We start from the raw sequence: 57,671 nt of genomic DNA, 5'->3' as shown, positions 1-57,671 counted from the left end.
TCTATCAAGCCGTCGCGTCCCGCCCGGCCCTCGACCGTCGGCCACCCGTAATTGCCGCCCGGCTGGATCAGGTTCAACTCGTCCCAGGTGCGTGCCCCGTACTCGGTGGCCCACAGGCGTCCGGCGGGATCCCATGCCAGCCCTTGCACGTTGCGATGCCCGTACGACCACACCGGTGACTGCGGGTAGGGGTTGTCCGACGGGACAGAGCCGTCGGGGTTGATCCGCAGGATCTTGCCGCCCAACGATGAAAGATCCTGCGCCAGTGCGGGAGTGCCTCGCTCGCCCGTGGCCACGTACAGTTTGCCGTCCGGCCCGAACGCGATGCGCCCGCCGTCGTGGATCGATCCCGCCGGGATGCCGGTCAGCACCGGCGTCTGCGCACCCAACGCCGATCCGTCGAAGTCCATCCGGACCACCCGGTTGTCCGCACCGGTGGTGAGGTAGGCGTACACCGCCTGCCCCGACGTGGCCAGCCCCAACAGCCCGCCTTCACCGCGGGCCACGACATCGGACACGCGACCCACCTCGTTGGCGACACCGGGCTGCGGCAGGTGCATGACCGCGCCGGTGTTGCGTTCGGCGATCAGCGCGCTGCCGTCGGGCAGGAACGCGATGCCCCACGGCACCGCCAGGCCGGTGGCGACGTCGGTGACACCGCCCGCCGCCGGTTCACTGTGTGAGCGCGGAGCTTCGGTGCAGGCGACGACCAGCAGTGCCGCCACCGCGGCAACCAGGCTGCGAACAGCTATGACCATGCCGGCGGATACCCGGCAGCGTCGGAGTTCACGCCGGCGCATCCGGCCGCCGTCGTGTTCACCATCCCCGTAGACGATGTAAGTGATTGCCCCGCAGGCCGTTCCGTCACGACCTGGCTCGCGTCCATGCGCGTTGCCGGCCGCTACCACTCGCCGTTCCAGGACACCAGGGGGCAGAGTGGCCGCAACGGTGAGGAAGCACCGTCACGGCGAACAGAATCAAATGTCGGCCTGTCGAGCGGTGAGGCACCGGATCGGCGGTGACCGCTGACGACGGACGAGCGCCGTCTACTGCAGACCAGGGCAAACGGGCAAAAGGCCACGTTAAACCACATGTCCAATGTGGTCTTTCGGCATCCACAAGCGCGTAGTGTGATTTGGATCACATCGGGGCTGATCTGTTGTCAGCCAACGAGAGGCACTACGAATGACGACGACCGAGCATGCCGATCAGCCTGCCGACGCACCCAACGCCGGTACGGCAAAAGTGGGACTGGTCTATCCAGGGATGGGGCTGTTGTTCGTCGTCCTCATCAGTTGCTTCACCGCATGGGGCATCGCCGCCGACCTCACGACGCCGATGGTCGCCGGCTTCAAGCGCATCTTCGAGATGAACACCTTCCAGGCCTCGCTCGTGCAGCTGGCGTACTTCGGCGCGTACTTCCTGCTGGCGATTCCTGCCGCGCTCATCAATCAGCGGTTCGGCTACAAGGCCGGGCTTCTGTCCGGCGTCCTTCTCGCCGCCGCGGGTGCCATCGCGTTCTATCCGGCGAGCAAGATCATGACCTACGAAGCATTTTTGGTCGCGCTGTTCGCGATCGCCGCCGGGTGCTCGATTCTCGAGACGTCCGCCAATCCCTACGTGCTTTCGCTCGGCCCGGAGGAAACCGCGACCCGTCGACTCAACTTCGCGCAGGCGTTCAACCCGGTCGGCACGAACATCGGTGTGCTCTTGGCCGCCACCCTCATTCTGCCGAAACTGGACGAGCCGGTGAACATGGCCAACGTGACTCCGGCCCAGGAGGCAGCCGTACGCGCCGGCCAATTGGGCGCCGTGATGGGTCCGTATCTCGGCCTCGGCTTCGTCCTCATCGCGATCGGACTGGTGATCGCGATCAAGAAATCTCCGCCCATCGTCGAAGAGTTCCCCGACGCTGACATGGAGGGCCAGTCCCCGCTGAAGATCCTGATGTCGAACAAGCGGTACGTGTACGGGGTCATCGCGCAGTTCTTCAACGTCGCGGCGCAGGTGTGCACGTGGACGTTCCTGATCCAGTATTCGCAGCAGGCGCTGAACGGATCGCTCGAGATGGGCGGCTATCTGCTGCAGGCGAGCCTGATCGTGTTCCTCATCTCCCGGTTCTTCATGACGTGGCTCATCGGGAAGATCCGCGCGACGAAGGTCCTCACGGTCCTCGCCCTGCTGGCTGTCGTGCTCTGTGTGTTCGCGATGTTCTCGCCCAATGTGGCCGGGGTCGGCGCCGTCGTCGCGCTGTCCTTCTGCCTGTCCCTGATGTTCCCGACGATCTACGGCGTGGCTCTCCAAGGGCTCGGGCCGGCAACGAAATTCGGCGCGGCCGGACTCGTGATGGCCATCGTCGGCGGGGCGATCATGCCTTTGGTCCAGGGCTTGCTGCTCGACGCGACGAGCCCGGCGATCTCCTTCATCGTTCCTGCTGTCTGCTTCGCCGTCGTCGCCAGTTTCGCCGTTTACGACCTGAGAGCGGCGCCCAGCACGGTCAAGGAGCTAGCAGCATGAAGCGCTATTGGATCATCCTCGTGGCGGTTGTGCTCGCGGCATGCGGCGGCGGGCAACAGGGCAATTTCTCCGACCAGACCAACCGACTCGAAGTCGTGTCGTGGTGGGTGTCGCCCTCCGAACACCCGGCTTTCGAGGTGCTGCTCAACGCATTCAAGGCCGCGAATCCGGACGTGGAGACCGTCGACGGCACCATTTCCGGCGGCGGCGGAAGCAACGTCCAGGTAGCGCTCGCCGCGCGCCTGCAGGCCGGTGATCCCCCCGACGTGTGGCAAACATTCCTTGGCAGTTCGCTGCGCGCCTGGGTCAACGCCGACCGGATCGTCGACGTGTCCGGCGTCTACGAAAGCTCGGGTCTGGATCGGACCATGCCTCAGGCGTTACTCGACGCGGCCACCTACAGGGTCAAGGCGTGGGGGGTGCCGACAGGGTCTCACCGCGGGAACGTGCTCTGGTTCAGCCAGCGAGCGCTGAAGGAGGCCGGTGTGACGCCGCCGGGTCCCGACTACACAGTGGAGGCCTTCGAGGCCGATCTCGCGAAGGTGGCCGCAGCCGGGAAGACGGCGTTGTGCCTCGGCGGGAAGGACCGGTTCACCTCCACCGAACTGTTCGAGAACACCCTGCTGGGTGTGGTCGGCGCCGACGGCTGGTCGCGGATCGGAGACGATTCGTTCGACTGGCGCGGAGCCCAACTGCGGCAGGCACTGACCCAGTTCGGCGACATCGTCTCCCGGGCCGATCCGGATGCGCCCGGGCTCACCTGGGACGAGGCCGCGAAGAAGTTGGCCACCGGCCAGTGCGCCTTCCTGTCGATGAACGATTCGGTCTACGGCGAGCTCGTCGCGAACAAGGCCGTGGAAGGCAAGGACTTCGGCTACGTCGCGTATCCCGGAACGTCGGGTGCCTACCTTGCGATCGTGGACACGTTCGTCGTGTCTGCGGACGCCGAGGACGGAGTGAATGCCATGAAGTTCTTGGAGACCATCGCCGACCCGAAGACGTCACTGGAGTTCAACAAGCTGAAAGGGTCGGTGCCGATCCGCGACGACGTTGACGTGGCAACGTTGCCTCCCTACCAGCGCCAGGCGTCCAAAGCGCTGTTCGGCGACAAGATCTTGCTGTCGATGACCCATGGCGAGGTCATGTCGACGAACTTCCAGCAGGCGCTCTACGACGCGGTGGCGTCCTTCGCGAGCAGCAAGAACGCGGACGGGTTCATCGACACCCTGCAGGGCTCGATCGAGGTGCCACATGTCGGACCATGACCGCGACGAGCACGACGGGCCGCTGTACCTTGTCGTCACAATCAAGCCGCGACTCGACCGCCTCGCCGAGGCCGAAGCCCAGCTTCGGTCGATGCGCAAGAACACGCTGACAGAGCCGGGGTGTGTGTTCATGCATTTCCTTGCTTCTCAGGAGGATTCGGACACCTGGATGATGCTCGAGATGTTCCGTTCGCGCGCCGCGTGGGACGAACACATGCGCCAGCCCTACAACACCGAAGGCAACAAGATTCTCGAAGACCTGCTCCGCGAACCCTCCGACCTTCGGTTGCTCCGCGAGAAGTGAGGCGTTCCGGTAACCCGCAAAAGCGCTGCCTTACAGTCAAATACCCTCTCACTGTGACAGCAGCACGGCAAAGGCGCGTGACCTGAGCCGGAACGCATGCCAGTGCGCGTTGGGCTCAATCAGGATGCGCGGCGAACCATCCGAGCAACAGGTCGGCCACCGCACCGGGATCCTCGTCCAGCATCCAATGAGACACCCCGTGCAGCACCTCGAAGTGGTACTCGGTGCCAACGCCGCGGCCACTGGCTTGCGCACCTTTCATGCTGAGGAAGGTGTCGCCGTCGCTGAACACATGCATTGTCGGGACCGTGATCTTGGCGCGCATGAGGCGAAGAAAACCGTTCAGTGGCAAGGCCCGGTACCAGTTGATGGCGGCTGTGAACGCGCCAGGTGCGGCCATCGCCCGAGCATCGCGCTCGGCGCGCTCGGGTGTCTGCCCATGCGCCCGAAGGAATTTCGAGAGGCCGGTGGCAGTGCCGCGGCTGCCCACAAAGACCCGCTCCGGAATGAGGGGCAGCTGAAAGACGTACACATACCAGGACGCGATAACCTGCCGGCTGGTCACCAGTGCCTTCAGGCCACCGATGGGATGCGGCGTCGACAACGTTGACGCAGTGACCAAGCGAGCGGGCATCTGCGCCGCGGCGAACCACGTCACGAGGGCACCGCAGTCATGCCCGACAAGGTGTACGCGCTGCGCTCCGCTCCAGTTGATCAGCGTGCGGACGTCCTCGACCAGTTCGGACACCCGGTAATCCCGGCGGCGTGTCGGTCGTGCGCCTCGGGAGTAACCCCGCTGGTTGGGTGCGAGACAGCGATAGCCCTCAGCGGTGAGTTTCGAGATCACGGCGTCCCAACTGGTGTTCTGTTGAGGAAAGCCGTGCAACAAGATCACTACTGGTCCGTCGGCAGGGCCGGCGTCGATGACGTCGAATACAAGCCCGCCGCGACTGTACTGATCCATTCGTACTCGCTTACCAGAGTTTCCCTTTGTGCGGCGGTTATTCGGACATTTCACGATCATCGCCATGGCACCGGCAGGCACACTGTTTTTGCGGTCTTTCCCAGCGCCCATAAATTCATGTTCGACGAAAACCTGACCGGATCACCGCCCGCCCGGTGTTCACGCCGGTGCATCCGGCAGCCATCGTGATCGGCGGTGTAAGCGATTGCCACACAAGGTGTTTGCGCGAACACTCTGGTAACCCTGGTCAGGGGGAACAGGTGTGGCGCGGGCCGAGATTGTCATCACCTTGCACAGCAGCCGCCCGCTGCGCGAGGAGTTCTGGATGGCTTGACTTGACTGCAGCAACTCACTGCACCGTGAACAAAATCGAATGCCAGCCGGTGGATCCGTCGGGCACGGGTCCCGGGTTGATCAGCGGCAGCCGTTCCTCGGCCTGCATCATCCCGGAGCCATCGAACGCGCGGCACGACACCATGTGCTGACCGGGAGTCAGCGGGGTGGTGAGCCGGAACATCCGCCAGGTGTTCACATTCACCTCGGTCGCCAATTCGGCTTCCTGCCAATCTCCTTGGTCGATGCGCACCTCGACCCTGCTGATGCCGCGGCCCTGCGCCCATGCGGTCCCCGCGACGGTGACCTCGCCGCCGGGCACCCGCTGAAACGATGCCGGCGCATCGATGCGCGAGGAGATCTTGATGGGCGCCACGCCCGGCGGCCGGCCGTCCCATCCGCGCTCCACCCAGTACGGCTGCACGTCGTAGGTGGTCAGCTCCAGCTCGGTCAGCCACTTGGTGGCCGAGACGTAGCCGTACAGACCCGGCACGACGGTGCGGATGGGGAAGCCGTGCTCGGGCAGCAACGCCTCGCGGTTCATCCCGATCGCCACCAGCGCGTCCTCACCCGCCTGGCGCAGGAGGTCCAACGGCGTGCCGAGGGTGAACCCGTCGACAGAGTGGCCCACCACCTGTTCGGCGCCATCTTGGATCCCGGCCCGGTCCAGCAGCTCCAGCAGCGGCACCCCGATGAAGTTCGACGTCGAAACGTACGGTCCACCAACCTCATTCGATACGCATGTCATCGTGATCGTCTGCTCCACCAAGGGCATGGACCGCAGCTCGTCGAAAGTGAACTCCAAGGGAGTGTCCACCATCCCGGTGATGCGCAACACGGCATCCTCGGCGCGCAATTGCGGCACCGCCAGGTTGATGTCGATGCGGTAGAAATCCGCACTCGGGGTCAAGAACGTCGGCGTGCCGAGCTCCGGAAAGGCGGCCGAGGCCGGGATCGGCGGGGCCGGTGTGGTCGGAATCAGCTCGCCGACGGCGCGCCGCGACGCTGCGACGTCCACCCGCTTGGTGAGCGCGAAGCCGCCTGCCCCGGCCACCAGTGCCCCCACCGCCGCTGCCAGGGAGCCCACCAGGAACCGGCGCCGATCCATCCCTGCCGACGAAGCCGTCTCACGCGGCTGCGCGCGCCGGTGCAGCCACCAGAACACCGACAACCCGGCGACCAGCGACGCCGCAGGCGCCAGCAGTACCAGGCCACCGACCGACTGCTCGGACACGGCCAGCGCACCCAGCACGCCTAGGACGACGATCGCCAGCAGGCCCGGCACCGCGCTGCGGCGGGAGATCAGTCCGATCACCAGGCCGGCGACGGCCAGCACCACCGCCATGCCCACCAGCAGCGCGGGCTTGTCGTTGGTCCCGAAGTTCTCGATCGCGAAGTCCTTCACCGGCGCCGGTGTCCGGTCGATGGTCGCGTTGCCGACCGCCAGGAACGGTGACGCGGCAGGAAGCAGCAGCAGGCCGGACACCAGATGTCCGGTACCGAGCGCGGCGAGCACCGCGATCAGCCCGGTCAGTGCGGCTCGCAGCGCGGGCAGCCTGGGCGAAGACGTCATAGCCCTGGTTCGTAGCGAACCGCCTTTGGGATGGGATCCGGATTGTCGGGGCCTCGTGCGGATGAATGCAACGAACCTGCCCACTTACCCCGCTTCCTGGCGTGCGGGCGAAGTGCCACCAAAAGGTGCTATCGCACAACGCCTTTGCGCAGAGGATGGAATCCACCCGTTTTCGCCCCAGTCAGCGGCGCCCCTGACTTGTGGTTTCGCCGCGCGAGAACCCCGAAAGGTGTTCACTGATACCACCGTCATTCGGGTTTATCGAGGTGAGTCTCATGGCGCGCATTGATCTGTTCGCGAAAATTCCATTGATCGGGATGGCCCTGGTGTTTCTGGCGATGTTCATCGTCGCGGTCACCGCGTACCTGCACGTCGGGTGGTATTCGATCATCGGCTACGCGATCGCGGCGGTAGTCGCCGTGGTCGGCTTCGTCATGACGTTTCGTGATGTCAGGGATGCACCAGGACCTGCCGAGCAGTGGGACGTCCGAGGCACCCCCATCGATCCCGCGTCACCCCAGAACTGACCAGAGGGAGGGCTGGTTCCATGACCACCGCACCCAAGCAGTCTGTCTACGACAACTCCGCGCTGAAGGCGGAGGACGAGGGCTACCACAAGGGTCTCAAGCCTCGGCAACTGCAGATGATCGCGATCGGCGGCGCCATCGGCACGGGACTGTTCCTCGGTGCCGGTGGCCGCCTGGCCAACGCCGGGCCGGGCCTGTTCTTGAGCTACGCATTCTGCGGCATCTTCGTCTTCCTGATCCTGCGCGCCCTCGGCGAACTCGTGCTGCACCGGCCGTCATCGGGGTCATTCGTGTCGTATGCGCGTGAATTCCTCGGCGAGAAGGCGGCGTTCGTTGCCGGCTGGATGTACTGGCTCAACTGGGCGATGACGGCCATCGTCGACTGCACCGCCATCGCGACCTACTTCCACTACTGGTCGGGGCTCGAGAGCGTCCCGCAGTGGGTGCTGGCACTGGCTGCGCTCGCGGCCGTGGTGGCCATCAACATGATCTCGGTGACGTTGTTCGGGGAGTTCGAGTTCTGGGCTGCGCTCATCAAAGTGGTTGCGCTGATGGCTTTCCTGGTTGCGGGCACCATCTTCCTCGCCGGGCGCTATGAGATCCAGGGACAGCCAACCGGGTTCAGCGTGATCGCCGACAACGGCGGGTTGTTCCCCGCGGGCCTCTTCCCGCTGGTGATTGTCATGTCTGGTGTGGTCTTCGCCTACGCTGCAGTAGAACTCGTCGGAACCGCAGCCGGTGAAACGGCCCACCCGCACAAAATCATGCCGCGCGCCATCAACTCGGTGATCGCCCGTATCGCCGTCTTCTACGTCGGCTCGCTGTTCCTGCTGGCGCTTCTTCTGCCCTACACCGCATACCAGGCCGACGAGAGTCCCTTCGTCACGTTCTTCGGCAAGATCGGGGTGGACGGCGCGGGCAGTGTCATGAACATCGTCGTGCTGACCGCCGCGTTCTCGAGCCTGAACGCCGGGCTGTACTCGACGGGCCGCATCCTGCGGTCGATGGCGATGAACGGCAGCGCACCGAAGTTCACGTCGGTGATGTCGAGCCGGGGCGTGCCGTACGGCGGCATCTTGCTGACGGCCGCGGTCGGGTTGTTCGGCGTGATCCTCAACCTTCTGTTCCCTGGTGAGGCATTCGAGATCGTGCTGAACATGGCAGCTCTCGGGATCATCGCGTCCTGGGCCACGATCGTCATCTGCCAGCTCCAGCTCTACCGCTGGTCGAAACGGGGCATCTTGGAGAGGCCGGCATTCCGGTTGTGGGGCTCGCCCTACACCGGCTACCTCACGTTGGCGTTCCTGTTCGGCGTCGTGGTGCTGATGGCGCTCGACCCACCGATCGGCACCTGGACCGTCGCCACGCTGGTGGTCATCATTCCGGCACTCATCGTCGGTTGGTACGCGGTCCGCGGGCGGGTGCTGGAGGTGGCTCGGGAACGCCAGGGCTTCACCGGCGAGTTCCCGGCCATCGCCAACCGCCCGCCGCGACGCGGCAGGGGCACCAAGAAATGACCCGCTGATCACACACGTTGGGGGACATCGGCACTGAGGGCACGGTCGAGGAACTCGGCGGGGATCTCGGGCCAGTCGGGGTGCCACCGGCCGGCCTGCTTGTCGTCACGCAATTCGGACAAGGTGGCGACCACGTGGGGACCGCCGTCGACCAGATACCGCAGCATCTGCAGTCGGGCGCATTGAGCGGCCACCGCGGCGATCGTGGCCTTGGCCTCCTCAGTACGTTCGTCGGCGGCCAGGCAGGCACCCAGCAGCCGGTTCGCCCGCAGCAGCGCCTGCGGCCGGTTCAGCGGGACCAGGTGGTCCACCCATTCGCGGGCCCAGCGGCACGCCAGCGATCGGCGCTGCGGGTCGCCGTCGGCGATCAGACGGCGGATCGCCGAGGCTTCCTCGAACTGCACCGCGATCTCGTCCATCGCGTCGCAGGGTTTTCTGCGCGCCTCGTAGCTGGCCGTCTCGGTGGGGCCGAACTCCGGATGAGGGGGAAGACCCAGCCGGATCCGCTCGTGCTCGGCGAGCGCCCGCAGGCGATTGAGCGACAGGCTCCGAGCAACGCGGGCGGCTTCGTCGAGGCGCTGCGTCGCGGCGAGCCGGTCACCCTGCAAGGCCTTGATCCGCGCGCTGATCACGTACCGGGCGATCTTGAAGTCGACGGATCCGCCCTCCGGGCCGAGCTTGTACCCCTCGTCGAGCATGCGTTCGGCTTCCTCGATATCGCCGCGCTCGTAGAGCAATTCACCCAGCAGCGAGCTGGCCAGCCGGGCGGTATAGGAGTGCACACCGCCGGAACGTTTGGCGATCCGCAGGGCCCGGCGGAAGTACTTCTCCGCCTCGGCGTTGTCGAGCATCAAGTGGTGCGCCAGCCCAGTGAAACACAATCCGTTGACCACAGTGAACGCGTCGCCGCTGCGTTCGTAGAACGGGGCCGCCCACGCCTGGATGCGATGCACCTCGGCCAGGTCGTAGTGGTAGGCGGCCTCGAACGTCGCCACATTGGCAGCCGAGGCAACAGTGAAGGGGCGCATGTGATCTCGACGCTGCAGGCACGCCGAGATGTGGTCGGCGATACCGGCCAGCCGGTCCGAGCGCAGGTCCACCACTCCACGCACCACGCCGAGATCTGCCCGCAGGTCGGCGACCTCGTCCTCGGACAGGTCAGAGGCCGCCAGCGCGGACTCCCCGGCCGCAAGTGCCTTCTCGGCGGCCGGGATTCGATGCAGCACGATATTCGCCCACGCCAACGCGAGTTGCATCCGCGGACTCGACCGCACCGACGCTGCGGGGAGTTTGGCGATCAACCCGATCAGGGTGGACATCTGGGAGTTGGCTACCAGGCAGATCCCGTCGTTCTCCACCAGCCGTACTGCGCGGGCGTCGTCCCCGCCCGCCAGGGCGTGGTCGACCGCCTCGCTGACCAGACGGTGGTCGGCGTACCACTCCGAGGCCACCCGGTGTAGCTCGTCGACGCGCTCCGGTTTGTCCCGGCCGAGGCGGTGCCGGAGGAAGTCGCGGAACAGGCTGTGATAGCGGAACCACATCTCGTCGATCCGGTGCAGGAACAGGTCGCGTTCCTCGACCTGTTCCAGGAGTGTCACCCCGTCCTCCACACCGGTCAGCGCCGATGCCAGGTCACCGCAGATCCGTTCGGGGACCGACGTGGCGAGCAGGAAATCGAGCATCGACGGTTCCAGGGTGTCGAGGACGTTCTCGGCGAGGAATTCGCTGATGGCGTGATGCCGGCCCGTCATCGTCTCGATGAGCCGGACGGGATCGTCGCGGTCGCGCAGCGACAGCGAGGCCAACTGCAATGCGGCCACCCAGCCGTCGGTCTTGGCGGTCAGTTCTTCCACGTCCGCGCGGTCAAGGTCCAGCCGAGCGATGTCCACGAGGAAGCTCTCCGACTCGGTGACGTCGAAACGTAGTGCGGTGGAGTCGATCTCGATCAGTTCATCTCGCATCCGCATCCGGCTCATCGGCAGACCACTCTGGTTGCGACTGGTCACCAGCACCGTCAGTCCGACCGCGATGTTGTCGAGCAGATAGCGCAGGGCCGCGATGGTCGCGGGATCGGTGACGTGCTGCCAGTCGTCGATCACCAGAGCCATCTGCCTGCCGCTCTGGTGGATGTCGTTGATCAGGGTGGTCAGCACATACCGGCCGGCCTCGTCGCCGTGTTGCTCCAGCACATCACCCAGGTCGGCCGCGAGCGCCGGTGCGACAGTGTGGATCGCCTGGATCAGATGCGACAGGAACCATGTCACGTTGTTGTCGTCGTGGTCGATGGTCAACCAGGCGACCGTCACCCCGTCGGCGGCGAGCTGGCGGGCCCACTGCGCCGCCAAGGTGCTCTTGCCGAAGCCGGTCGGGCCGTGGATCACGGTGAGTTTCTTGTTCTTCGGGGCCCGCAGCGCATCGATCAATCGGGCACGTTCGACCAGTGGCTTGGTCGACACCGGTAGCAGGAACCGGGTGGCGGGCGCCGGCGGCGTCGGGGTGCGCAGCGGATACCCGCTCGACGGTGTCCCCGACGCTGACGTCGGGTCGTAACGGATCGCGGGTGCGGGGACGGGAATGGCCATGTCATCAACGGGCAGGCCGTGTCGGCGCTGGAGCTCCCGGCACTGCTCGCCGAATGCCTCCGCGGTGGACGGGCGGTCACCGAGGTCGCGCGACATCGCCTGCTCGATGACCTCGCAGACGTCAGCGGGCAAGGTGGTGTCGCGCAGGTTCGGCATCGGGTCGCGGGTGATCCGCAGGAACTGCGCCACCATCTGCTCGCCCTTGCGGCGCTCGAACACGGCGTGGCCTGTGCCTGCGCTGAACATCGTCGACGCCAGGCTGTACACGTCGGAGGTGACTCCCGGCGTCTCGCCGAACAGGACTTCGGGCGCGGTGTAGGCGGGTGAACCGATGACCGCCCCGTCGCCGGTTTCGAACGCTCCGACGATGCGGGCGATCCCGAAATCCGTCAGTTGTGGCTCGCCGTATTCGGTGAGCAGGATGTTCGCGGGCTTGACGTCGCGGTGCAGGGTGCCCCGCCGATGGGCCGTCTCCAGGGCGCCTGCCATCTTCACCCCGACGCGAAGTGCGTCCTGCCAGCCGAGAGCTCCGGTGTCGTGGATCGCCGACTCCAGCGAACCGTGCGGGTGATACTGCATGACGATGTAGGGGCGCCCGCTGGCGATGGTGCCAACTTGAAAGACGTTCACGATGTTGGGATGGCCGGACAACTTGCCCATCGCCACCTGCTCGCGCATGAACCGGCCGAGATTCTCCGATTCCAGGTCGGCGGTCAAGACCTTGACCGCGACCGTGCGATCCAGGGTGCGTTGGCAACAGCGGTAGACAACTCCGAATCCGCCGCGGCCGATCTCCTCAGGCTCGGAGAACCCGGCCGCTTCCAGTTCCGCCGGAATGCCGGCGGGGAGGTCCCGTTGGGTGGGCAACGGGTCGTTGCGGACCATCGTTCGTCTCGAAACTCCAGGAGTGTCGGTGAAGCTGTTCCGAGGATAGCCCCGGCTGTTTCCGGTAAACCCGGGGAGGGTCGGCGTTGTTCGACCGCCTCCAGGGCGGCCTGCATTGCCGATCAAATGGCCATGCCGCCAACAACGTTGACGCCGAGGATGCGTCGAAGCGAGGGAGGCCTGTGCAGACACAAGGGCGGGTTCGGGAGGACATGAGCGCGTCTCATACCGTCCACGCGGTCGGCTTTCATCTCTTGCCGACTCTTTGGAGTGGTCACTCCCGAACCCGTCGTGCCATCGATGCTACGCCGCGTGAGACGCCGACACCAGAAGTATTCCGGTGTAAAAATTACGGTTCCGCAGCGCGTCCGACGGGCGCGAAAGGTCGAGGGCGCGAGGCGGAATCGACGGTTACCGACCGTGGGGCAGGCTCACAGGTCGAGCACGACGGCCTCGGCGGGCTGAGCGCAGCAGATCAGGACATTGCCGTCGGCGGGTGGGTCCAGAGGTTCCGGGTCATAACGGACACTCCCGGACAGCAGTGGGGTCTCGCAGTTGTGGCACACCCCGGTGCGACACGACCACCGGGTCGGCACATCACAGGACTCCGCGAATTCGAGCAGGCTGGTGTTCGGTGGACCCCAGGGCGCGACGAGACTGCTGCGGGCGAAGTGGACCTCTGGACCAGGACCCGGTGGGCCGACGGGCGGATGGGGCGGGACCGTTGTCACGTCGATGCCGGGTGTGAGTGCCGGGGCGACCCCGAACAGTTCGGTGTGTACCCGGGCCGGATCCAACGCGTAGGCGACGAGGCCGGCGCTCAGTTCAGCCATGAACGCAGGCGGCCCGCAGAGATAGGCGTCCGCGTCGTGGGGTAGGTGGAGTTCGCCGAGTCGGGCCACGGAGATGCGGCCGTCTTCGGTGAAGTCGGTGCCTCGCTGGTCGGTGGCGGCCGCTCGGCTGTAGAAGACGTGAGACCGGCTGTGCGGCAGCTGGTTCAGGAGGGCCTGGATTTCGGCTTTGAAGGGGTGCTCGGTACCGTCCCGGGCGCCGTACAACCACCAGACCTGGCGCTCTGGCGATGAGTTGACCAGCGCATGCAGCATGGCGAGCACCGGGGTCACACCGACGCCGACGGAGAGCAGGATCACCGGCGTATCACCCTCGGCGAGGAAGAAGGCGCCGCGCGGCGCGGCCACCTCGACACGGTCGCCGGGTTTCAGCCGGGTGTGGACGTAGCTGCTTGCGGCGCCGTGCGTCTCACGCTTCACGCTGATCCGGAATTCGCTGGAGCCGGCCCGGTTGGACAACGAATAACTGCGAACCAGGGAGCTCCCGTTGTCGATCGCCAGCCGCACCGTGATCGACTGGCCGGCCAACCATCCCGGCAGACCGATGCCGTCCGGGTCGGCCAGCGTCAGCGAGCGCACGTGCCGACTCTCGTCATGGACACCGGTGACTTCGAGCGGGCGGAACCCCGCCCACGCCGGGGGTGGGCTACCGGCCGCTGCGGTGAGGCCGGTGTTGCCTCCGGCGGCTGGCTCGTCCGGCTGTGCCGCCAGACTGCGGAGCGAGGTTTTCCAGCCGGGGCTCAGCGCCGGTATACGCAGGGCGCGGTCGAGAGCGTCGCGCGCGTGGCCGGGCAGATAGAGCAGGGCGTCGATGTCTGCCACCGTCACCCGTTCGGGCCCCGCGGCGATCTTGATGATGTCCTGTCCGGCCTCGACCTCCCCTTCGGTGAGGACCCGGCAATAGAAACCCGGGCGCCGGTGTGCGACCAGGAGCGCCGCCATCTGCGGCACCCCGATACGCATCCCCGCGCGATAGCAGGTGACGCGCGGCTGGGTGACTTCGAAGACCGCCTGCCCGATCTGATAGCGGTCTCCGATGCACACTTCGTCGTCGGGCAATCCCTCGACGGTGAAGTTCTCGCCCAGCGTGCCCGGTGCCAGTTCACCTCGGCCGAACTCGTCGGCCCAGTGGCGATACGACTCGAGCTGGTACACCAGGACGGCACGGTTCTCGCCGCCGTGCCCGTCGAGGTCACCCTGGCCGTCGCCATCGATGTTGAGTCGCCGGACCATTCGGCTGCCGGTGACGGGATCCTTCCACGCTCCGGTGTAGACCGTGCGACCGCGCCAGGCAACGTTTTTGGGCCGGCCGACATTCACCGATACCAACTTGGCCATGGAATTCTCCTCGGGCGTGACCGCTGTCCACAGGCTATCTGCCCATCCTGGAGTCCGCTCGGGTATTCGCTCGGAATGGGCACCTACCGAGCATGATCACGCTATTGGGTTGTCTGGCAACGGCATAGAGTTCCCGTCGAGGCGATACACGTTCGGTGAACGCCACCAGAGCCAATGATTCGAGGAAACCGTGATTGCTTTTGCGACGCGCTACCAGACCGTCACCGTTGATGGTTTGGAGGTGTTCTACCGTGAGGCCGGCGATCCCGCCAATCCGACGATCCTATTACTGCACGGGTTTCCGTCGAGTTCTCATATGTTCCGTAACCTGATCGCGTCGTTGAGCGACAGCTTCCACCTCGTGGCCCCCGACCACATCGGGTTCGGCCGCTCGGCCGCGCCCTCGGTCGATCAGTTCACGTACAGCTTCGACCGGCTGACGGAGGTCACGGAGTCCCTGATCGAACAGTTGGGCCTGGAACGGTTCGCCATCTACATCCATGATTACGGCGCACCGATCGGTCTGCGCATCGCCAGTCGGCGGCCTGAGCGGATCTCGGCGATCATCACGCAGAGCGGCAATGCCTATCTCGAGGGCTTTACCCCCTTCTGGGACATCCTTTTCGCGCACGCCAAGGACCGCGCCGCCAACGAAGCCGGGGTGCGCGAGTACTTCACCCTTGAAACCACTCGCTGGCAGTACACCCACGGTGTTCCCGCCGACCGGCTGGACCGAATCGCTCCCGAGGCATGGCTGCTGGACCAAGCAGGCCTGGACCGCAAGGGCAATGACGCGATTCAGCTCCAGCTGTTCTGGGATTACCAGTTCAATCTCGACGGCTATCCCGGTTTTCACGAGTACTTCCGCACCCATCAGCCACCGCTGCTGGTGACGTGGGGCCGCAACGACGAGATCTTCGGCGTGGCGGGCGCGGAAGCGTTCCGAAAGGACTTCCCCGACGGGGTGTTTCATCTGCTGGATACGGGGCACTTCGCGTTGGAAACACACGGAGCCGAGATCAGCGGATACATCCGCGAATTCCTGGGTCGGGTTGAGCCCGCTGCTCTCACCGAACGGCAGGCGTCGGTCTGACCACACTTGCGTAATCACCTGGCGTGGAACCGAACCGGGCGCGAAACTCCTTGATGAAGTGCGAGCAACTCGTGTACCCGACGGCGCGGGACACCTCCGTCACGCCGAGTCGCCGTGCTTCCAGTAGCTCACGTGCCCGGTTCAGCCGCTTGTCTTTCACGAACTGATAGGGCGAACATCCCATCACCTCGCGAAACAGGCGTGAGAAGGCTGACGGACTCAGGTTGACCTGCTTGGCGAGTTGACCGACTGACAACGGCTCGCCGAGATGGTCGACGATGTAGTCCAGAGCGGCGGCCACCGGGTTGGCCGTAACCTGTTGTGTGGCAATCCGTGTCAGCCGGTCATCCCGATCACGCTGCAGTACCCGGTACACGAGCTCGCGCAGGTACAACGGCGCCAAGACCTGTCTGTCCGACACCACCGACAGTGAGCGCAGAAAACGCAGGGCACTACTCATCAGCTCGTCGTCCAGTGTCGCGACCGCACACTTGATTCCGTCATGGTGGACGCCGTCGACGAATCTGGCGCGGCCCACCATGGAGGCCGACACCTCACAGATCAACTCGGGGTCGATTTCCAGACTCAGGCACAGCGATGGGTGACGGGGTGAACCCTCGGCAATCTGGCAGGTGCGGTCAGGGCAGTCGCAGACCACCAGACAGCGTGAGGCCTGCATGACGATGGCGACCGAGAATTCCGGCGTCTGCGGCTGCAGCGCCGTCGGCGCGGTGAAACGGTAGAAGGTCAAGCCCGGCCAGGAACCGGCCGTGGCGCCTTCTGTCGGCGCGCCGGCGGCGAGCGCGGCGACGAAATCCGCCGACGGATGGCGGTGTTCGACCGCGGTGACGGTCATGGGTGCCCAACCGGATCGCGCTGGTCTTCTGCCACGCGAAGCCCCAATCACTCGCACTGCACTCACTCGATGTAGTGGCACTGTAGTGGATGAGAGTGTACTCAACAATATGTATGACAGGTCGATTAAATGAACTGGTACCAACGTCGTCTTACGTTGAGTGAACTAACTCCAGTGCAGCTTCCACTGTCTGTTATTCTCGGGCGCATATGAATCGTCAGGCTGGTCCCCGATGACGTCGGACGACACGGGCTCCACTCCGCGCCGCTCCCGTCGTGACGAGTACGCCGAGCAGACCCGACAGGCTGTCGTCGATGCGGCGCGGACTCTCTTCGCCGAACGGGGTTACTTCGCCACCACCGTCAACGACATCGCCGAGGCAAGCCGCGTCTCGGCCGGCACGGTCTACCAGCAGTGCGGCGGCAAGCAGGGCCTGCTACGCACCTTGATGGACATGTGGACCGCCGCACCCCTGGTGCAGCAGACCCTCGATGCCATCAATGCGACCGACAACCTCCAGGACGCGCTGCACGCTCTCGCAGACTCCTACCTCGAGTTCTGGCGCCAGTTCGACGACATCGTCCAGCTTGTCGTCGCGACCGCTGCGCACGACGCCGAGGCGACGGGGTCACTCACCCAAGCGGTGATCCGCCACCGCAGCGCGCTACATGAAATCGCCCGGAAGATCCGGCACTTGGGAGCGTTTCCGAAGCCGTTCTCCGACGACGACTTCGCGGACATCACCCTGTACCACTACGGGCCACAGAACGGCTTCCACTACACAGTGACCGTGCTGGGGTGGCCCGAAGAACGGGCCCGGGATTTCATCAGCGCCCAGTTCGCCCACACGTTGTTCGAACTCGGCGGCGCCGGCCGGGGCTGAGCCTCCTCGCAGATGTTCTGACCCGGCACCGCCCACCCGTGGGTGCATCTCGCCTCCGCTGCCGGCGACCGACGGGATAGACGTCAATTTTGATTCGTGAAACACCTGGCTACCGTGTGTTTTCACGCGCGGATGCCGGCCGAATTCGGTACTCACTGTTAACGCGGAGCCGCGGGCATCCGACATACATTGCGGGGGGACGAGGTGTTGCGTAGTCGTCCAGACATAGAGGCGGCGAGACCGTCGAGCGACGATCGAGCAATTTCCCAAACCGAACGTCACGCGATTTCCGCCGTTGATCGGTGGGTGTCGTCGAGAAGCAAGGCGAAGGAGCGAATGATGGACATCAAGAAACTCGCGGTAACGACCACGATGACCGGTGTGCTGGGCCTCGGCGCACTGGGCTTGGGTGTGGGCCTGGCGCAGGCCGATCCGGCTACGCCGGAGCCGTGGCCCGGTCCGACCGTGCCTCACGTGCAGGTTCCCGATGTGAACGTGCCGAGCGTGAACGTGCCGGATGTGAATCTGCCGGGGGTGAATCTGCCCGACGTGAACGTCCCGAGCGTCAACGTTCCCGATGTGAGTGTGCCGGGTGTGAATGTGCCGGATGTGAACATTCCGAGTGTCAATGTGCCGGACATCAATGTGCCGAGCGTGAACATTCCGGATGTGAACGTGCCGAATGTGAATTTTCCGGAATTGAATGGTTACTTCCAATGGCCCCGTGAAACCATTACTCCCGGACAGTTGAAGGATTTGCCGTCCATAAATGGTGTGTCGAATCCGTTCTTCGGAATTCCTCCCGGTCAGCTGAAGAAACTGCCCACGGTGAACGGCATTGTCAATCCGTTCTTCGACCAGGCGCCAGGTCACTGGGTTGTTCCGGGTGAGCCGCAGTCCTGAACCACCGGGTGACACGATGGCCGCCCTGCCTCCGGGTGGGGCGGCCATCCCCATTCCGGAGTGACTTGCAGCGCAAAAACCCTGCGGAGGTTCCTCGATGTTGGTATCGATGAACGTCACTTTCACACGGGGGGTTTGCGTTGACACAGACGAGTCCTGCACCGGCACCACGACGGCTGCCGCAAAGGGGCGGCCGATGGATCGCGGCGGCGGTGGTGGCGGCGATGGCGCTGGTTGCCGGCCCCGCGGTGCTGGCCTCCGCGCAGACCCGCATCGGACTCAACGGCGCCCGTCCGAGTGAGTGGCCGATAGTCGATTCGCTGCTGGCCGGTGCCGGCTTCACGCAGGAGGCGTGGCTGCCGTTTGCCTTGCATGTCGGCGAGAACTGGCTGCCCGGAACCACGCCGGTCGCGGTGGACTATCCAGCCCAACTGGGGATTCTGTCCGGACCGTTCGCGTTGACGGTGGATCAGTCGACCGAGATCGGGCGGCAGAACCTGCACGCCACCATCCTCGAGCAGCTCGAGAAGGGCGAACCCGTCGTCGTCGCGGGCCTGAGCGAGGGCACCCTGGTGATCGACCGAGAACTCGAGTACTTGCGAACCGCGGCGGACGCACCCGATGCCGATGACATCACGTTCCACGTGTTCGGCGACATGCGACGCGGACTCGGCGAGATGTATCTGCGCGGGGTGACGATTCCGTTCGTCGGTCAGACGTTCGGTCCGGTGCCCGAGAGCCAGTACGACGTCGTGGTGGTCAACGAACAGTGGGACGGGTGGGCCAATCCGCCGGACCGCCCGTGGAACCTGCTCGCCGTCACCAACGCCGTCATCGGCGCCTTCATCACCCTCGACGGCTTCAACGATCACTCGCACAGCTCGCTCGCCAGCATGGCCGACGCGGTTCTGGTGTCGCAGACCACCAACTCGCTGGGTGGCACGACGACGACGTATATGATTCCGCGCCAGCAACTTCCGATCACACGGGTGTTGCGACAGATGAACGTCCCGGACCCGTTCGTCGATGAGCTGGACAAGCTGCTCATGCCGCTGATCGCGACGGGCTACTCGTCGATGACCCCAGACCTCGGGCCCCGCATCGAGCAGGGCCGATTGGTGTGGACGCCCCCGGCACCGCAGCCGGTGTCGTTCACCAAACCGGGCGCCGTGACGCCGGAGGTGATCGAGGCGAAGACCGCCGGTCCCGCAAAGGACGCCGCGGACGCGGATCCCGGCACAGAGGATCTGCTGACCGAGGCTGCTCCCGAACCGCAGACGGCGACAGATCCGGCAGTCACCACCGGTTCGGTCGACGCCGACGACACTGAGGTACAGGTCGGACCTGCCGACACCGGTGAGACCACAACACAGCATCATGAGCGGCCCAGCAAGGTGGTCGATGTCAGGACGCGTGACGCCGCTACCGAGACGAAATCCGACCGCCGCTCGAGACCGGATCGCGTCCGCGCTTCAGTCGGCTCCTACCGGACCGGCGATCCCTCCGGCCGTTCGGACAGCGGCGATTCCGGGGCTGATCGTGACCGCACCCGAGCCGGGGCGGCGGCGGGCGACTCGAAACGCCCTCGAAATCACGGAGGCTTCTGACCTGGGGGCGGCTTGCGCGTCTGCCGGATCGGTTCTGGCCTAGCCCTCAGCTGCCTCCTGACGATCCCACGTCCCACCGGTCCAGGTGTGCCGAGATGAGGTCGGTTGCGGTGCCCTCGCCGTCTTCGGACCGGAGGCAGTGTGAAAGCTGCTGCGCTCGTTGGGTATAGCCCGGTTCAGTCAGAGTTGCGGTCACGGCCTCGGCGAGAGATTTTGTGGTGAGTGCGCTACGCCGCAGTGGAGCCGGCGCCGCCCCCAAGGTATGGACCCGTCGAGCCCAGAACGGCTGATCCATGATGCCGGTGACCGGAATCGAGGGCACACCCGCTCGCAGGGCGGCAGCCGTCGTGCCTGCGCCGCCGTGGTGCACGATCGCCGCCATCTGTGGAAACAGCCACGCGTGCGGCAGCTCACCGACGGTGAGGATGTCGGAGCCCTCACCGCGCAGGCCGGCCCAACCGGACTGGAGGATGCCGCGCACACCAGCCTGACGTAGTGCCGAGACGATCAGAGCGGACAGGCGTTCACCCTGTGCGGTGGCCGTGCTACCGAGACCGACGAATACCGGCGGCGGCCCAGCGTGAAGGAACTGGACCACCTCGGACGGAGGTTGCCACGTCGGTGAATCGATGGGCCACCAATAACCTGTCACGTCCAGTCCGTCGCGCCAATCGATGGGGCGAGCAACAACGTGCTGGGAGAACCCATAGAGGATCGGCCACGTGGCGGCGCGTCGGCGCTGATAGCTGCGCCGGGATTGAGTCGGTAACCCCAGCGTGGCGCGCAGATCATTTATCAAGGGTGTGTAGACCTTTTCGCCGAGGTCACCAAGACGCCACGCCAAGTGGTTACCGCACTGCCCGAAAGAGCGATCCGTCAACGGTGGCGGAGCGAATTGCCCTGTCGCGCTGACTGGTTGGAAGAAGACCCCGATGCTCGGAATGTCCAATGCCTCTGCAACGTGATATCCCAGCAGGGAGCCCACCGGGCCCTCCAGCAGAAGAAGATCGGAGCCGGTGGCCGCGTCGGCGATTGCCTCGCCCACTCCGTGCAGGTCGTCACGCATCTGCGCCAGCACGTCCTTGGACGGCCGCATACGCGCGCCATCGACAACGGCCTGCCCGTACGCGGAGGCTCGGGTGTCGGCCTCGGTGTCGCCAGGCAAACGTCGGTACTGCAGTCCGGCCGCGGTGATGAGGTGTTCGTACGGGCTTTGCGCGCCGATGACCACCTCGGCTCCGAGTCGCTCGAGGAGCCGGCTACCGAGTCCGGTCAGCGGTGCGACATCACCGCGCGTTCCGAAAGCCGCGATCACGATCCGGGTCATGATGTTCCTCGCGTGGCGAGGTCGAACGCAGTCACCAGTTCTTCGCCGTAGCCGATCACGTCGTAGTCGGGATCGCGGGCCAGCTCCCACACCGCACCGTCCAGCGCGGCGCGCAGCGCGTTCTTCATGAATCTCGGCGACAGCTCCCGAAATTGGCCGCCCGACAGACCGTCGACGAAGATCGGCTCAGGATCCAGGGCTGTTGATCCGGCATCTGATGGCGGCGCCGAAGCTGCGGCCTGATCGAGACGCAAACCCTTCGGTGACCGGTATCCGGTGAGGATCTCGACCATGGCAGTCGCGGCGATCGGATTTTGCTCGATGAATGCAACATTGGAGCGTATGTAGGCCGCGAGACGATCTCCCGGCGAAGCTGCCGCAGCAATAGCGGGAGCCATCTGCGCGGCTGCCGCGCTGAACACCGCGATCACGACGGCTTCGATGATGTCGTTTTTGGTCTTGAAGTGGTACAGCACAACGCTTTTGGCCACGCCTATGTGTTCGGCGATCTTTGCCACCGAGGCTTGGGCGTAACCTGCCTCGGCGATGACCTGTGTCGCAGCAGCGACGATCTGCGCCCGCCGTGCCCGTTCAGTGAAAGTCCCCGGTTCTGACCGCATAGTCAGAATTTAGACCGATTGGTCAGTTGCCCGCAAGATGTGTCCACCACGTCTCGAGAACTCGCGAACACGGCACACCTGGTCGACAAGCACGCGTGTCTGAAGTCAACGCATCGCTTCGGCCCTTGCCATGTGCCCTTCGAAGCCCAGCGATGTGGCCACCGCGCGATAGCGCTCACGGAACCCCAGGAAGGAACCATTGTCACCCCGTGCCTGTGCCAGCAGTGCCCGCAGTCCGAGCAGCCAGACGTCCCGTAGCACAAGGCCGTCGTCGGCGGGCGCGGCCGCCAACCGGTTGATCGCGGCCTCCGCCTCGGTGATGTCGCCGCGATCCAGCAGCGTTTGCACCAGAACGCCGGTGGCAGCGACGCCGTGAAGCAGCAGGCGCCCCTCGCGGAACAGATGCTCCACGGCGGTCCGCATCACCGCGACGGGCTCCGCACCGCCGCCGCAACGCGCCTGCTCGCGTGCCAGATACACAGTGATGAGGGGCAGGTCGCACAGGTTGTGCCGGCGGCGTTGAGACGCCACGCTGACTTCGGCCAGCAGCACCTGCCCACGATCGCGTTCCGCAACCGTGGGGCGGTGCACCAACGCGAGGCCGAGCGTGGCCCGGGCGAAGTCCACCGCGACGTCGTCACCGGAACGTTCGGCGATGCGCAGGGCCTCGTCGATCTCCTGCATCGCGGAATCATCGGGTAACAGAACGCCATTCGGTATTCCGGCCGGATAAACGTAGGTGACCACCGTGACGTAGGCGACCGGTTCGGCGCTGCGGGCCATGGCCATCCCGTGCCGCTGGTCGTCACGCCACCCGGGGTGGCCCAGCCAGTAGCGGGCCCACGCACGTGTCGTCAGCGCCAGCGCCAGCGGGGAGCCGAACAGGAAGTCGCCCTTGGATGGATCGCCGTCGGCCAGGTTGATGACCTCCTGCGACCAGCGGAGCACCGTGGACCATTCGGCACACTCGAGTTTGGCGTAGAGCACCGGCACCGAAAGGCCCACTGCCAGAGTCGGGTCACCCACCGACTCGACGAGTTCCCACACCTCAGAGGCCAGCCGGTCGGCCTCGATGACGCGGTCCTGCCACGCGTGATCCATCAACAGCCCTGCCGTGGCGATGGCCAATGATGCCTTGTCCCCGATGGTGGTGCACATCTGGTGCACTTCGTCGAAATGATCGCCTGCGCTGTCGATCTGGACACGGTGGGCGGTGGCGCACAACATGGTCCGGGGACCGATGGCCATCGGGATGCGGTTCGGGTCATCGGCGGGCAGGGCATCGGCGATCTTCGCCGCGCGTTCCCAACTCAGCCGCGCCGCCCCGATGTCGCGGTTGGCAGCCCACATCGCGGCGCGCAGGTGCCAACCGTAGGCGGCGCCCAGATCTCCTGCAGTTTCCAGGTGTTCGGCGATCAGCGCCGCGTTCTCGTCGGTGGAGGTGGGGTCGCGTGCCTGGATTGCGGCTGCGACGCGCCGATGCAGCTCAGCTCGATCCGATTTGAGCTGAGTCGCATAGGCGACCGTGCGCACCAGCGGGTGATGGAACGCGTACTCGGGCTCTCCGGAGACACCGACCGGATCGATGAGCTCGCCGACCACCAGGTCGTCGACGCGCGGTTCGACGCCGGCGGCGGTCAGCAGGTCGAGTCCGAAGCGTGCGCCGATGACCGAGGCAGCGCTCAAGGTGCGCTTGGCAGCCGGTTCGAGACGGTCGATGCGGGCGGCGATGGTCGCCTGTACGGTGGCCGGCACACTGACCTCGGCGGCGCCCACCGTCGAGACGTAGGCGCTGCGATTCCCACGCAGCACACCGCGCTCTGCCAGATCCTGCACGATCTCTTCGGCGAAGAACGGGTTACCGGCTGCCCTGTCGGCGATCGTCTGACCGAGCGCGCTCAGCGACGGATCCGTTCCGACGAGTTCGGCGACAAGTGTCGCCGTCTCCGCCGCGCTGAGCGCGGACAGGGCTATCGTCTCGGCCTCGGGCACCTGCGTCAGCGCACCGGTGTACTCGGGGCGGTAGGTGACCAGCACCAGCAACGGTGTCTGCGGGATCACGGAGAAGAACTCGGCCAGCATCGAGTCGCTGACCTCATCGATCCAGTGGGCATCCTCGACAACAAACACGGCCGGGACGTTCCGGGCCAGGGACGCGGCATTCACCAGAGCGGTCAGGCGTCGCCGGCGGGCATCCGGATCGATCCGGGCCACCACAGCATCGGGATCGCCGATGCCCAACAGGTCATCGAGTAGCAGCAGATCCTCGGCGTCCGCATCACCGGCCCAGCGCCGCAGATGAATTCGGGCGTCCGGCGCGTCGAGGCCTTCGACTCCGGTGATCGCTCGAAGCAAGCGCGCCACTGCATGAAACGGAATCTGGCTGGCATGTGACTCGCAGAAGGCGGTGAACACCTCCAGATCGCGCTCTCTGGCCATCGTCGCGACCTCACGCACCAGACGACTCTTGCCGACCCCTGGGTGCCCCACCACCCCGACCACCGCGCCCCGGCCCTCGACCGCGCGAGTCAACGATCTTTCGACGGCCGACATCTCCCGCCGCCGACCGACCAGACTCGACTCGGTACGCCCGAGTGTGAGACGCCGCTCGCCGATCCCCAGCAGACGGTAGGCGCGGACCGGCTCCTCGGCGCCTTTGATGCGTACCCATTCGGGCTCGGCCAGGGCGACGGAGCTGTCGACCAGTCGTGCGGTGGACGCGCTGAGCATGACCCCACCGGGCGGCGCCACCGACTCCATTCGCTGAGCGAGACCGACCTGCTCACCGACAGCGGTGTAACCCAGTGAACGCGAGCCGATCTCGCCCGCGATCACCTCTCCTGAGTTCAACCCGACGCGGAGTTGCAGGTCGATACCGTCTGCGCGTTGCGCTTGTACGGCGAGGGAGCGGACCTCCTTCTGAATCGCGGATGCGGCCCGGCAGGCCCGGACCGCGTGGTCGTCGAGGGCCGCGGGGGCGCCGAACACCGCCATGAGCCCGTCGCCGGTGAAACTGCCGAACGTGCCGCCGAAGTGCTCTATCACCGCCCGGCAGGTGTCGGTCAGTTCGGCCATGATCTCGCGTAAGCGTTCGTCGCCGACGGCTGCGGCGATGTCCATCGAGTGGACCACGTCGACGAACAGGACGGTGACCTGCTTGTACTCAGCGGGTGGAGGTGCCTGCCTGAGCCGCGTCCCGCATTCGCTACAGAACTTGGCCGTCGAATTCAACTGTGCGCCGCAGGAACTGCAGAGCAAGCCCGCCTGGGTCAGTCCACCGCTCTCACCGCTGCCTGTTTCCACGTCAGCGTCGTTTCGCCGGTCGAGCTTCAGATGTTCGACTGTGCATCATTTCCTTGCCGATCGTCAGTCAGTTGGCAAGAGGGATCAGGCGTTGATGTTGACCTCCAGATCTCGCGGGTCGAGCCGCCATACCGGACGGGGGCGGGAGGCGTTTGTTGCCTGCAACGCGACGAGCTCATCTTGGAACTGCCGCATCGCGTTCTTGGCGCGGTTGTCGAGCGCAAGGGCGGTGAAATCGTTCATCAGCGCACGCCTGCGCACGTTGAGGGTGAAATTGGCATTGAGCAGCCGCTGATACACATCCAGCGGCTCGGGCTGGAAATGTTCGTAGACCCGCGCCGGCTGACGGTGCGTCCACAGCTGGTAGTCCCACATGTAGCTGCCCAAGATCTCGTGCTGTGCGGTCACCAGATACAGCAACTGCGCCAGCAACCGGGCGAGGCTGTCCCAGGTGACCTCGCCGGGAGTCACGCCAACGCCGTTGGGAACCCGTTCATTCAGTTCCTCGAGCCAGAAGAGCAGTTCAGTGTCGTTGTTGACCGACCTCGGGCCGACAGCCGACGTGCGCGGGTAGTAGACCTCCAGGTAGTTGCGCGCATAGCGGTGCATCACGGCGAACAGTTCTTCGAGGTTGTCCTGCGTGGGTGTGTCGAAGCCGGTGCCGCGCACACCTCGGGCGTCACCGTCGACTTCGGGATCGTTGACCTGGTGTCGGTACAAGAGGTGCGTCTCGTCGAACAGGCGGCACATGCCCTCGAAGGTGAAACTGAAGATGGTGTCGAAATCGCCGCCGCGGCTCATCTGCCCGCGGGTCACGATGTCATTGCTGTGCATCGTGGCGAAGATGTGCGGCCACAGCAATCTGAACAGCGGGTGGTTGGGGGACAGGCTGTTACGGGTGGCGAGGGCCAATTGCGCGCCGCCTGCCAGGTGCACCCAGTTGAAGTGGCGCACCAGCGAAACGTGTGTAGAAGCGGCGCACAAGGCGATCTTGCCGGCTCGGTTCCAGTCCGGGTGCGACGGTGTGACCGAGCCGAGCGCGCACTCGATGCGTCGGGCCCGAAGCGAACGCCGAAGCGGGTCGAGGTCGAACGCCACCCGACAGCCGATCTTCAGCAGCCCCGGGTGATGTTCGTAGTCGTTGAGTATGCGCAGATCCCATTCCCAGGTGCCGTCGTCGGCGCGGGTGGTGTAGCAGGCGAAGGGCCCGCGTACGGCCAACGATCCGAGGTCCGGGCTACCCAGGTACTCGGCCGGCATCTCGGGTGCCCGGAACAGGCGGCGATGTCGCCGAGTCAGAGCCCTGTCCAACGCCACCTGGGGGTCGGTGTCGATGGACGGCAGACCCCGCTGCATCGGGGAGTACCTGGAGTAGAGCCAGACCTGCACCCGATAGAACAAAGTGCTCTTGCGTACTCTCTCCTCGGCCGGGATGTCGGCGCTGGCACACACCATCACGTTGCGCAGTGGGATACCGCGGATGGCTCTGGCCATCGGAGTCGGCTCGATGACGTGGCGTGTCGCAGGCGGCAGTGGGATTTCGCGCGGTTTGGCCGCTTTGAACTTCAGTAGCGCAACCGCGTTCCAGAAGCCGCGCCGCACAACCCACCTCAGCATGGTGTCCCTCCCGAGAAGTCCCTATACCCGCCGGCGATACCCGTCACCGAGCCAGGGGTCCCGCTCGGTTTCGCGGTCGTAGGCACGCAGCGGGTGCCGCCAGGGTCTCAGAAACGGCTCCTCGTCCCACGGTTCGAAGGCGTTCTTGATGTTGGCCAGGCCGGTGCTGGCGAGCTCCGGGAAATGGCGTAGAAGAACGGTTTTCAAGTCGCTCTGGTCGATCCACCGCAGACCTTCGGCGGTGTAGACCTCCTCGGTGTAGCAGTCGGTGTAGAACCGATCGGCCTGGAGCCTGCGGCTGGCGTTGAGGATGAAGATCTGGAACATGGTCTCGCCGAATCCGAAGCCGGTGGGCCGGTGGCCTTCGGCCAGCGTGCCGATCAGTAGATCGAGCTTGTCGACGCCATCCGGGTGGCCGCCGTACACCGCCCTCAGCTGCGCGCGGATGGTCGGGTCGTCGGTCAGGTCGTCGAAACTCTCGATCGGAGTGAGTCCCAGCTGGTGCCGGAACTCGTTGTAACGAGGTACACCGCGTTCGCGGGCGCGCACGATGTCCACCGTGCCCATGTCGAAGAAGGGACAGCCGGGAATGCTGAGTTCCTGTAAGAAGTGCGGATAATTGTTGAGCTGCAATGCACCTGGGTGCTGAGTGCCGAATGAGTAGAACAGGTCGGGCATGGGATACCGCTGGGTGACGGCCACTGATCCACTCTGGCGCGTGTCGGCAAACGGAACCTCCTCGGCGGTACCCGCGTCGCCGCGGCGGCGCAGATGCAGCATCTCGGGCAGCATCGAATGCAACCGGTAAACCTCGACGAACTCCTCGGTCAGGCCGAAGGCCGACCCGTGTTTGTCGATCGGGTTCCCGACGATGCCGCCTATTTCGGGGTTACGGATATTGACGTTCGACTTGGCTTTTCGCTTCTTCGCGGCCCTGTGCCAGAAGACGGTGGCCACGCCGTACCAGTTCGCGTTCAGGCCGAGATTCAGCGCAGGGTTGGGAAGGATGGCGGGGGTCCACTCGACGGTATGAACCTTGGCCATCACCGCGGCATTGATCAGCCGCGCGACATTGAAGAGGAGGTTGTCGTCCCCCTCCCAGTCCGGGTGCGCTGTGTGCAGCATGTCGCAGATTGTGTTGTGCTCGAGCACGAACAGGGTGTGCAGCATCGAGAGACCCACCCACCAGTTGCGCCGGAATCCGGTGACCTCGACGCCGGTGTGGTCGACCGGGAGGGTGCCATCCTCGTTCACCCGCATCTTGCCGAGTGTGCCGCTGCGTAGGCAGAGCTGGGTCCTCTGGTCGCTGCCATAGATCTGGGATCCGTCCCACCAATGGGTGACTTCGTTGATCGCGCTGGTGGCCGCGGGCTCCTCGTCGCCACGGGTGGGATCTCGCTGAGTCCTGCCGACCGAGAGTGTGTGCTGCCGGTAACGACTGCGGGCGGGATCGTCCTCAGACAACGGCACGTCGATCATCCTGACGTAGGAGATCTCGCCGTGATTGATCCAGTCCCCGTTCATGAATTGAATCCACGCCGCTGACAGCAGGTTCAGGAACGGCACTTCCTTCATCACCGGCCGGCCGTCGGAACCGACCGGGCGGGTGAGCAGTCGGCGGCTGATCTCGCGCGGATTCGGCGTGAGCAGTTCATCGCCCGACTCCGGGCGGATGGCTTCGGGCTTGACGTTACGTAGGAAGCGCGTGCCGGCGGCACCCTCTCTGGGATCGGCGAGGTTGTTCCAGCTTCCGTCGGCGGTCCGGAAATGGGTGACGCCCCGCGGTGGTTGAAGGCCCGGGCGCTGAAATCCGACCAGCCTTCCGGGCGGATAGCTGCTCTCCAAGTTCTCGGAGTTCAGCTGGTTGCGTATGTAGGCCAGCTTCAAGACCGCGGGCACCATGTGGTGGTAATACCAGTTGGTCCACACCTCGTCCCGGTAGCCGCGACGGCCCACGCACTCGGTGGCCCGGTTGACCAAAGACGTTGCCAGGGCGCCCAACAACGTGCCCGCGCGCAGGCGAGCCCTGGTCAGAAAACTCCCCGGGGGCTTCGGCGGGAGTGGTCGGGGCAGCGCGTCATCGGAAACGGGCGGTGGCTCGAGCAGCGATTCGCGGGTGAAGTAGTCCCGCGCGGGCACGTGGACGTGCACGCCTGCGACGGCGTTGGATGTTGCAAGAGCAAGCATTTCACGCCAGGGGCCGTGATCGCCGTTGGTTTGCAGCGCGAGCGTGTACTGGTGCGCGGCCTCGTTGTAGCGGGCGAGCTGGAAGTTCGCCAGGCCGGCCAGCGCATGCAATTCGGCGTTGGACCCCGCTCGCGAGAGTTCGCCGTTCAGCAGCGCCAGCGCGCGCTCATACTGACCGCGATCCAAAGCCTCCAACGCCTCGCCGGAAGACATAGGAACTCCTCGAATGCGGGAATCTGCCACTGGCAACCTAACTCTCGCCGGTGCCGGTGTTCAAAAAATCGGAGAGAAACACGATTGCCGTCAAGGGTGGTGCCGTGAGCCTTACTGTTGTGTAGGGGCGCAGTTTCACTCGGGAGGGGGCCGGCGTGACGTGTCTGGCATGCGGCAATGCCCTGCGCGAGGGCGCCCGCTTCTGCGACAGCTGCGGAGCGGCGGCACCTCAGACGATGGAGCAAGCTGAATTCAAGCAGGTGACAGTCATGTTCGCCGACGTGGTCGGTTCGATGGCGATCGCCTCCGCGGTCGGCGCAGAACGCCTGCGGGAGATGATGGCGGACGTTTTCCTGTGCGCGGCTACCGTTACCCGACGCTACGGCGGCACGGTCGACAAATTCACCGGCGACGGCATCATGGCACTGTTCGGTGCGCCGGTTGCATTGGAAGACCACGCGGTACGCGCCTGTCTGGCGGCGCTGGAGATCCAGGAACAGATGGCGCAGCTCGCCGATGAGGTGTTGCGCCGCGACAGCGTGGCACTGAGGCTGCGGATCGGTTTGAATTCGGGCCGGGTGATCGCCGGCGAAATAGGTACCGGCCCTCTGGGTTACACCGCGATGGGCCAGCAGGTGGGGTTTGCGCAACGGATGGAATCGGTAGCACCGCCGGGTGGGGTCATGCTCGGTGAGTCCACCGCGCGCTTGGTGGAACACGCCACCGTGATGGCACCCACAGAGTGGGTGTCTGTCAAAGGATTGGCGGATCCGCTGCCAGCGCGTCGGTTACTCGGGGTCGCCGCCGACCGGGAGATCAGGCGGCGGGAACCGACCCTGGTCGGCCGTGCCCGGGAGTTGAACGATGTCGCCGCCCTCCTCGACCGGGCGATCGATGGTCCGGGCTGCGTGGTCGGAGTGGTCGGACTGCCCGGCATCGGCAAGAGCCGTCTGGCGCGCGAGGCAATGGCACTTGCCGCCGAGCGCAGCGTCACCGTCTTCACCGTCGGTTGCGAATCGCACGCCCGTGAGGTCCCGTTTCACGCGGTCTCGCGCCTCTGGCGCACCGTGTTCAGGCTCGGTGACCGCGACGCGCAGTCCGCCCGCGCACGGGTGCGGGCCAGTCTTCCGGACGCCGACCCAGAAGACCTGCTGCTGCTCGATGACCTGCTCGGCATCGGCGATGCCGCCGCCGCTCCACCGGCCATCACCGCCGACGCCCGTCGCCGTCGGTTGGCGGCCCTGCTGAGCGCCGTCGCCGTCAACCAGAGCAGATCCGTGCTGTGTGTGATCGAAGATGTGCACTGGATCGACGAGACCAGCGAGGCCATGCTCGCCGAGTTCGTCACGGTGGTGCCGCAGACCCACGCGGTGGTGCTGATCACCTACCGCCCGGAATACCGTGGCGTGTTGTCGCGGCTTCCGGACAGCAGGTATATCTCGCTGGCACCGCTGAACGCGGCCGAGACCGCGGCCTTGACTGCCGACCTGCTGGGCAACGATACGTCGGTGCGGACGGTGGCGTCGCGTATCGCTCGGCAGGCCGCGGGCAACCCGTTCTTCGTCGAGGAGATGGTGCGGGATCTCGCCGAACGCGGTGTGTTGGAGGGGGATCGCGGTGCCTACCGGTGCCGTGACACCGCAGCCGACATCGGCGTGCCGGACACCCTGCAGGCGACGATCGCCGCCCGCGTCGACCGCCTGAGCAGGTCGGCCAAGAAGGTGTTGTACGCCGCCGCGGTTGTCGGCGCTCAGTTCGAGCCCGGGCTGCTGGACGTCCTTCTCGAGGGCGAGGACCGGTCCGAGGCCATCACCGAATTGCTGCAGGCCGAGCTGGTGGACCGGGTGGCGGAGACCCCGCGCGCCGAGTTCGCGTTCCGCCACCCGTTGGTCCGAGCGGTGGCTTATGAGTCGCAATTGCATTCCGGGCGCATCACGCTGCATCGACGGTTGGCCGCCGCCATCGAAAAACGCCACTCAGGCGACGTCGAGGAGAACGCCGCGTTGATCGCCGAACACCTGGAGGCGGCCGGGGACCTGCATGAGGCGTTCGACTGGCACATGCGCGCCGGCGGTTGGTCGGCCATCCGAGACAGCCGCGCGGCGCGCGCCAGTTGGCAGCGGGCCCGCCAGGTGGCCGATCGACTACCTGCCGACGCGGCGGGTCGGGCCTCGATGCGGATCGCCGCTCGGACCTTGCTGTGCGGGACCGCCTGGCGGGCCGGCAGCACCGTTGCCGACACCGGCTTCGACGAACTGCGCGAACTGTGTGCATCCGCCGAGGACGACGTGTCGCTGGCAATCGGCATGGCCGGTTACATCATGGCGTTGACGTTCCACGACCGCTTCACCGAGGCGGCGCAGCTGGCCTCGGAACTCAGCGAGCTGCTGGAGGCGATCGGTGATTCGACACTGACCGTCGCCCTCCTGTTCGCGCCGATCTACGCGAAAACCCAAGCCGGCGAGATGATCGAGGCGCTGCGCCTGTCAGACCGCCTTGTCGAACTGGCCGACGGTGATACCGCCAAAGGCAACCTGATCGTCGGTTCACCGCTGTGCACTGTGGTCGCTATGCGCGGCCACATCAAGATGTGCCTGGGAATGAAGAGCTGGCTGGACGACGCCGCCCACTCGATCAAGATGGCGGCTCCGCTGGACCCGACGAGTTACGTGTTCGCATTGCTGTGGAAGTACGTCGCCTCGATACCGCTGGGGGCGCTGCCGCCCGATGCGACCGCGATGAGCGAAATCGCCGAAGCGTTGCGCATCGCTGAATCCTCCACGGACGACTTCCTTCTCGGAATGGGTCGGTTGAGCCGAGGCCTGGCTCTGGTGACAGGCGAAGGCGAGCAACGCGACGCCGGTCTGGACCTGCTCCGGCAAGCCCGCAACGCCGCCGTCGCAGAGCGATTCTCCCTGAGTGCGTTGACGATCGCGGATCCTGAGTTCGCGGTCGAGACGGCCCGCAGCGGCGATCTCGCGGGCGCCATCGGCATGGCGCGCGCAGTGGTCGACGGTTCCTATCGCAGCGGTGACATGATCTGGCGCGGACGGGCTTCGGCGATTCTGGTGGAACTGCTGGTCCTTCGTGGGTCCGCCTCGGATCAGCACGAAGCCCAGGTGGTGCTCGACCGGCTGGCGGCGGTGCCCACCGATCCGGGTTTCGTGCTCAATGAGATTCCGCTTCTGCGTTCGCGGGCACTGCTGGCGAGCGTGCGCGGCGACGAGGACAGGTGCCGCGAGTTCGTCGCGCAGTACCGTTCGGCGGCGGCCGCGGCGGGTTTCGACGCGCTCGTGGCGTCCGCCACCGTCCTTGCGCCCGCCACGGTGTCCTTGCGACCGGCCCGTCGGTCCGGGACCACCCTCACCGACACTTGAGGAAGGGTTGACATGCCGATGCTGGGTGAGCGCGCCGTGGTTCTCGGCGCGAGTATGGGCGGACTGGTCGCCGCCAGAGTGCTGGCCGATTTCTTCGAGACCGTCACCGTGGTCGAGCGAGATGCCCTGCCCGACAACGCTGGTGTGCGGCGAGGGGTGCCACAGGCACGGCACCTGCACGTTCTCTTGCTGCGCGGCGCGCAGATCCTCGACGAGCTCTTCCCCGGGTTCCTCGATGACCTGGTGGCGCAGGGTGTGCCGGTGTGGAACGACGGGGATCTGTCCAAGATGCACCTGTCGTTCGGGGGTCATGAGGTGATCCGGTCCGGCACGCTGCCCACCGGTCCCAGCGAGTTGGCCGTCTACTCACCGAGTAGGACACTGCTGGAATGGCAAGTCCGGCAACGGCTCCGCGCGATCGCCAATGTGACGATCCTGGAGTGCCACGACGCGGCTGAGGTGACCTCGACCGCGGATCGCAGCCGCATCACCGGAGTGCGGGTGGTTCACCGCGACGGTGGCGCCGAACGGTTGTTGACCGCCGATGTGGTGATGGATGCGACGGGCCGCGGTGCACGGACGCCGGCGCTGCTGCAAAGTCTCGGTTACGGCCGGCCGGTCGAAGAGAACATCGTCATGCACACCACCTACGTCAGCCAACTGTTGCGGATCCCCAAAGGCGCACTGATGGAGAAGGTGGTCGACATCGGCCCGGCGCCCGGCCGGCCGACCGGGATGTTCCTCACCGGCTACGAGAACGACACCTGGATGTTCACGGTGTTCGGGATGGCGGGCCACGAGCCGCCGCGCAGCTTGGCCGGCATGCTCTCCTTCGCGGAGGGGTACTGCCCCGCGCACCTGCGCGCGGCGGTGCGGGCCGGTGAGCCTGTCGGTGCACCGTCACAGCACCGTATGCCCTCAAGCCAGTGGCGCCGCTTCGACAAGATGGCGCGGTTTCCCGCCGGGCTACTGGTGTGCGGTGACGCCATTTGCAGTTTCAACCCGGTCTACGGGCAGGGGATGACGGTGGCGGCTTTGCAGGCGATCGCGTTGCGAGACTGCCTGAGTCGTGGTGTCGACGACCTGCCCAGGCGGTACTTCCGTGCCTCGGCGAAGCCAGTCGGCGTGGCCTGGCGGATGGCCGCGGTCTCTGATCTGGCGTTCCCGGAAGTGCAGGGGCGGCGGACGGGATCGATGCGCCTGATCGTCCGGCTGGTCGACTGGGTGCTGGCTGCGTGTGAGTCCGATCCTGTGGTGGCCGCCGTCTTCTTCAAGGTCAACAGCCTGATGGTCCATCCTGTGCGCCTGCTGTATCCCACCATCGTCAGTCGCGTGGTGCTGCGGAACATGTTGCGCCGACGGTGATTGGATGTGGCAGCCCCGGGCCGCCGGGACCGGGGCTGCCACAGTCATCTACTCGGCGCCGCCGGTAGACGAGTCGCCGTCGGAGCCCGACTCGCCCTTGTCGCCGGCCGCGGGCCCACCGGAGTCCTTGGTGTCCTCGGCTTTCTCGGAGCTGTCCTCGGCGCCCGATTTCGTGCCGCCGTTCTTGACGGTGCGGTCGGCACGGGTACGAATGCCGCTGTAGGACTTGCCCTTGTCCGGCGACGGACTGGCTTCGGTGTCCTCGGCGGTGCCGTCGGTTTCGGTGTCGGTCGAGGCCTCGCCGCCAGCGGTGACGCCGCCGGTGGGCTCGTCATCGCCGGAGGTGTCCGACAGCGGGGTGGCGGTGTCCGTGTCGTCCTTCACCGGTGCGGTGTCAGCGGTGCCGAGCTCCGCGGTCGCCGATTCCTTCGTCAGATCCAGGCTCACCAGGGTCGCGTTGTCGCTGGGCGTCGACGTGATGGCTGAGGTCTCGGCGTCACGCAGCGTCTCCTGCGGCGTGCGCAGCGGCGGGGCGAGGGGATTGCCCGTGCCGTCCCAGCCGAGGGCCTTGGCGATCTGCTGGGTCAACCCGATCAACGAACCGATGGCGCCCGGACCGACACCGGTCGGTCCGCTGCCGTCACCGAGGTCGATGGTGAGGGCGTTGAAGATCGAACCACCCGGGCTCAGCAGGCCGCCGAAGACGAGCTGGGCCTTGAAGTTCAAGCCGGGGATGGGCGATTCCAATCCCACCGCATTCAGCAGGGGAGTGATGTCGATCGACTGCCCGCCGTTGAGGAACGCGTCGGCCATCGCCGCAGGCGTGTTGAGCAACGTGTTGAGCGCGGCCTCCAGATCGGGAGCCTCGCCGGTGAGGTTCTCGAACACCGCGTTGAGGCTGCCGCCCAGGGCCAGTGCCGGGTTGATCACCGGGCCCACCAAGCCGAGCAGCACCCCGCTGAGGTACGTCGTGCTGAACTGCACCAGCGGTGCCAAGTCGGCGGGTACCACCGGATCGATGATCGGAGGCAACCCGTTGAGGAGCAGGTCGTAGATGGTCGCGTGCAGCTCATCCATCGTGGTGAGATCCACCGCGAACGGCGCCTTGATTGCGGCCTCCGCGTTGGCCGCGATCTCTTCGACGATCGCGGGGAAGTCCGGGAGCTGGCGCAGGTAGCCGATCTGATTGGCGATGACCTGCTGCAACACCGGAGCCGGCGCCTGCAGCCACTTGTCGACGAGGTTGGCGAAGTTGACTTCGGAGGTGTTGAAGACGTTCAGCCACGGCGTGATCGGGTCGACCGCGGCACTGAGCGCGACGGCGGGGCTGGGAACCATGACGTCGGGCACCGGCGGGCTGACCGGGCTGACTGCGATGGCACTGGCGCCGACCAGCGCCACTCCTGCTGCGAGGTAGGAACGGGCAGCAACTTGCATGGGCTTTCCTTTACATGAACGTAACCACGACAGTCGCAGAACTACCCGAGAGTAAGTTTTGTTGTATTCAATTTCGCAAAATCCGATAGGAAAGCTAAGTGCGGTTCGCCTCGGCGGCTATCCAGCTCCTATGAGTGTTGAAAGACGTTGACTGGTAGGCGGGCTCGCCGCACAGACGGCGGCAGGGCCGGTTTGCCTCACTTGACTGCTCGCGATACCACCACTTGATTCGATTCGGATCTGAACCGTCGTCGCCCCGCTGACCATCCCGAGGGCTGGGCGATGTGCTTGCGAAGGGACATACCCGCGCGCCAGCCAGCTAACAGCCACTGGCGCACTCCGGGGTCGCGGCCGCGGACAAAGCCGCGAAGTTGCGAACGTAGGGGCGGGAGGTCTGCGCATACTCAGCTATGGCAAGAGAACCGTGGGCCGACACGCAGTCCAACGACAACAACGGTGCGGCCACACCGGACGTCGAGGTGATCCTGGCGGCGGTGCCGGTGGGCAAGCTCCTGGTTGTCGAGCACGTCTCGGGAAGGTTGGCTGCCCGCGATGGCGAGGTGGTCCAGTTCCTGCAGGCCGCTGCGCAGGGTGAGAACTCGGTTGTTTTCCTCCCGGTGCAATTCGTCTCGGGCGTCAGTCAATTCAGTCCGGCCCAGGGCGTCGGTCGTTGGCATCAATTCGGCTCACCGGCAAGGCTTTACGTGCGCGGCGGAAACAGTCTTGTGGTCACCGGCGGAGCAAATGCCACTTTCTCGCTGTTCGCTTCGGCGATCGGGTACCTGGTGGATGAGTGAGCTGTCTCAGCCACGTTCGGCGCGAACTCGCGCCGCGCGGCGGATCGCGGTGAGGAATGGCGCGTCCTGGGCCTGCACCGTCGGTGCGAGTTGCTCGTAGGGGCGGATGGATTCGTGGTCGGGTCGGCTTCGGGACATCCACGCCGACCAGGCATCGTGCACATCGGAGGCCTGGGTGTGTTGGCCTTTGGCGCGCATGAGTACGGCGTACAGGACAAACAGGTCATCGCAGTCCTCCGGTAACCCGGTGCCTGCGGGTACGCAACTCCGAATCAGTTCGGCGTCGGCGTCGAGATAGCTCATATCGCCAGTCTGCCGAGCAGCAGGACGACGTACAGCAGTCCGAAAACCACCGGTACCACACGCTCGACACCGCCCAGTTCCCGAAAGACCTTGCCGAGCCGGAAGCGTCGATCGACCACCTGGTCGTCGGGCATCAGCTCTGCCCACTCATCGGTATACGGCTTGATCGGCAGGTGCTCTGCCTCGATCCGGTTGATCACCGCGAACTTGGCGGAGTTCAGCCTGCGGTACACACGAAGGAGGAACCACCAGCACGTGGACACGGCGACGCCCGCGATACACACCGCACCGAACCGCAATGCGGAGTCCGGCTCTGACGTGGACAATCCCACCACCGCGATCAACGTGGTGTTCACAGTCAGGAAGAAGCCGTTGGCGGTTGCCCGCCGCGACGAAACTCGATCCGCCATCTCGACGGCCAATTTGTAGATGTCCAGTATTCGGGGGTCGCTCTGAGGTTGTCGGGGCTCACTCATTGTGCGCCTTTCGAAAATGCCCGAGTTCTGGCCCGCGCTCCGGCATTAGTGGAAAGATGAATACATCACCCGTGGAACCGTCAAAGTGGCGCGCGCTCAGGGAGGCCGGTGTGACCACGGTTCACCTCCATTGTGGTATTCCGTCGGGAGATGTACTTCCCTGCACAAGTAGGCGGGGAAGGTATTCGCTGTGCACCGTCTGCATTCGTAGGTATCGTCGCAATGATCATGCTCGATTGGGGGCGATCACATGGGCGGGATGCGCAAAGTGTCGATCGCGGTCTTGTCTGCATCGACCATGCTTTTCTGCAGTTGTGCCACCGACGACACCCGCAGCTCCTCGCTCGCTGATTACGTTCAGCGGGAATGCGCGATCACTGTCGATTTCAACAACCGGTTTGGCCATCTCACGCGAGAATTTGCCGACAAGTTCGGTGATCAGGCCGCCCTCGCGGCCACAGTCCGCGATATCGCGAGCCTGTATGAGGAGGTGATCGCGAAGGCGAAGGAACTCGGCGACCCGCCCAACGGTGAGGGTGTGGGTGACGACGAGCACGTGGAGCAGGCTGCGCGATCGCTGGTCGAAGAACTCCACGCTGTCGCCACTGACATCGAAACCGCCAGTACCGAAGACGGCGTTCGGGCCGCGATCAACCGAATGAACGATGCGATAGTGGAGTCGTCGAATATTGCGGCCGAATGGAGAAACGCGCACCCCACTCCCGAACTCGACAGCTTGAAGAAGACGTATCCCGGGTGCAGTGACGAACCGGCCTGAAACAGAACAATCACCGTTCGAGTAGCGCTCTACTCGCTCACAACTGTCCCGTCACCGTGAAGATCATCAGTGTCGCGGGGATCGAGAGGAGTGAGGTCGAATGCACCTTCGCAAGAATGCTGCCACCCGACAATCCCTGGTCCATTCCCACTCGCGGGCGATAGCCGGTGACGATGCCGGTGAAACCGACATTCCCACGGATTCCACCGAGGGTGGCATGCGCGACTCACCTGACGGAATGCAGTTCGACGTTTTCATAAGTTACTCCCGTCACGACGCCGCGGTGGCGGACAAGATCGAGCGAGACCTCGAGAAGTACCCATTGCCACGGGAAGTGCGTAAACGGCTCGGGCGAAGACACCTCAACGTATTTCGCGACCTCAGCGATATGACGGGCAACCGTCTGGGCCCGGCACTCGAACTGCATCTGTTGAACTCCAGAACGCTTGTGGTGTTGTGTTCGCCTGCCGCACGCCGCTCCGGATACGTCAGCTTGGAGATCAACCGATTCGCCGAGCTGCGCGACGCCGAAGGTATTGTGCCCGCATTGATCGGCGGGGGCCCGAACAATGACCCGAACGTCGATCCAGCGGACTGGGCGTTTCCCGATGCCCTGCAGGTCGCTCTCGGCGACGGCCCTCTTGCGGCGGACCTGACACGGGCGTGGAACAGTAAAGGCAGACGCGCCAAGGTGACCCGTGGCTCGCCCTGGGTGCAACTGGTCGCCGGCATCGTCGGGTCAACCACCGACGACCTGACGCAGCGCATCGCGAAATCAGAACGACGTCGCCACCAAGTGATCGCTGCGATTTTCATGGTGGTGCTGGCCGTCAGTGGGCTGGCCGTGTTCCAGATGCACCGCGCTGACCAACAAGCGCTTCAGGCGGCGGCCACCCGGCTGGCGGAGCACTCGCGAACCGAATCGACCGCCAGCCGTGCGCCTGACACCGTGCGTGCCATCCAAGAAGCCCTTGCCTCACAGAGTCTTTCGCCCTCCGCCGACCCGGGCGTCCTGCTGCGTACTCTCGAACTCACCTCGGACGTCAACAAGGTCATCATCACCGGGAAGCCGATGCTGTCCGGATTTGATGTGGTCCCTGAAGCCATCACGACGCGCGAGCTGAACCCGGTTTTTGATGTGGCCTTCAGCCCGGACGGCCGGCAGATCGCGACCGCTGGATCCCAAGTGCGGATGTGGGACAGTGAGACTGGCAAGCGTCAGAATCTGTTCGACACGAACCTGCTGCTCGACATGAGTATCGCGTTCCGACCGGACGGTCGCCGCCTCGTCACCGGTGGGGCTCAGTTGCGAATCTGGGATGACGCCGGCACGGCCATCGGAGAACCGCTCCGAGGCCACCGAGGTTTTGTCACGAGCGTTGGCTTCAGCCCGGACGGGCAGCGCATCGTATCCGGCGGCTCGGATTCGACCGTGCGGCTATGGGACGCCAACTCCGGGGCGGAGATCGGCGCCCCGATGACCGGCCATTCGAGCACGGTCAACTCCGTGGCATTCAGCCCCGACGGGCAGCGAATCGTTTCCGGGGGCGAGGACGGGACCATCCTGACTTGGGACACCGGCACTCAGTCGCGGTACGGACAGCCGGTCGACGTCGGGGCCGACGTCAACGCGGTCCTGTTCCTGCCCGACAACCGACGCGTGGTCAGCGGCGACAACGCCGGCCAGGTCCGGATCTCTGACTCGTCCACCGGTGCACCTGCCGGCATCATCGCCTCTGATCGGTCGGCGGTGACAGCCATCGCGCTGAGCGCGGACGGCCGCCGGATCGCGTTCAGCGGGGTCGACCCGGCGATCAGGTTGGCCGACGTCGAGCAGGGCCGGCCAATGGGCGCCGCGGTAGGGCACACAGGACCGGTCACCAGCCTGGCATTCAGCCTCGACGGCAATCGCATTGTCTCGAGCAGCCACGACGGCACGGTTCGAGTATGGAATGCGGACAACCATCGATCCGGTGGTCGCCAGGTGGTGGGGTCCCCATCGGTTGATGGAGCAGTCCCGTTCGCGAAAAGCATTGCGATATCTCCTGATAGCCGCCGGATGGTAGGAGGCTACGGGGATGGGGCGCTGCGGATCTTCGAGACGGAGACCGGCCGGCCGGTGGGAAGCCCGTTGTGGGGCCACCGAGGTGGTGTCGACTTCGCGGTGTACAGCCCGGATGGCCGTCGTATCGCGTCGGCAGGCTCGGACCTCACGGTTCGAATCTGGGATGTCGATTCGGGCCGGCAAATTGGGACGGCGCTTCCCGAGCACACCGGCACCATCGTGCAACTCCTGTTCAGTTCGGATGGCCGCCGAGTTCTTTCGACGAGCGAGGACAAGACGATTCGCGTATGGGACACCGATACCGGTCGCCCGGTCGGCGAGCCCATGCGCGGGTACGAGGTGTACTTCGGCAACGTGGCGTTCAGTCCTGACGGGCATACGGTCGCCGCCGGCGGAGCCGACAACACCCTGCGGTTCTGGGACGCGAGTACCGGCTTGCCGATCGGCGCGCCGCTGACAGGTCACCGGGACGTCGTCAACAACGTCGGATTCACGCCGGACGGACGGCGCGTCATCTCCTCGAGTTTCGACTCTCTGCGACTGTGGGACGCTCAGACCCGACAACTCATCGGGGATCCGCAGTCGGGCCTGAACTTGTTCGGGAGTCTGGTGGTCAGCCCAAAGGAAGACCTCTTCGTAACCGGAGGAGCGAAGAGCATACGACGGTGGAGCGCTGAAACCGGCGATCCCATCGGTGACCCGATCACCGCGCACGACGATGCGGTGGGCGATATCGCCATCACAGCTGATGGCCGGTTCATCGCGTCGGGAAGCATGGATCACACCTTGCGGTTCTCGGATCTGGTGCAGGGCCGACCGGTCGGCGATCCCTTGGACGCCGGAACAGACAGTGTGGCCGGCGTGGTGTTCAGCGGTGACGACCGCCGAGTTCTCACATTGAACATCGCGCCCGACGAAACCGTCAGCGCCTGGATCTGGCCCGGTCCGGCCGCGTGGCATGACGACCTGTGCAACAAACTGACTCACAACATGAGTCGTCGCCAGTGGTCGGAGTGGGTGTCCCCGGACATCGATTACCGACCGCTCTGCGAAGGGCTGGAGGAACTTCCCGATGAGGGAGTTCCATGACCAGCATCTGCCGCGATGCAGCGCACTGATCCAAACCTCGCGTCCCTACGGCGCGTCAGGAGGAGATCCGACGCCGATCGCGGGATGATGCGCATGTGGTTGATGTTGCAAATGTGACTAACGTGGCGCAGGATGCGCTGACCGCCGCGGCGCCGACGGCGAACGACCAGCCGGTGGAGCCCGCACCGTCGCAGCAAAAGGTCTGGGTGATGCCCAAGGCCCCGGTCACCCGCAAACACGCCGACAAGATGGGGCGCATTGCCGTCGACGCCGCGTCGAGCATCGCCAGAGCCGTCGCCGTCGTCGCGCGATTCGCTGGGCGCAACGTCACCCGATTGTGGCGTGCGCTCGAAGCGGTACCACCGGCATTGCTGCTGTTCCTCGTCGCCGGCCTGCTCCTGCTCCTGGGACTGGTCGGTGCGATAGCGCTGCAGAACACCCTGGGCCTGATCTGCACGGTGGTGGTGATCCCGGTGAGCGCGCTCGTCCTCGGTGCCATGGGGCAACGCTGGTACAGCGGACTTGGCGCTCCGCAGGCGTCACGCGAAACCGCACCGGCCACCTCGGAGCTGCACCGTTCCGTCGAGTACATCGACAAGAAGCTCGCCACGGCCCTGACGACGTTCGGCACCGAGCGTCACCAGCAGGCCGTGATCGCCCTCTTCCAGGCCAAGACTGCCGTCGAACTCACGCTCGGCACCGAGCAGGACGGCGCGGAACTCGTCGGCGTATCCTTGCCCGAGGACTCGCGGCCGCGGATCCGCGTCGGATCGACCTCGAAAACGATGCTGCGAGAGAGCAACTCACTGGCGGCTTCGTGAGCGGACTCACCGGACAGATCGCCCTCGTCGAGGACGACTACACACTCGTGATCAACCGTGGCGCCGAGGCCGGTGTGACGCCGGGCATGGTGTTCGCGGTGTACGCAGACGACGGCCAGGTGATCACCGACCCGGAATCCGGCAGGGAGCTGGGCCGGCTCACCCGTGAGCAGCTGCAGGTTCGGGTGTTCGACGTGCATCCGTTGTTCGCCCGCGCCCACACCTTCGTCAGGACCGACGATTTCCATGGCCTGCTCGGGTTGCCGTTCGTCGAGGACCAGCACGTCGTCACCGTGAACATCGGCGACACCGTTGCGCTGGTGGACGGCGAAGCGAACATGTCGGCCGTCGAGTCGACCGGAACCTCATAGCGCGTCATCGGCCGATCTGGTGTGGGCGGGGCGCAGCCGCGCGATGATGCCGTCGAGGTCGAGACGGAACATGTCGGGCCGGAAGATGTGCCCGCCGGGAACCTCATGTGATTCGGAGGGGATGCCGGCCGCGCTGAGGCGTTCGCGGAACTCCCGCTGACCGGCGAGCACCTGGGTTTCGTTCACGCTGTCGAACCAGTTCAGGGGGTCCGGACTGGTGCCGGCGACAAGGAAGATCCGCTTGTTCCGATAGCTCTCGATGCGCTCGATGGGATTGTCGGCGCTGACCCGGGCCTGGTCCCAGAGCGGCGCCCCGTAGACGGTGCCTCCGGCCAGATCCAGCACCGCCGAGGTGATGTTCGCCCAGTGCACCACCAAACCGAAATCACGCCGCAGGCTGGCCGGACCGGAGTGCGCACTCACCGACGCGAAGTGGCCGTAGTACTTGGCCGCGTACTTCAGCGCCCCGAAGCCACCCATCGAGAACCCGGACACCGCCCGCCCGTTGTACTCCGGATACACCCGGAAGTTGGCCTCGATCCACGGAAGCAGCTGACCGATGTGGAAGGTCTCCCAGTTCCGCGGCCCGACGAAGGAGGCGACCGGGTTGCAGTGCCAGCCCGCCCGCCCGCCGTCGGGCATCACGACGATGATCGGCTTTCCGGCGGTGAGGTCGCGGATACCCCAGAAGTCGAACTGCCGGAAGTCGGCGTCACCGCCGTGGAACAGGTACAGGACGGGATAGGACCGGCCACTGGTGCGGTAGTCACCGGGGAGCAGGACGTTGATGCCGGGGTTCCACCCGATGGCCGACGTCTGGAACCTGTAGTACCACAGCCGGGGGTCGTTCTCGTTGCGGTCGACGATCCGTAAGCCGAACCCGTCGGTGCGGCCGACGAAGATCACCAGCACCCGCCCGACGTTGAGTGGGCCGGTAGGGGAGATGCCGTTGACCGTAGCGATCAGAGACGAGAACGAAGCGTCACCGTAGAAGCGGGTCGCCAGCGACGACAAGGTGTCGCCGGCGGCCACTGTGTATTTGGTGAGATCGGGGATGATGAGCCGTTGCCCGGGGGACAGGGCGCTGGATTCGGAGATGCCGCTGCTGCCGGCGATCAACCGGTCCAACTCTGCGTCACCGTAGAAGCGGGATGCCAGCGACGACAGGGTGTCTCCGGCGGAGACCGTGTACCGGGTGAAGTCCGGCATGACCAGCCGTTGTCCCACGTTGACCACGTTGGGGTTGGTGATGCCGCTGGCGGTGGCGATCAACCGGTACAGTTCGGCGTCACCGTAGAAGCGCAAGGCCAATGCCGACAGCGTTTCCCCGGCGACGACGATGTGTGTTCTGACCATTGGTGCGCTCCTCCCGTTGCTGGTGGCGGCGGCTCCTTCCGGCGTCGACACGCCGCGTCACTGTGATGGATACCGGACCAGCCGCACGCCTGGATCGGTTTGGACAAACGAATGCAACCGTGACAATTGGCGCAGGAATGTGCTTGGCGCCGTTCGCTTCCCGATGCAAGAACCATCCGCCGGCCCGTCGGCAACGAATGCATTGAAGAGTCGACCGTTTAAACCCGCGGAATGGGGTTATGCCACGGCGGCGCGTCTGGGACAGTGGAAGGGATAGGAGACATCTTGGGACCGGAGAATGGTGTGACCACGGGTGCGGCTGATCGCATGGCACCCGAGGAGATCGCCCTGCGCCCGCGCAACGTCCACTTCCAGCTGGACGAAGCCCCATTGCACTGGATCCCCGGCGATCCCTACGGGTCGCATGCGGTGACGGCCCTCAACCTCTTCCTGCCCGCCGCCGAGCGATGGTTCAGCAAGCTGCTCTCCGACGCCTTGGAGTACGTGCGCGCTGACCACCTGCGTGAGGAGATTGTCGGCTTCATCGGCCAAGAGGCCGTGCACGCCAAGACCCACGACCGGGTTCTGGTGGACTATCTGCTGCGGCACGGTATCGATCCAGCCCGTTTCCTGGCGCAACTGGAGTGGGTCGCCGGGCAGTACGACCAGCAGATGGCGAAGATCCCGCCCAAGCACCGGCGCCGGGCGCTGGCGTCGGGAACCCATGCACTGTGCGCCGCCGAGCACTTCACCGGAGTCCTCGGGCACTGGGCGCTGAACAACTCCTGGGACGACATGGGTGTGGACCCCACGCTGGCCGACCTGTACCGCTGGCACGGTGCCGAAGAAGTCGAACACCGCCATGTGTCCTACAACGTCGCCAAGTACTTCAACATGGACTACCTGGCCCAGGCCCTCTCCGGGGTGATCGTCAGCTTCGCTTTGGTGGGAATCGTGTTGCGCGGCACCAAGTTCCTGGTGCATGCCGATCCCGCACTACCCAATCTCGGTTATCCGCGGTTGTTGTGGAAGTTGCGTGCCTCCGGCGCGCGCGGAGCCATCCCCACCGGCGGGATGATCGTGCGTGCCGCGGGCCGGCTGTTCAAACGTGACTACAGCCCGGTCGACGAGGGCAGCACCGCTCAGGCGGTTGCCTACCTGGCGACGTCTCCGGCTGCCCGCGCCATCCATGGCTGACGGCCGGGGTCGGCTGGCGCGTCTGCTCAGGCCCTACGTGGGTGAACCGCCGCCCGGTCTGTACCGACCGGGCCGGCCGGACCTGCTGATCCGGGTGGCGGGCATGGCGGTGCCGCACTTCGTGTCGGTGGTGACGCGACTCGGCGGCGATCAGGAGCTGCCCGAGCTTCCGGTGGCTGTCAACCGCAGGGCGGTGCGGGTGGCGGACCGACGCCAGGTGGCCCGCGACCAGGACGTCATCCAACTGACGCTGGCATCGGCGGACGGGACCGCGCTGCGGGCATGGCACGCCGGGGCCCACATCGACCTGCATCTGCCGTCGGGACGGACCCGGCAGTACTCGTTGTGCGGTGACCCCGCGAAAGCCGACGAGTACCGGATCGCGGTGCGGTGGATCGGGCGCGACGGTGGCTCCGCCGAGGCGCACACGTTGACCGTGGGGCAGGTCGTCGAGATCAGCGATCCCCGCAATGCGTTCATGATGCCGCTGCCCGGATCGGCGTCGCGCGCCGAGAAGCTGCGGTTCATCGCCGGCGGCATCGGGATCACGCCGATCCTGCCGATGGTGCGCCTCGCCGACCGCCAGGGCGTGCCGTGGTCGCTGTGCTACACCGGCCGCAGCCGGGACAGTCTGCCGTTCCTGGACGAGCTGCTCGCATTCGGTGACAAGGTGCGGGTGCGCACCGATGACGAGTTGGGCCTGCCCACCGCCGAGGAACTGCTGGACGGGGTCGACGGTGCCACCGCGGTCTACGTGTGCGGGCCGCCGGCGATGACCGAGAAGGTGCGCCAGGCAATCCCGGTCGATTCGGGCACCGAGGTGCACGTCGAGCGGTTCTCGCCGCTGCCGGTGGTGGACGGGAAGCCGTTCCACCTGCGGTTGCGCAACGGCGAGGTGGTTCCAGTGGCCGGAGACCAGAGTGCGCTGGCTGCGCTGCGCGCGGCACGACCGAATATCAGCTATTCGTGCCAGCAGGGTTTCTGCGGCACCTGTGTTCAACGGGTGGTGGCCGGCGAGGTGGATCACCGCGACCACACACTGACTGACGAGCAGCGCCGCGCCGGTCAGATTCTGGTCTGCGTGTCCCGGGCGGCACCCGGGGAGCAGCACTTGGTTCTGGATGTCTGATCGTCACGCCGGTGAAAGTCCCTGTCGGGACGACGATCTCACTCATCGGGTTTAGACCGCGCCGTGCAGGCTATCGCTGCACAGGTCAGGCCGCCCGACGTGAGGAGAGAAGATGACCACCGACGACGCCAGCGGCATCACCGCCAATGACCTGGGTGGTGCCGACGACATGCTGAGTCCCATGGAGGCCACCGACTCCGACGAGTTGCGCAACGCCGACGGCGATGACGTGGTGGACCCGCCCGAAGGCTGGAGCGGTGTCACCAAGTTCGGCATCTCCGCGGACGAACAACGACAGGGCGAGTCCCTGGACCAACGGCTGTCCGAAGAGGTCCCCGATGTGACACCGGACGACATTGTTCTGGCCGACGCCGACGGCACGCCAGGAAGCCCGGACGGGGTGATCGGTGCCGACGCCGCGCTGGACGACCCGGGAACCCACCGAGGACAGATCGACGGCTCACCCGAGGACGGCGATTCACTGTTCCAGGTAGTCGAGTAGAGACGGAGCAACGATGAGCGACTCGCACGGATTACCACTGCCCGACTACGACCAGATGTCGCTGGGCGACATCCGCCACCGCATCCGCTCGCTCGACGAGGACGGGTTGAACCAGATCCTCACGCACGAAGCGGGCCACGCGGCCAGAGTGCCGGTGTTCGAGATCGTGGAAGCGCGCCTACGCGAAATCCAGGCCGGGGCGCAGCCTTCCGGCGGAGACCCGACACGGGCGCCGGACATCAGCGGGACGGCCGGCGGGTCGCCCGTACAGGAGGCCACCGCGGCTCCCGCGAACACACCGCTTCGGCACGGGGTGGCCAACCAGACTCCGAAACGCGGCCGCACCTGACCGTCCCTCAGCGGACGCACAGGCTCGGGTAGGTTAGCTGGCGTGACCAACAGAGTCGGGGAATCAGTCCGGTTGTTCGGTGCCACTGCGGTATTGGCGGGGTTGATGGTGGCCTCGGCCGCCGTTGCCAGCGCCGAGCCGGTGGACAGTCCACTCGATGTCGGCAGTTATCCGACCACACCGAGTGCCCCGCTCGGCCTCGCCGGCACGCAGCAGGCGGGCGCGCGGGTCGAAGCGCAGCGCCTGGCGGCCTTCGTCGTCGGCCCGTGGGAAGTGGATCCGACGCTCACCGAAGCCTTCACCAACAGTGCTGGTGTCATCGACGGCGCCGAGTCGCTGTTCGCGGAGCTACCCGCGGAGCTGGCCGAAGTCGGCGCGCGACACAACGTGATCGACGGGTTCGCCAGCGGGCGCCGGGGGCCCGGCAAGGAATTGCGCATCACAGTTCTCCGCTTCGCCGACCCCCAGATCGCCGGCGCTGCCGCGGCGGAGTTCGCGACGGTGGCGGCCGACATTGCGCAGCCGGATGGTCCGGTGATCCCCGCGGTGGTGCCGGGGCACCCCGAAACCCCCGCTGTGAGTTATCCATTCGTCGACGAAGCCGGCCGACACAGCACTCTGGTGCGGTCGTTCACCGCTCACGGCCCGTACGTGATCGTGCAACGGGCGGGTGCCGCCGACGGTGTCGAGGATGCCGCCGCACTGGCCGCTGCGGCGCTGGACCGGCAGGCCCCCCTGATCGACCAGTTCGTGCCGACACCGCCGGCCCTGCTGCCGACCCAGCCGCTTGACGCCACCGGCCTGCTGGCAAAGGCGTTGCCGATCCCGCCCGCCGAGATCACCCCCGGGATGCCGGGTGTGTACGACGCACGCGCCACCCTCCATTTCGAGGACGACCCGACCGTCGCGGCTGGGCTGTTGGCCGACGCGGGGGTGACGAACTGGGTGAACGGATGGGTGTCGTTCTACGAGGCTCGCGACGGGCAGGCCGCACAACGGATCAGCGACAACCGGGTGGACGCGTTCACGGAGTACGGGACTCCCGCCGAACCGGTGGCCGGCGTTCCGGGCAGCCGGTGCCTGACACTGGACGTACCGGGATTGCCCGAAATGCGCAGTTTCTGTTCGGCGGTGACCGATCGGTATGCGCTCGACACCTACGGGGACTCGTTGTCGGACACGCAGCAGCAGATCGCCGCGCAATACGCCATTCTGACCGGCCGCTGAAATCAGGCCATACCCATAGCGGACCCTTGGTGCTTCCTTACCTATCGGCAGCACTGTGGAGTCATGTCCGATCTGATCCAGCGCCGTAGCCGCACGGCTACGACGACAAGAGCGCCGCACCGCAAGGCGACCGCACTGCGCTGCGCGCTGGCCGGGGCGTTCGTCGCTCTTCTGCTGGGCATCGCCCTGGCCGGCGAGCAGGGCTCGACACAGATGGTGCCGGCAACACTGGGATTCGCCACGGCCATCACGATCATCGCGGCAGCCTTCATCGGCTGGGAACGTCAGGTCGACGCCGCCGAGTCGGCCGGCCTGGTGAAGCATTACGACCAACACCCCGCCCAAGACTGAGGCCATCACCGGGCTGGTTCGGCCGCGCCACGACGCCGGCGGCGTCACAATGACCGGGTGCTCACCGTTCCGGCCGCCGGTTGGCGAGGGGGTTCACTCCGCCGCGGAGTGACGATCGGCCTCTGCGTCGGCTTCTTCTTCGGCGCACTGGCCTGGCTGGACTCCGGGATGCTGCTCGCGGGCGTCCTCGTCGTCGTCATCCTGGGCGTCGGCTCGGGAACCTGGATGTCACGCCGAATGGTCAAATACTGGCCCGACTCTCGCGATCTCGACGGGGCCCAGCGAGTGGCCGTGGTGGACGCCGCGCGCCGGGGGCGCGGCATCGGCGACGAGAGTCTGGCTCCCGCGGTGGCCGGCTACCGCGAGGGCCTGCATGCCGCGGCAGCACAGGCCAGACCGCTGCGCTGGGTGATCGTGGTGGTCCTGATCGTGGCGATCGGCACCGCCATCTGGGATGCCGTCCAGGGCTCTGTCGGTAGCGCCATCGTCTCGGTCATCTACCTGATACTCGCGGCGCTGGAGCTGTTCTGGTGGCCCCGACGCACTGCGCAACTATTGGCCAATGCCGACCGTGCCGCCGCGCTGGCGCGGCCGGTCGGGGCCGGCGACTGACCGCCGGCCCACCTGGTCACGCCGGGCAGTACACCTCGGTGGCGGCGCCGACGAAGAAGCCGCTTTGCTCGACGCTCCAGTTGGCCGGACCGCTGATCTCGATGGCCACCTGCTCGGGCGCCTGTCCTGCCGCCACGTAATCACACACGGCGTGGGCCAGAACGATGGCGTTGTCCGCGGACGAATACGGGATCGCCTCGCCGTCGATCACGCTGATGAAGAGGTCGTCGTTCTCGTCTGCAAGTGCAGGGGCGGCCGTCGCGAGCGCCAGGCCGGCCGCGGCGATGCCTGCCGAGAAGATGATCTTGCCGACCATGCCGGCCTCCTTTCGCCTGTTTGCTGACGGCGATACGCTACGCCAAGGGTCACAGTCACGCATCACTTTGGTCGAAATCTGCACGCGCGTCAGTACGGGGCCGTCACAACCATTCGCTGATCCAGGTCGTTCCAGGCGGACTGGAACACGCTGATACTCACTTGCTCGTCGGCGCCGTCATCGGTGCCGCTGTCGTTGAGATGCACCACCGCGCGGTCGGTGTCGACGCCGGTGACGACGACGGCGTGGGCCCCGCCATCGTCGTCGGGCTCGTTCCAGATCTTGTACGAGTTCACGCTCGCGATCACCGCCCGGCCGTCATCGAGGTACCGATCGAGCGCGGACAGCCCCGTCTGCAGTCCGCCGGCGCCGGCGACCTCATTGTCGGTGTAGGTGGCACGAATACCGTAGTGCGCCAGCAGGATTGGCAGGTCTTCGGGATCGGTTCCGCCGACATCCGGGTCATCGGAGTCTGTCACCACGTAGATCGGGCCGTCGTGCTGTCGGCTGGCGATGGTGCCCGCCACCGCCACGATGTCGTCCTCCTCCGGCATGTCGCCGGTCAGGATTCCGATCACGTGCGCCGAGGCCATGATGGCGCAGTCGTCGTAACTCTGCTCGCTCCAGTACTCGGCGGCGGTGTCCGGGTGGCCGTGCAGCCCGGTCTCCTCGGCGCCGGCGACGGCGGGGTGACCGATACCGGCGAGGGCCGCGCCGATCAGGAGCGCGGAGGCGGTGCGGCGAAGCAAGGTCGTGTGCATGGCCCGAGACTCCGGTACCGACCTTGTCGGATTCTTGATGACCTTCGATCAGCGGCTGAGGCGACGGCGCGCGGCGGCCAATTCGACGGCCACCGCCAGGGCGCCGGTCGACGCGCCGGCGTCCTCGATCCGCCGGCCCAGGATGGCTTCGATCCGGTGCAATCGCTGATACATGGTCTGCCGGTGGATGTTGAGCTCCTTGGCCGCCGCCACTCGCGAGCCGGTGCGAAACAGCACCGCCAAGGTGGTGATGAGTTCGGTTGACCGGTCGACGGTCAGGAGCTCTCCCAGGACTCCGCGCAGGAAGCGGTCGACCGCGCCGGCGTCGACCTGCGCCAGCAAGTGATCGATCGCCACATCGCGGGCCAGCCCGACGAACTCGGCCTCGGTGGCCAGATGCGCCGCGGTGGCCGCTGTGGACATCGCCTCGGCCAGTGCGGGCAGCTCCCGGGTGGGTTCGGCGACGCCGATCCGCAATGCGCGCGGCAGGGGTGAGGAGTACAGCTGCGCCACCAGCTCGTCGGTCAGCGAGCCGGCGGTTCTGCGGCCGTCGAACCGGACGATCGAGCGGTGCCGGCCGTCGCGGATCTCCGAGAGCACCTGACGGTCATCACGGTGCAGCACCGCCGCGAGCTCGGAGACCTGCAGCGGACCGTCGACGCTGAGCGCGACGACGCCGACGTACCAGCCGCCCGGCGCAAACCCGAGCTCGTTGGTGGCACGTCGCAAGGCCGTCTCGGTGTCGACGCGAAGCGCTGCCGGCCTGCTGGTGTCCTCGGCCAGCGTCAGCAGCCGAAAGACCTCGCGCAGATGCTGATCCGAACGGGTCAGCGGGCGCCAACGCAGCAGCGCCAGCGCCAACGATTCAGGGGCCCGGCGGCAGACGGCGGTGACCATCTGTAGGTCAACGCCGGGGCGGGGCAGCACTTCCAGGGTCGCGATGGTGACACCGGCGGACTCGATGGTGGCCACCTGGGCGTACCCGCGCGGGCGGGCACCGTCGACGTCGGCCGACGCCAGCACCGCACCGGAGGCCGAGCGGACGACGATCGAACAACCGCTGAGCGTGCTCAACGCCGTCACCATGTCATCGAGGTCGCCCTGGGCGGCCAGCACGCCGGCCAGCAGGTGGGTGACCTCATCGTTGAAGTGCAACGCCCGCACCGACTCGTTGACGAGCCGGCTGTTGACGGCGCGGGTGACTTCGACGAAGCGCACCACTTCGGTCAGCTCGATCAGCGGGAAGCCGCGGGTGCCGGCGCGTTCGATCAGTGCGGCGGGGATGGCCCCGACACGCGGACGCTCGACCGCCAGACCGGCGGCCCCCGCGTCGGCCAGGGAATCGATATAGGTGTGCAGCTGCTCGGGGGTGGAGTCGCCCAGGATCACCCCGGCCACCAGCAGGAGTTCGCCGCCGCTGAGCAACTCGGCGATGTCGAGCACCTCACTGGTGTGCACCCACCGGATCTCGGTGTCCAGGCGGTCCCACCCGGCGAGAACCTGGGGTCGCGCCGCGAAAAGCGCCGGGTCGTCGAGCACGTCGCGCAGACTCATGGACGTCTGCATTCGCGACCTCCGTACAGAAGCTATACAACAACCACAAATCTATAGACAGAATGTCTATCACCAATTGACCCCAGCTGCTCAGACGATGGAGGCAACGCACCGTCGCGCTCCGTCCGATGCATCAACCAGACAGGAACGGCCCATGTCAGCTCTCACCACCGGGGAACCGCCCGCGACCGAGCAACTCGAGTCCGAGCTCTCCGTCATCCCGGAATCCAGCAAGACCACCGATCTACGCGGGCAGTTCTGGATCTGGGCCGGCGCCAACATCGCGCCCATCAACTGGGTGCTGGGCGCACTGGGCGTCACCATGGGACTCGGGCTGGTGGAGACCATCGTGGTGCTGGCCGTCGGCAATGTCATCGGAATGTCGTTGTTCGGCCTGTTCGTCGTGATCGGTCAGCGCACCGGCGTCACCGGAATGGTGTTGTCGCGCGCCGTCTTCGGCCGTCGCGGTGCCTACGTGCCCGCCGCCGTGCAGGCTCTGCTCTGCATGGGCTGGTGCGCCGTGAACACCTGGATCGTGCTGGATCTGGTGATGGCGCTGCTCGGCCGGATCGGGCTGGTGGACCCCGACAACGCCTCGGCCGCACCGCGCCTCGCCGTCGCCGCCGTCATCATGACAATCCAGGTGGTCATCGCCTGGTTCGGCTACCGCGTGATCGCGGCCTTCGAGCGGTGGACCGTGCCACCCACCGTCCTGGTGCTGGTGGCGATGACCGGTGTCGCCTGGATCGGTCTGGACGTCGACTGGGGCCACACCGGTGACACCGCCCTGACCTCCGGTGAGCACATCGCGGCCATCTCCGCGGTGATGACGGCCATCGGAATCGGGTGGGGCATCACCTGGTTGGGCTATGCGGGTGATTACTCGCGGTTCGTGTCGAGCTCGGTGCCGTCACGCAAGCTGTTCCTGGCCAGTGCGCTCGGACAGTTCATCCCGGTGGTGTGGCTGGGTGCGCTGGGCGCGACGCTGGCCACGCTGAGTTCCTCGTCCGACCCCGGCGAGATCATCGTCGACGCCTACGGCGTGCTGGCCGTGCCGGTACTGCTGCTGGTGGTGCACGGCCCGCTGGCCACCAACATCCTCAACATCTACACCTGCACGGTGTCCACGCAGGCGCTGGACATCCGCATCGACCGGCGTGTGCTCAATGTCGTCATCGGTGTGGTCGCCATGGGCATCGTCGTGGTGTTCGTGCTCAACGGAAACTTCGCGGCCACCATCGACGCGTGGTTGATCGGTATCGTCGGCTGGCTCGCGCCCTGGGCCGCCGTGGTGCTGGTGCACTGGTTCGTCATCGCCCGCCAACAGGTGGACCCGCACGCTCTGCTGGCCCCGCCGGAGGCGGGCCTGCTGCCCTCGGTGCGACCGACCGCGCTGATCGCCTTGGGCATCGGCATCGTGTTCACCTGGATGTTCATGTACGGCATGATCCCGCTGCTGCAAGGTCCGGTGGCCGGGCTCATGGGTGGCATCGACTTGTCGTGGCTGGCCGGCGGTATCGCGGCGGCCACGAGTTACCTTGCGCTGGAAGCCATCGGCGGGCGACGGGCGCAGCGGTGAACCCGACCTACCTGATCGACCAGGCGACGGTCCTCACCATGGACGCGGCCACCGGTGCCGCCCCTGTCACCCGCTCGATCCGGGTTCGCGACGGTGAGATCACCGACATCGCCGACACTCTCGAGATCCGGCCGGGCGACACCGTACTCAGCGGCCGCGACCGCCTGGTGGTGCCTGGCTATGTCAACGCGCACACCCATTCGTGGGAGGCGTTGTTCCGGGCGCGGCTGGACAACCTGCCGCTGGAGCACTGGATGCTGTTGTCCTATCCGGTACTGGGCCTGGCCCCGGTGTCCGCCGACCTGATCCGGTTGCGGTCCCAGTTGGTGGCCATCGAATCGCTGCGCAACGGCGTCACCACCCTGGTCGACGATGTGCTAGAAATCCCCGGCCAGACGGAGGATCAGCTGGCCGCTGTGTTCGAGGCCTACCGCGATATCGGTATCCGCGCCAACATCTCCGGACACGTCATGGATCGCCCCTTCGTCGACCATTTCCCCTTCCTGGCCGATGTGCTCGACCCGGATCTGCGTCGCGAGCTGGATGCCGTGGCGGTGATGCGGGGTGATGAGTACCTGGCATACGCGAAGGCGTCGGCCCAGCGCTACGCCGGCTATGCCGATGGCCGGCTTCGTTTCATGCTCGGTCCGTCTGCCCCGCAACGGTGTTCGCCGGAGCTGCTGATCGGGATCGGCGAGATCGCCGAACAGTTCGATCTGGAGTTCCACATCCACGTGTTGGAGACGCGGACGCAGGCGGTGACCGCCGGCGAGTTCTACGGCAAGACCATGGTCGAGTATCTGCACGCGTTGGGCCTGCTGAACGAACGGGTGACGATGGCGCACGGTATCTGGATGACCGACTCAGACGTCGACGTCCTCGCCCAGACCCGGGCGTCGGTGTCCCACAATCCCATCTCCAATCTCAAGCTCGGCTCGGGTATCGCGCCGTGGCGCAAGTACCTCGACGCCGGGGTGAACCTCGGTATCGGCACCGACGGCATGTCCAGCAGTGACACCGCCCGGATGTCGGAGGCGGTCAAAGCGGCAGCCCTGCTGCACAAGGTCACCGGACCCGACTACCGACAGTGGCCCAGCGCGCAGGAGGTGCTGAGCGCAGCCACACTGGGTGGGGCCCGGTCGGCCCGGCTGGCCGGCACCGCGGGCAGTATCGAGGTGGGCAAGCGTGCCGACCTGGTGTTCTACGATATGAACTCCCTGGCCTTCACGCCGCGCAACAAACCCGAGCTACACCTGGTGTATTCGGAGAACGGGTCTTCCATCGCCACGGTGATGGTCGACGGGCGAATAGTGCTGCAGGACAAGCAATTGACGACCATCGACGAGCGCGCCGTGCTCGACGAGCTGCAAGCGCGCGGTCCGCAGCTGCGCCAGTGGCAGGACCATCTGGAGAAACTGAACCGCGCGCTGATCCCGGCGTTCGACCGGCAATACGCCGGAGTGATGGACCGGCGCACCGCCGTGGACCGCTACAGCGGGCGAGGCGAGTGCTGGCTCAACTGAATCCCGCCGAACCCCCCGCGAGCAGACGCGAACTCACCCGTTCCTCCCCAGGTTGGGGTTCTGCGTCTGCCCGCGGGGAAGCATTCAGCCGGACACGTCCTGCTCGTCGCGCCCGAACTGGACCGTCTGGCCTTCATAGGGGCCCGTGCACGAGGTCACGACGTGATAGGTGGTCAGCGGCGGCGGCGCCGGAACGGTGAGCTGGGCCGAACCTCGTGGCGCGATGTTGAAGTTGCGGGTGACGGTGGGCAGCAGAGGGGCATTGACCGGGGTCGCCACGTACGTGCACGAGCCCGCGATGTCCGAGCTGTTGGAGATGTTGACATTCACACTGAGCGCCGCTCTGTTGAACACCACGCTGATGGCGTCTGTCGGGGCGGGCACCTTCTCCGGCGGCTTCTGTGCCTGCTCCTCCGGCTTGGGCTGATCGGGTACCACCACCGGGGGCGGAGGGGGAGGCGGGGGAGCCGCCGGCTTGCCGAACACGATGGTCACCACGTCGACCTCACGGTCCTCGTGACGAACGAAACCGACACCGAATTCGGTGAAGTCGCAGTTGCCGATCAGGTTTCCCGCTCCCCGCTGGTAGGCGCTGGTGGTCGCGGCGGCCTGTGGATCACCGGAACCGAGGAACCCCAGGGTGCTGCCCGCATAACCGGGTGCCTGCGAATCCACGGGATTCTCCGACCTGGCGTAGGTCTGCGCGGCTCCTTCCAGCGCCGGGTTGTAATTGAGCTGGGCGCAACGGGTGTTGGCGCGGTCCTTCTTGACCGTGGCGATGATGTTGTCGAGTGGATCAGCGCTGGCCACCGGTGCCGTCAGTGTCACCGAGAACGCCGACAAGCCGGCGACGACGGTGGCCAGGGCCAGGTGTGTGGACGCTCGCTTGGTTGTCATGAAATCCCCTCTGGTGGTTGACAATCAGGCCGTTGCCTCGCGCAGAAGCGACGTGAAGCCCAACGGTCGTGTTGGAGTCTAGGAGCGCAGAATCGCCGCACCTATAGGGTGTTTCCCTACGATTTCGTGATGTTCGGGCTTGGGCCCCGCCGGTCGGCACCTGCGCCGTGATGTTCGCGAAAGCTTGCCCAGGCAATGAAGTTGGAGTGACGCCGAGCGGTCAGTCAATGCGCCAACCTGCCAAAGTGATTGCAGAGTCAACCAATACGTCTGTTGCGGCAACGAATATTGGGGTTTGCCGTGGACGCGAACTGCCGCAGCTGCGATCATTCGACCATGCCCGCCCGGTTCGTCAGCCGCGAAGCGGAAGCCCGCGTCATCGCCGACCTACTGGGCTCCGACAGTGCCGATCCGACAGCCGTTGTGCTTGCAGGGGAAGCGGGTATCGGCAAGACCACCCTGTTCCTGGCCGCCGTGGATGAGGCCGTCGACCGAGGTTTCGCAGTGCTGTCCAGCCGTCCGGCGGCTGCGGAATCGGTACTGGCCTACGCCTCGCTGGCCGATATGCTCGGCTCCGTCGACACCGACATACGTAGTGGTCTGCCCCCGCCGCAGCGCAACGCCCTGGACCGGGTGCTGTTGCACGCCGACGGGACACCGACCGATCAACGTGCCGTGGCAGCAGGTTTCCTCTCGGTTGTCGGTGTACTGGCAGAACGCACCCAGGTGCTCATCGCCGTCGACGACCTGCAGTGGCTCGACCCGTCCAGCAGGCTGGTCCTGGCATTCGCGGCGCGCCGGCTCACCGGAACGGTACGTGTGCTGGCCACGGTGCGCACCGGCGCAGCAGGGGATATGGGCACGTGGCTACAGCTCTCCCGGCCGGAGAACTGCCGGCGAATCACGTTGCCTCCCTTGACCTTGGGAGCTCTCCACGCACTGGTCTCGCAGCGGCTGGGCCGGTCGTTCTCGCGGCCCACCATGGTCCGCATCGCCGAGGTGTCGGCGGGCAACCCCCTCTACGCGCTCGAGCTGGCTCAGGGGGTCGACGATGAACAGTCCAGCGCGGAGTTGTCCTTGCCGCCGACCTTGGCCGAGCTGATCGACTCGAAGATCAGCTACCGGGATCCCGAGGTCTCGGAAGCGCTCCTGGCGGCCGCCTGCCTGGCGGTGCCCACCGTCGATGTGGTGGCCCACGCCGTCAACACGACGCCGAACCAGGTGCTCACCACACTGGCCGAGCCGGAACGCAAGGGCGTCATCCACCTGGAAGGGGATCGGCTACGGTTCGGTCATCCCATCTACGCCCGCGGCGTGTACCACAATGCCGATCAAGGGCAGTTACGTGCGATGCACCGGCGGTTGGCCGATCTGGTCGACGAGTCGGAGCTGCGGGCTCGCCACCTGGCGTTGAGCTCCACCCACGGCGACCCCATGACCTTGCGAGCCTTGGACGCGGCCGCGGAAACGGCCCGCAGCCGCGGGGCGCCCGCGGCCGCGGCCGAACTGATCGACCTGGCGATCGAGCTCGGCGGAGACACGCCGAAACGCAGAATACGTTCTGCCAAGCACTGTTTCGATGCCGGAGAACCGGGCCGGGCCCGGGCGCTGCTGGTGGAGGCGATGGCTCGTCTTCCGCCCGGAGCGTTGCGTGCCGAAGCGGCGAACCTGCTGGGCTACATCCGGCTGCTCGACGACAGTTTCACCGAGTCGGCCGAACTGCTGGAGCAGGCGCTGGCGGATACCGCGGGCCATCCCGATGCCTTGGTGCCCATACTCGTCACACTCACCTTCGCGTTGTTCAACGCCGGCCGACTCGAAGCGGCGATCCGGCGTGCCGACAACGCCGTCGACTCCGCAGAACAGCTCGGCCGGCCCGATCTGCTGAGTCAGGCGCTGAGCATGCGAGTGATGGTGGGTTTTCTGCAGGGGGACGGTGTCGACGAGCCGCGACTGCACCGGGCGCTGGAACTCGAGACGGCCGAAGCGGACATCCCGATTGCGTTGCGTCCCAGCGTCCACCACGCGCTGCTGTTGTCGTGCACCGGACGTCTCGACGAAGCGCACGACTCGTTCTCCGATATCCGCCGCGAGTGTGTCGAGCACGGTGAAGACGGCGAGTTGATGTTCGTGGCGTTCCATGGCGCTCTGACCGCGATCTGGCGCGGCAGGCT

General features: G+C 65.9%; 44 protein-coding genes and 1 pseudogene (2 of these 45 only partly in view). 26 read left to right on the top strand and 19 right to left on the bottom strand.

What is annotated here, in order from left to right:
- Positions 1-758 carry the 5' portion of a PQQ-dependent sugar dehydrogenase gene (locus tag NL241_RS28190; protein ID WP_494395658.1) on the bottom strand. 283 nt of this gene lie to the left of the window's left edge, so 758 of the gene's 1,041 nt are visible here — the first part of the coding sequence; its start codon is at positions 756-758; its stop codon lies off the left edge, out of view.
- Positions 759-1,185: 427 nt separating this feature from the next.
- Here NL241_RS28190 and fucP point away from each other — a divergent pair, with 427 nt between their 5' ends.
- Genes fucP through NL241_RS28175 form a run of 3 tightly spaced genes read left to right on the top strand, consistent with a single transcriptional unit; the run spans position 1,186 to position 4,086 of the window.
- Positions 1,186-2,517: an L-fucose:H+ symporter permease gene (gene fucP / locus NL241_RS28185; protein WP_494395657.1), complete on the top strand. Its 1,332-nt coding sequence runs from the start codon at positions 1,186-1,188 to the stop codon at positions 2,515-2,517.
- The gene (locus tag NL241_RS28180; protein WP_494395656.1) at positions 2,514-3,782 is read left to right on the top strand and encodes an ABC transporter substrate-binding protein; all 1,269 of its coding nucleotides are present in this window, start codon (positions 2,514-2,516) and stop codon (positions 3,780-3,782) included. Before fucP ends, NL241_RS28180 begins: the two co-directional genes overlap by 4 nt.
- Positions 3,769-4,086 carry a putative quinol monooxygenase gene (locus NL241_RS28175; RefSeq protein WP_487692776.1) on the top strand — a complete coding sequence of 106 codons (318 nt, stop codon included), beginning with the start codon at positions 3,769-3,771 and terminating at the stop codon, positions 4,084-4,086. The genes NL241_RS28180 and NL241_RS28175 overlap by 14 nt, the downstream gene beginning before the upstream one ends.
- A gap of 115 nt (positions 4,087-4,201) precedes the next feature.
- On the opposite strand, the gene NL241_RS28170 is transcribed toward NL241_RS28175, so the two are convergent.
- Positions 4,202-5,050: an alpha/beta fold hydrolase gene (locus tag NL241_RS28170; RefSeq protein ID WP_494398406.1), complete on the bottom strand. Its 849-nt coding sequence runs from the start codon at positions 5,048-5,050 to the stop codon at positions 4,202-4,204.
- A 349-nt stretch (positions 5,051-5,399) separates the two neighbouring features.
- Entirely contained in the window at positions 5,400-6,956 is a 1,557-nt protein-coding gene (locus tag NL241_RS28165; protein WP_494395655.1) for a molybdopterin-dependent oxidoreductase, read from the bottom strand.
- Between the two features lie 275 nt (positions 6,957-7,231).
- Between NL241_RS28165 and NL241_RS28160 the strand changes: the two are divergent.
- A pseudogene (locus tag NL241_RS28160) lies at positions 7,232-7,408 on the top strand (hypothetical protein); the annotation flags it as partial.
- 95 nt (positions 7,409-7,503) lie between these two features.
- Positions 7,504-9,000 (top strand): amino acid permease, encoded by a 1,497-nt coding sequence (locus NL241_RS28155; protein WP_487692778.1) that lies wholly within the window; start codon positions 7,504-7,506, stop codon positions 8,998-9,000.
- A gap of 8 nt (positions 9,001-9,008) precedes the next feature.
- Here NL241_RS28155 and NL241_RS28150 read toward each other — a convergent pair whose 3' ends face one another.
- Positions 9,009-12,467: a protein kinase domain-containing protein gene (locus NL241_RS28150; protein ID WP_494395654.1), complete on the bottom strand. Its 3,459-nt coding sequence runs from the start codon at positions 12,465-12,467 to the stop codon at positions 9,009-9,011.
- Between the two features lie 431 nt (positions 12,468-12,898).
- Positions 12,899-14,656 (bottom strand): MOSC domain-containing protein, encoded by a 1,758-nt coding sequence (locus NL241_RS28145; protein WP_494395653.1) that lies wholly within the window; start codon positions 14,654-14,656, stop codon positions 12,899-12,901.
- Positions 14,657-14,846: 190 nt separating this feature from the next.
- Here NL241_RS28145 and NL241_RS28140 point away from each other — a divergent pair, with 190 nt between their 5' ends.
- Positions 14,847-15,749: an alpha/beta fold hydrolase gene (locus NL241_RS28140; RefSeq protein WP_494395652.1), complete on the top strand. Its 903-nt coding sequence runs from the start codon at positions 14,847-14,849 to the stop codon at positions 15,747-15,749.
- On the opposite strand, the gene NL241_RS28135 is transcribed toward NL241_RS28140, so the two are convergent.
- Complete coding sequence (locus tag NL241_RS28135; protein WP_487692782.1) at positions 15,724-16,605, bottom strand: AraC family transcriptional regulator; 882 nt, start codon at positions 16,603-16,605, stop codon at positions 15,724-15,726. The two genes, NL241_RS28140 and NL241_RS28135, sit on opposite strands and share 26 nt — an antisense overlap.
- 232 nt (positions 16,606-16,837) lie before the next feature.
- Between NL241_RS28135 and NL241_RS28130 the strand changes: the two genes are divergently transcribed.
- From NL241_RS28130 to NL241_RS28120, 3 genes are all read left to right on the top strand, one after another.
- Positions 16,838-17,488, top strand: coding sequence for a TetR/AcrR family transcriptional regulator (locus NL241_RS28130; protein ID WP_494395651.1), 651 nt, complete (start codon positions 16,838-16,840; stop codon positions 17,486-17,488).
- Positions 17,489-17,827: 339 nt separating this feature from the next.
- Entirely contained in the window at positions 17,828-18,391 is a 564-nt protein-coding gene (locus tag NL241_RS28125; RefSeq protein ID WP_487692784.1) for a hypothetical protein, read from the top strand.
- Positions 18,392-18,615: 224 nt separating this feature from the next.
- Complete coding sequence (locus NL241_RS28120) at positions 18,616-19,998, top strand: PE-PPE domain-containing protein (RefSeq protein ID WP_494395650.1); 1,383 nt, start codon at positions 18,616-18,618, stop codon at positions 19,996-19,998.
- Positions 19,999-20,044: 46 nt separating this feature from the next.
- On the opposite strand, the gene NL241_RS28115 is transcribed toward NL241_RS28120, so the two are convergent.
- The 5 genes from NL241_RS28115 to NL241_RS28095 form a co-directional block, all read right to left on the bottom strand.
- Positions 20,045-21,325, bottom strand: coding sequence for a glycosyltransferase (locus tag NL241_RS28115; RefSeq protein WP_494395649.1), 1,281 nt, complete (start codon positions 21,323-21,325; stop codon positions 20,045-20,047).
- Positions 21,322-21,945 carry a TetR/AcrR family transcriptional regulator gene (locus tag NL241_RS28110; RefSeq protein ID WP_487692787.1) on the bottom strand — a complete coding sequence of 208 codons (624 nt, stop codon included), beginning with the start codon at positions 21,943-21,945 and terminating at the stop codon, positions 21,322-21,324. Before NL241_RS28110 ends, NL241_RS28115 begins: the two co-directional genes overlap by 4 nt.
- A gap of 105 nt (positions 21,946-22,050) precedes the next feature.
- Positions 22,051-25,248 carry an AAA family ATPase gene (locus NL241_RS28105; RefSeq protein WP_494395648.1) on the bottom strand — a complete coding sequence of 1,066 codons (3,198 nt, stop codon included), beginning with the start codon at positions 25,246-25,248 and terminating at the stop codon, positions 22,051-22,053.
- A gap of 84 nt (positions 25,249-25,332) precedes the next feature.
- Positions 25,333-26,865, bottom strand: coding sequence for a lipoxygenase family protein (locus NL241_RS28100; RefSeq protein WP_494395647.1), 1,533 nt, complete (start codon positions 26,863-26,865; stop codon positions 25,333-25,335).
- A 21-nt stretch (positions 26,866-26,886) separates the two neighbouring features.
- Complete coding sequence (locus NL241_RS28095) at positions 26,887-29,265, bottom strand: peroxidase family protein (RefSeq protein ID WP_494395646.1); 2,379 nt, start codon at positions 29,263-29,265, stop codon at positions 26,887-26,889.
- Positions 29,266-29,420: 155 nt separating this feature from the next.
- Here NL241_RS28095 and NL241_RS28090 point away from each other — a divergent pair, with 155 nt between their 5' ends.
- Both NL241_RS28090 and NL241_RS28085 read left to right on the top strand, forming a co-directional pair.
- Positions 29,421-32,642 (top strand): AAA family ATPase, encoded by a 3,222-nt coding sequence (locus NL241_RS28090; protein ID WP_494395645.1) that lies wholly within the window; start codon positions 29,421-29,423, stop codon positions 32,640-32,642.
- 12 nt (positions 32,643-32,654) lie between these two features.
- Complete coding sequence (locus NL241_RS28085; RefSeq protein WP_487692792.1) at positions 32,655-34,007, top strand: FAD-dependent oxidoreductase; 1,353 nt, start codon at positions 32,655-32,657, stop codon at positions 34,005-34,007.
- 48 nt (positions 34,008-34,055) lie between these two features.
- Here the strand turns inward: NL241_RS28085 and gjpA are convergent, their stop codons facing one another.
- On the bottom strand, positions 34,056-35,444 hold the full coding sequence (gjpA, locus tag NL241_RS28080; RefSeq protein ID WP_494395644.1) for an outer membrane porin GjpA: 1,389 nt from the start codon (positions 35,442-35,444) through the stop codon (positions 34,056-34,058).
- 410 nt (positions 35,445-35,854) lie between these two features.
- Between gjpA and NL241_RS28075 the strand changes: the two genes are divergently transcribed.
- On the top strand, positions 35,855-36,241 hold the full coding sequence (locus NL241_RS28075; protein WP_487692794.1) for a hypothetical protein: 387 nt from the start codon (positions 35,855-35,857) through the stop codon (positions 36,239-36,241).
- A 6-nt stretch (positions 36,242-36,247) separates the two neighbouring features.
- Here NL241_RS28075 and NL241_RS28070 read toward each other — a convergent pair whose 3' ends face one another.
- Together NL241_RS28070 and NL241_RS28065 are read right to left on the bottom strand one after the other, a co-directional pair.
- Positions 36,248-36,544 (bottom strand): DUF7701 domain-containing protein, encoded by a 297-nt coding sequence (locus NL241_RS28070; RefSeq protein WP_487692795.1) that lies wholly within the window; start codon positions 36,542-36,544, stop codon positions 36,248-36,250.
- Complete coding sequence (locus NL241_RS28065; protein WP_494395643.1) at positions 36,541-37,020, bottom strand: RipA family octameric membrane protein; 480 nt, start codon at positions 37,018-37,020, stop codon at positions 36,541-36,543. Before NL241_RS28065 ends, NL241_RS28070 begins: the two co-directional genes overlap by 4 nt.
- Before the next feature lie 259 nt (positions 37,021-37,279).
- On the opposite strand from NL241_RS28065, the gene NL241_RS28060 reads away from it, so the two are divergent.
- The 4 genes from NL241_RS28060 (at position 37,280) to NL241_RS28045 (ending at position 42,144) form a co-directional block, all read left to right on the top strand.
- Entirely contained in the window at positions 37,280-37,798 is a 519-nt protein-coding gene (locus NL241_RS28060; RefSeq protein WP_487692797.1) for a hypothetical protein, read from the top strand.
- Between the two features lie 100 nt (positions 37,799-37,898).
- Positions 37,899-40,952 (top strand): TIR domain-containing protein, encoded by a 3,054-nt coding sequence (locus NL241_RS28055; protein WP_494395642.1) that lies wholly within the window; start codon positions 37,899-37,901, stop codon positions 40,950-40,952.
- Between the two features lie 122 nt (positions 40,953-41,074).
- On the top strand, positions 41,075-41,773 hold the full coding sequence (locus tag NL241_RS28050) for a hypothetical protein (RefSeq protein ID WP_494395641.1): 699 nt from the start codon (positions 41,075-41,077) through the stop codon (positions 41,771-41,773).
- Entirely contained in the window at positions 41,770-42,144 is a 375-nt protein-coding gene (locus NL241_RS28045) for a hypothetical protein (protein WP_487692800.1), read from the top strand. The genes NL241_RS28050 and NL241_RS28045 overlap by 4 nt, the downstream gene beginning before the upstream one ends.
- On the opposite strand, the gene NL241_RS28040 is transcribed toward NL241_RS28045, so the two are convergent.
- A complete protein-coding gene (locus tag NL241_RS28040) occupies positions 42,139-43,500 on the bottom strand; it encodes an alpha/beta hydrolase-fold protein (protein WP_487692801.1) in 1,362 nt (453 codons plus the stop codon). The genes NL241_RS28045 and NL241_RS28040 overlap by 6 nt on opposite strands.
- A gap of 303 nt (positions 43,501-43,803) precedes the next feature.
- Here NL241_RS28040 and NL241_RS28035 point away from each other — a divergent pair, with 303 nt between their 5' ends.
- The 7 genes from NL241_RS28035 (at position 43,804) to NL241_RS28005 (ending at position 48,867) form a co-directional block, all read left to right on the top strand.
- Positions 43,804-44,697, top strand: a complete 894-nt coding sequence (locus NL241_RS28035) for a metal-dependent hydrolase (protein ID WP_487692802.1) — start codon at positions 43,804-43,806, stop codon at positions 44,695-44,697.
- Positions 44,690-45,826 carry a PDR/VanB family oxidoreductase gene (locus NL241_RS28030; protein ID WP_487692803.1) on the top strand — a complete coding sequence of 379 codons (1,137 nt, stop codon included), beginning with the start codon at positions 44,690-44,692 and terminating at the stop codon, positions 45,824-45,826. The genes NL241_RS28035 and NL241_RS28030 overlap by 8 nt, the downstream gene beginning before the upstream one ends.
- 112 nt (positions 45,827-45,938) lie before the next feature.
- Positions 45,939-46,328 (top strand): hypothetical protein, encoded by a 390-nt coding sequence (locus NL241_RS28025; RefSeq protein ID WP_487692804.1) that lies wholly within the window; start codon positions 45,939-45,941, stop codon positions 46,326-46,328.
- Positions 46,329-46,341: 13 nt separating this feature from the next.
- A complete protein-coding gene (locus NL241_RS28020) occupies positions 46,342-46,677 on the top strand; it encodes a DUF8129 domain-containing protein (protein WP_487692805.1) in 336 nt (111 codons plus the stop codon).
- A 42-nt stretch (positions 46,678-46,719) separates the two neighbouring features.
- Positions 46,720-47,904, top strand: a complete 1,185-nt coding sequence (locus NL241_RS28015) for a DUF7373 family lipoprotein (protein WP_494395640.1) — start codon at positions 46,720-46,722, stop codon at positions 47,902-47,904.
- A gap of 63 nt (positions 47,905-47,967) precedes the next feature.
- Entirely contained in the window at positions 47,968-48,255 is a 288-nt protein-coding gene (locus NL241_RS28010; protein ID WP_487692807.1) for a hypothetical protein, read from the top strand.
- Between the two features lie 108 nt (positions 48,256-48,363).
- Complete coding sequence (locus NL241_RS28005; RefSeq protein WP_494395639.1) at positions 48,364-48,867, top strand: hypothetical protein; 504 nt, start codon at positions 48,364-48,366, stop codon at positions 48,865-48,867.
- A gap of 16 nt (positions 48,868-48,883) precedes the next feature.
- On the opposite strand, the gene NL241_RS28000 is transcribed toward NL241_RS28005, so the two are convergent.
- From NL241_RS28000 to NL241_RS27990, 3 genes are all read right to left on the bottom strand, one after another.
- A complete protein-coding gene (locus tag NL241_RS28000; RefSeq protein ID WP_494395638.1) occupies positions 48,884-49,183 on the bottom strand; it encodes a DUF732 domain-containing protein in 300 nt (99 codons plus the stop codon).
- Between the two features lie 89 nt (positions 49,184-49,272).
- On the bottom strand, positions 49,273-49,944 hold the full coding sequence (locus NL241_RS27995) for a C39 family peptidase (RefSeq protein WP_487692810.1): 672 nt from the start codon (positions 49,942-49,944) through the stop codon (positions 49,273-49,275).
- 48 nt (positions 49,945-49,992) lie between these two features.
- Positions 49,993-51,498 carry a PucR family transcriptional regulator gene (locus NL241_RS27990; protein WP_494395637.1) on the bottom strand — a complete coding sequence of 502 codons (1,506 nt, stop codon included), beginning with the start codon at positions 51,496-51,498 and terminating at the stop codon, positions 49,993-49,995.
- A gap of 154 nt (positions 51,499-51,652) precedes the next feature.
- On the opposite strand from NL241_RS27990, the gene NL241_RS27985 reads away from it, so the two are divergent.
- Both NL241_RS27985 and NL241_RS27980 read left to right on the top strand, forming a co-directional pair.
- The gene (locus tag NL241_RS27985) at positions 51,653-53,077 is read left to right on the top strand and encodes a cytosine permease (RefSeq protein ID WP_487692812.1); all 1,425 of its coding nucleotides are present in this window, start codon (positions 51,653-51,655) and stop codon (positions 53,075-53,077) included.
- A complete protein-coding gene (locus tag NL241_RS27980) occupies positions 53,074-54,600 on the top strand; it encodes an amidohydrolase family protein (RefSeq protein ID WP_494395636.1) in 1,527 nt (508 codons plus the stop codon). Before NL241_RS27985 ends, NL241_RS27980 begins: the two co-directional genes overlap by 4 nt.
- An 84-nt stretch (positions 54,601-54,684) precedes the next feature.
- On the opposite strand, the gene NL241_RS27975 is transcribed toward NL241_RS27980, so the two are convergent.
- Positions 54,685-55,497: a CAP domain-containing protein gene (locus NL241_RS27975; protein ID WP_487692814.1), complete on the bottom strand. Its 813-nt coding sequence runs from the start codon at positions 55,495-55,497 to the stop codon at positions 54,685-54,687.
- A 336-nt stretch (positions 55,498-55,833) separates the two neighbouring features.
- Between NL241_RS27975 and NL241_RS27970 the strand changes: the two genes are divergently transcribed.
- Positions 55,834-57,671, top strand: partial view of an AAA family ATPase gene (locus NL241_RS27970; RefSeq protein ID WP_494395635.1) — the 5' portion only. The gene runs 913 nt beyond the window's last position; 1,838 of the gene's 2,751 nt are visible here — the first part of the coding sequence; the start codon lies at positions 55,834-55,836; the stop codon falls past the right edge of the window.

This window comes from Mycolicibacterium sp. SMGY-1XX (assembly GCF_059132455.1).
The sequence above is the reverse complement of the archived record's forward strand: the minus strand, read 5'-3'. Positions and strand labels throughout refer to the sequence as shown.

What these genes read in the sequence shown, in the direction of transcription:
- fucP (WP_494395657.1), top strand. Translation starts at nt 1,186, where the DNA reads ATGACGACGACCGAGCATGCCGATCAGCCTGCCGACGCACCCAACGCC.
- NL241_RS28180 (WP_494395656.1), top strand. Translation starts at nt 2,514, where the DNA reads ATGAAGCGCTATTGGATCATCCTCGTGGCGGTTGTGCTCGCGGCATGC.
- NL241_RS28175 (WP_487692776.1), top strand. Translation starts at nt 3,769, where the DNA reads ATGTCGGACCATGACCGCGACGAGCACGACGGGCCGCTGTACCTTGTC.
- NL241_RS28170 (WP_494398406.1), bottom strand. Translation starts at nt 5,050, where the DNA reads ATGGATCAGTACAGTCGCGGCGGGCTTGTATTCGACGTCATCGACGCC.
- NL241_RS28165 (WP_494395655.1), bottom strand. Translation starts at nt 6,956, where the DNA reads ATGACGTCTTCGCCCAGGCTGCCCGCGCTGCGAGCCGCACTGACCGGG.
- NL241_RS28155 (WP_487692778.1), top strand. Translation starts at nt 7,504, where the DNA reads ATGACCACCGCACCCAAGCAGTCTGTCTACGACAACTCCGCGCTGAAG.
- NL241_RS28150 (WP_494395654.1), bottom strand. Translation starts at nt 12,467, where the DNA reads ATGGTCCGCAACGACCCGTTGCCCACCCAACGGGACCTCCCCGCCGGC.
- NL241_RS28145 (WP_494395653.1), bottom strand. Translation starts at nt 14,656, where the DNA reads ATGGCCAAGTTGGTATCGGTGAATGTCGGCCGGCCCAAAAACGTTGCC.
- NL241_RS28135 (WP_487692782.1), bottom strand. Translation starts at nt 16,605, where the DNA reads ATGACCGTCACCGCGGTCGAACACCGCCATCCGTCGGCGGATTTCGTC.
- NL241_RS28130 (WP_494395651.1), top strand. Translation starts at nt 16,838, where the DNA reads ATGACGTCGGACGACACGGGCTCCACTCCGCGCCGCTCCCGTCGTGAC.
- NL241_RS28125 (WP_487692784.1), top strand. Translation starts at nt 17,828, where the DNA reads ATGGACATCAAGAAACTCGCGGTAACGACCACGATGACCGGTGTGCTG.
- NL241_RS28120 (WP_494395650.1), top strand. Translation starts at nt 18,616, where the DNA reads ATGGCGCTGGTTGCCGGCCCCGCGGTGCTGGCCTCCGCGCAGACCCGC.
- NL241_RS28115 (WP_494395649.1), bottom strand. Translation starts at nt 21,325, where the DNA reads ATGACCCGGATCGTGATCGCGGCTTTCGGAACGCGCGGTGATGTCGCA.
- NL241_RS28110 (WP_487692787.1), bottom strand. Translation starts at nt 21,945, where the DNA reads ATGCGGTCAGAACCGGGGACTTTCACTGAACGGGCACGGCGGGCGCAG.
- NL241_RS28100 (WP_494395647.1), bottom strand. Translation starts at nt 26,865, where the DNA reads ATGCTGAGGTGGGTTGTGCGGCGCGGCTTCTGGAACGCGGTTGCGCTA.
- NL241_RS28095 (WP_494395646.1), bottom strand. Translation starts at nt 29,265, where the DNA reads ATGTCTTCCGGCGAGGCGTTGGAGGCTTTGGATCGCGGTCAGTATGAG.
- NL241_RS28085 (WP_487692792.1), top strand. Translation starts at nt 32,655, where the DNA reads ATGCCGATGCTGGGTGAGCGCGCCGTGGTTCTCGGCGCGAGTATGGGC.
- gjpA (WP_494395644.1), bottom strand. Translation starts at nt 35,444, where the DNA reads ATGCAAGTTGCTGCCCGTTCCTACCTCGCAGCAGGAGTGGCGCTGGTC.
- NL241_RS28075 (WP_487692794.1), top strand. Translation starts at nt 35,855, where the DNA reads ATGGCAAGAGAACCGTGGGCCGACACGCAGTCCAACGACAACAACGGT.
- NL241_RS28070 (WP_487692795.1), bottom strand. Translation starts at nt 36,544, where the DNA reads ATGAGCTATCTCGACGCCGACGCCGAACTGATTCGGAGTTGCGTACCC.
- NL241_RS28065 (WP_494395643.1), bottom strand. Translation starts at nt 37,020, where the DNA reads ATGAGTGAGCCCCGACAACCTCAGAGCGACCCCCGAATACTGGACATC.
- NL241_RS28060 (WP_487692797.1), top strand. Translation starts at nt 37,280, where the DNA reads ATGCGCAAAGTGTCGATCGCGGTCTTGTCTGCATCGACCATGCTTTTC.
- NL241_RS28055 (WP_494395642.1), top strand. Translation starts at nt 37,899, where the DNA reads ATGCACCTTCGCAAGAATGCTGCCACCCGACAATCCCTGGTCCATTCC.
- NL241_RS28040 (WP_487692801.1), bottom strand. Translation starts at nt 43,500, where the DNA reads ATGGTCAGAACACACATCGTCGTCGCCGGGGAAACGCTGTCGGCATTG.
- NL241_RS28030 (WP_487692803.1), top strand. Translation starts at nt 44,690, where the DNA reads ATGGCTGACGGCCGGGGTCGGCTGGCGCGTCTGCTCAGGCCCTACGTG.
- NL241_RS28025 (WP_487692804.1), top strand. Translation starts at nt 45,939, where the DNA reads ATGACCACCGACGACGCCAGCGGCATCACCGCCAATGACCTGGGTGGT.
- NL241_RS28020 (WP_487692805.1), top strand. Translation starts at nt 46,342, where the DNA reads ATGAGCGACTCGCACGGATTACCACTGCCCGACTACGACCAGATGTCG.
- NL241_RS28010 (WP_487692807.1), top strand. Translation starts at nt 47,968, where the DNA reads ATGTCCGATCTGATCCAGCGCCGTAGCCGCACGGCTACGACGACAAGA.
- NL241_RS28000 (WP_494395638.1), bottom strand. Translation starts at nt 49,183, where the DNA reads ATGGTCGGCAAGATCATCTTCTCGGCAGGCATCGCCGCGGCCGGCCTG.
- NL241_RS27995 (WP_487692810.1), bottom strand. Translation starts at nt 49,944, where the DNA reads ATGCACACGACCTTGCTTCGCCGCACCGCCTCCGCGCTCCTGATCGGC.
- NL241_RS27990 (WP_494395637.1), bottom strand. Translation starts at nt 51,498, where the DNA reads ATGAGTCTGCGCGACGTGCTCGACGACCCGGCGCTTTTCGCGGCGCGA.
- NL241_RS27985 (WP_487692812.1), top strand. Translation starts at nt 51,653, where the DNA reads ATGTCAGCTCTCACCACCGGGGAACCGCCCGCGACCGAGCAACTCGAG.
- NL241_RS27975 (WP_487692814.1), bottom strand. Translation starts at nt 55,497, where the DNA reads ATGACAACCAAGCGAGCGTCCACACACCTGGCCCTGGCCACCGTCGTC.